This window comes from Pseudohaliea sp. (genome assembly GCF_054552115.1).
On the sequence record NZ_JBTOLW010000010.1, the window covers coordinates 1 to 56,920 of the forward strand.

The 56,920-nt window shown below is 68.0% G+C and carries 51 protein-coding genes and 1 rRNA gene (1 of these 52 cut by a window edge); 8 read left to right on the forward strand and 44 right to left on the reverse strand.

Annotated elements, in window-relative coordinates; genetic code table 11:
* The 3 genes from ACX93N_RS06880 to ilvY all read right to left on the reverse strand — a co-directional run.
* Positions 1-112: ribosomal RNA gene (locus ACX93N_RS06880) — 16S ribosomal RNA — on the reverse strand; the annotation flags it as partial.
* 362 nt (positions 113-474) lie between these two features.
* A complete protein-coding gene (gene pssA / locus ACX93N_RS06885; RefSeq protein ID WP_459427665.1) occupies positions 475-1,350 on the reverse strand; it encodes a CDP-diacylglycerol--serine O-phosphatidyltransferase in 876 nt (291 codons plus the stop codon).
* A gap of 34 nt (positions 1,351-1,384) precedes the next feature.
* Entirely contained in the window at positions 1,385-2,296 is a 912-nt protein-coding gene (gene ilvY, locus ACX93N_RS06890; RefSeq protein WP_459427666.1) for an HTH-type transcriptional activator IlvY, read from the reverse strand.
* 96 nt (positions 2,297-2,392) lie between these two features.
* On the opposite strand from ilvY, the gene ilvC reads away from it, so the two are divergent.
* Positions 2,393-3,865: a ketol-acid reductoisomerase gene (gene ilvC / locus ACX93N_RS06895; protein ID WP_459427667.1), complete on the forward strand. Its 1,473-nt coding sequence runs from the start codon at positions 2,393-2,395 to the stop codon at positions 3,863-3,865.
* 129 nt (positions 3,866-3,994) lie between these two features.
* On the opposite strand, the gene ilvN is transcribed toward ilvC, so the two are convergent.
* Entirely contained in the window at positions 3,995-4,486 is a 492-nt protein-coding gene (gene ilvN, locus ACX93N_RS06900; RefSeq protein ID WP_459427668.1) for an acetolactate synthase small subunit, read from the reverse strand.
* A gap of 1 nt (position 4,487) precedes the next feature.
* Positions 4,488-6,236, reverse strand: coding sequence for an acetolactate synthase 3 large subunit (locus ACX93N_RS06905; protein WP_459427747.1), 1,749 nt, complete (start codon positions 6,234-6,236; stop codon positions 4,488-4,490).
* A gap of 487 nt (positions 6,237-6,723) precedes the next feature.
* Here ACX93N_RS06905 and ACX93N_RS06910 point away from each other — a divergent pair, with 487 nt between their 5' ends.
* Complete coding sequence (locus ACX93N_RS06910) at positions 6,724-7,200, forward strand: DUF4124 domain-containing protein (protein WP_459427669.1); 477 nt, start codon at positions 6,724-6,726, stop codon at positions 7,198-7,200.
* Between the two features lie 36 nt (positions 7,201-7,236).
* Here ACX93N_RS06910 and clpB read toward each other — a convergent pair whose 3' ends face one another.
* The 3 genes from clpB to rluD all read right to left on the reverse strand — a co-directional run bounded on the left by clpB (position 7,237) and on the right by rluD (position 11,656).
* A complete protein-coding gene (gene clpB / locus ACX93N_RS06915; protein WP_459427670.1) occupies positions 7,237-9,831 on the reverse strand; it encodes an ATP-dependent chaperone ClpB in 2,595 nt (864 codons plus the stop codon).
* Positions 9,832-9,936: 105 nt separating this feature from the next.
* A complete protein-coding gene (pgeF, locus tag ACX93N_RS06920; protein WP_459427671.1) occupies positions 9,937-10,677 on the reverse strand; it encodes a peptidoglycan editing factor PgeF in 741 nt (246 codons plus the stop codon).
* Positions 10,667-11,656 carry a 23S rRNA pseudouridine(1911/1915/1917) synthase RluD gene (gene rluD / locus ACX93N_RS06925; protein ID WP_459427672.1) on the reverse strand — a complete coding sequence of 330 codons (990 nt, stop codon included), beginning with the start codon at positions 11,654-11,656 and terminating at the stop codon, positions 10,667-10,669. The genes pgeF and rluD overlap by 11 nt, the downstream gene beginning before the upstream one ends.
* Positions 11,657-11,751: 95 nt before the next feature.
* Here rluD and ACX93N_RS06930 point away from each other — a divergent pair, with 95 nt between their 5' ends.
* Positions 11,752-12,663: an outer membrane protein assembly factor BamD gene (locus ACX93N_RS06930; RefSeq protein ID WP_459427673.1), complete on the forward strand. Its 912-nt coding sequence runs from the start codon at positions 11,752-11,754 to the stop codon at positions 12,661-12,663.
* Between the two features lie 6 nt (positions 12,664-12,669).
* On the opposite strand, the gene ACX93N_RS06935 is transcribed toward ACX93N_RS06930, so the two are convergent.
* On the reverse strand, positions 12,670-14,301 hold the full coding sequence (locus ACX93N_RS06935) for an NAD+ synthase (RefSeq protein WP_459427674.1): 1,632 nt from the start codon (positions 14,299-14,301) through the stop codon (positions 12,670-12,672).
* A gap of 125 nt (positions 14,302-14,426) precedes the next feature.
* Here ACX93N_RS06935 and ACX93N_RS06940 point away from each other — a divergent pair, with 125 nt between their 5' ends.
* Together ACX93N_RS06940 and ACX93N_RS06945 are read left to right on the forward strand one after the other, a co-directional pair.
* Positions 14,427-16,055 carry a sensor histidine kinase gene (locus tag ACX93N_RS06940; RefSeq protein ID WP_459427675.1) on the forward strand — a complete coding sequence of 543 codons (1,629 nt, stop codon included), beginning with the start codon at positions 14,427-14,429 and terminating at the stop codon, positions 16,053-16,055.
* 39 nt (positions 16,056-16,094) lie between these two features.
* Positions 16,095-17,459: a sigma-54-dependent transcriptional regulator gene (locus ACX93N_RS06945; RefSeq protein WP_459427676.1), complete on the forward strand. Its 1,365-nt coding sequence runs from the start codon at positions 16,095-16,097 to the stop codon at positions 17,457-17,459.
* Between the two features lie 8 nt (positions 17,460-17,467).
* Here ACX93N_RS06945 and ACX93N_RS06950 read toward each other — a convergent pair whose 3' ends face one another.
* From ACX93N_RS06950 to ACX93N_RS07060, 23 genes are all read right to left on the reverse strand, one after another.
* Complete coding sequence (locus ACX93N_RS06950; RefSeq protein ID WP_459427677.1) at positions 17,468-18,394, reverse strand: hypothetical protein; 927 nt, start codon at positions 18,392-18,394, stop codon at positions 17,468-17,470.
* A 191-nt stretch (positions 18,395-18,585) separates the two neighbouring features.
* Positions 18,586-19,083, reverse strand: coding sequence for a hypothetical protein (locus ACX93N_RS06955; RefSeq protein WP_459427678.1), 498 nt, complete (start codon positions 19,081-19,083; stop codon positions 18,586-18,588).
* Positions 19,080-20,012 carry a hypothetical protein gene (locus tag ACX93N_RS06960; protein WP_459427679.1) on the reverse strand — a complete coding sequence of 311 codons (933 nt, stop codon included), beginning with the start codon at positions 20,010-20,012 and terminating at the stop codon, positions 19,080-19,082. Before ACX93N_RS06960 ends, ACX93N_RS06955 begins: the two co-directional genes overlap by 4 nt.
* 23 nt (positions 20,013-20,035) lie before the next feature.
* The gene (locus tag ACX93N_RS06965) at positions 20,036-20,479 is read right to left on the reverse strand and encodes a hypothetical protein (RefSeq protein ID WP_459427680.1); all 444 of its coding nucleotides are present in this window, start codon (positions 20,477-20,479) and stop codon (positions 20,036-20,038) included.
* Positions 20,470-20,991 (reverse strand): GspH/FimT family pseudopilin, encoded by a 522-nt coding sequence (locus ACX93N_RS06970; protein WP_459427681.1) that lies wholly within the window; start codon positions 20,989-20,991, stop codon positions 20,470-20,472. The genes ACX93N_RS06965 and ACX93N_RS06970 overlap by 10 nt, the downstream gene beginning before the upstream one ends.
* 121 nt (positions 20,992-21,112) lie before the next feature.
* Positions 21,113-21,451, reverse strand: a complete 339-nt coding sequence (locus tag ACX93N_RS06975; RefSeq protein ID WP_459427682.1) for a hypothetical protein — start codon at positions 21,449-21,451, stop codon at positions 21,113-21,115.
* Positions 21,452-21,468: 17 nt separating this feature from the next.
* Positions 21,469-21,933, reverse strand: a complete 465-nt coding sequence (locus ACX93N_RS06980; RefSeq protein ID WP_459427683.1) for a type IV pilin protein — start codon at positions 21,931-21,933, stop codon at positions 21,469-21,471.
* Positions 21,934-21,935: 2 nt separating this feature from the next.
* Positions 21,936-26,678 (reverse strand): PilC/PilY family type IV pilus protein, encoded by a 4,743-nt coding sequence (locus ACX93N_RS06985; RefSeq protein WP_459427684.1) that lies wholly within the window; start codon positions 26,676-26,678, stop codon positions 21,936-21,938.
* Between the two features lie 28 nt (positions 26,679-26,706).
* On the reverse strand, positions 26,707-27,213 hold the full coding sequence (locus tag ACX93N_RS06990; protein ID WP_459427685.1) for a pilus assembly PilX N-terminal domain-containing protein: 507 nt from the start codon (positions 27,211-27,213) through the stop codon (positions 26,707-26,709).
* Positions 27,214-27,215: 2 nt separating this feature from the next.
* On the reverse strand, positions 27,216-28,349 hold the full coding sequence (locus tag ACX93N_RS06995; protein WP_459427686.1) for a PilW family protein: 1,134 nt from the start codon (positions 28,347-28,349) through the stop codon (positions 27,216-27,218).
* Entirely contained in the window at positions 28,346-28,888 is a 543-nt protein-coding gene (gene pilV / locus ACX93N_RS07000) for a type IV pilus modification protein PilV (protein WP_459427687.1), read from the reverse strand. The genes ACX93N_RS06995 and pilV overlap by 4 nt, the downstream gene beginning before the upstream one ends.
* Positions 28,879-29,529, reverse strand: a complete 651-nt coding sequence (locus tag ACX93N_RS07005) for a GspH/FimT family pseudopilin (RefSeq protein WP_459427688.1) — start codon at positions 29,527-29,529, stop codon at positions 28,879-28,881. Before ACX93N_RS07005 ends, pilV begins: the two co-directional genes overlap by 10 nt.
* A gap of 106 nt (positions 29,530-29,635) precedes the next feature.
* A complete protein-coding gene (gene ispH, locus ACX93N_RS07010) occupies positions 29,636-30,583 on the reverse strand; it encodes a 4-hydroxy-3-methylbut-2-enyl diphosphate reductase (protein WP_459427689.1) in 948 nt (315 codons plus the stop codon).
* Positions 30,583-31,041: an FKBP-type peptidyl-prolyl cis-trans isomerase gene (locus ACX93N_RS07015; protein WP_459427690.1), complete on the reverse strand. Its 459-nt coding sequence runs from the start codon at positions 31,039-31,041 to the stop codon at positions 30,583-30,585. The genes ispH and ACX93N_RS07015 overlap by 1 nt, the downstream gene beginning before the upstream one ends.
* On the reverse strand, positions 31,038-31,532 hold the full coding sequence (gene lspA, locus ACX93N_RS07020; protein WP_459427691.1) for a signal peptidase II: 495 nt from the start codon (positions 31,530-31,532) through the stop codon (positions 31,038-31,040). Before lspA ends, ACX93N_RS07015 begins: the two co-directional genes overlap by 4 nt.
* Positions 31,525-34,329, reverse strand: coding sequence for an isoleucine--tRNA ligase (gene ileS, locus ACX93N_RS07025; protein WP_459427692.1), 2,805 nt, complete (start codon positions 34,327-34,329; stop codon positions 31,525-31,527). The genes lspA and ileS overlap by 8 nt, the downstream gene beginning before the upstream one ends.
* A 58-nt stretch (positions 34,330-34,387) precedes the next feature.
* On the reverse strand, positions 34,388-35,341 hold the full coding sequence (ribF, locus tag ACX93N_RS07030) for a bifunctional riboflavin kinase/FAD synthetase (protein WP_459427693.1): 954 nt from the start codon (positions 35,339-35,341) through the stop codon (positions 34,388-34,390).
* A gap of 60 nt (positions 35,342-35,401) precedes the next feature.
* Entirely contained in the window at positions 35,402-36,985 is a 1,584-nt protein-coding gene (murJ, locus tag ACX93N_RS07035) for a murein biosynthesis integral membrane protein MurJ (protein ID WP_459427694.1), read from the reverse strand.
* A gap of 1 nt (position 36,986) precedes the next feature.
* Entirely contained in the window at positions 36,987-37,610 is a 624-nt protein-coding gene (locus ACX93N_RS07040) for an NUDIX domain-containing protein (RefSeq protein WP_459427695.1), read from the reverse strand.
* Positions 37,607-38,623, reverse strand: coding sequence for an aspartate carbamoyltransferase (locus ACX93N_RS07045; RefSeq protein ID WP_459427696.1), 1,017 nt, complete (start codon positions 38,621-38,623; stop codon positions 37,607-37,609). The genes ACX93N_RS07040 and ACX93N_RS07045 overlap by 4 nt, the downstream gene beginning before the upstream one ends.
* A gap of 96 nt (positions 38,624-38,719) precedes the next feature.
* Positions 38,720-40,162 carry an exodeoxyribonuclease I gene (sbcB, locus tag ACX93N_RS07050; RefSeq protein ID WP_459427697.1) on the reverse strand — a complete coding sequence of 481 codons (1,443 nt, stop codon included), beginning with the start codon at positions 40,160-40,162 and terminating at the stop codon, positions 38,720-38,722.
* A gap of 1 nt (position 40,163) precedes the next feature.
* A complete protein-coding gene (locus ACX93N_RS07055; RefSeq protein ID WP_459427698.1) occupies positions 40,164-41,687 on the reverse strand; it encodes a fumarate hydratase in 1,524 nt (507 codons plus the stop codon).
* A 25-nt stretch (positions 41,688-41,712) separates the two neighbouring features.
* Positions 41,713-42,504: a hypothetical protein gene (locus ACX93N_RS07060; RefSeq protein WP_459427699.1), complete on the reverse strand. Its 792-nt coding sequence runs from the start codon at positions 42,502-42,504 to the stop codon at positions 41,713-41,715.
* A gap of 257 nt (positions 42,505-42,761) precedes the next feature.
* Between ACX93N_RS07060 and sodB the strand changes: the two genes are divergently transcribed.
* Complete coding sequence (sodB, locus tag ACX93N_RS07065) at positions 42,762-43,343, forward strand: superoxide dismutase [Fe] (RefSeq protein WP_459427700.1); 582 nt, start codon at positions 42,762-42,764, stop codon at positions 43,341-43,343.
* Positions 43,344-43,764: 421 nt separating this feature from the next.
* Here sodB and groL read toward each other — a convergent pair whose 3' ends face one another.
* From groL to ACX93N_RS07080, 3 genes are all read right to left on the reverse strand, one after another.
* Entirely contained in the window at positions 43,765-45,408 is a 1,644-nt protein-coding gene (gene groL / locus ACX93N_RS07070; protein WP_459427701.1) for a chaperonin GroEL, read from the reverse strand.
* A 59-nt stretch (positions 45,409-45,467) separates the two neighbouring features.
* Positions 45,468-45,758, reverse strand: coding sequence for a co-chaperone GroES (locus tag ACX93N_RS07075; RefSeq protein WP_035515397.1), 291 nt, complete (start codon positions 45,756-45,758; stop codon positions 45,468-45,470).
* Between the two features lie 151 nt (positions 45,759-45,909).
* Complete coding sequence (locus ACX93N_RS07080) at positions 45,910-46,359, reverse strand: FxsA family protein (protein WP_459427702.1); 450 nt, start codon at positions 46,357-46,359, stop codon at positions 45,910-45,912.
* A gap of 28 nt (positions 46,360-46,387) precedes the next feature.
* On the opposite strand from ACX93N_RS07080, the gene ACX93N_RS07085 reads away from it, so the two are divergent.
* Positions 46,388-46,768 carry an MGMT family protein gene (locus tag ACX93N_RS07085; RefSeq protein ID WP_459427703.1) on the forward strand — a complete coding sequence of 127 codons (381 nt, stop codon included), beginning with the start codon at positions 46,388-46,390 and terminating at the stop codon, positions 46,766-46,768.
* Positions 46,765-47,883, forward strand: coding sequence for an acyltransferase family protein (locus ACX93N_RS07090; protein ID WP_459427704.1), 1,119 nt, complete (start codon positions 46,765-46,767; stop codon positions 47,881-47,883). Before ACX93N_RS07085 ends, ACX93N_RS07090 begins: the two co-directional genes overlap by 4 nt.
* Here ACX93N_RS07090 and ACX93N_RS07095 read toward each other — a convergent pair.
* The 9 genes in view from ACX93N_RS07095 to ACX93N_RS07135 are tightly spaced (at most 27 nt apart) and all read right to left on the reverse strand, a layout consistent with a single transcriptional unit that may run on beyond the window.
* The gene (locus tag ACX93N_RS07095) at positions 47,855-48,784 is read right to left on the reverse strand and encodes a glycosyltransferase family A protein (RefSeq protein WP_459427705.1); all 930 of its coding nucleotides are present in this window, start codon (positions 48,782-48,784) and stop codon (positions 47,855-47,857) included. The two genes, ACX93N_RS07090 and ACX93N_RS07095, sit on opposite strands and share 29 nt — an antisense overlap.
* A 4-nt stretch (positions 48,785-48,788) precedes the next feature.
* Positions 48,789-49,784 (reverse strand): phytanoyl-CoA dioxygenase family protein, encoded by a 996-nt coding sequence (locus tag ACX93N_RS07100; protein WP_459427706.1) that lies wholly within the window; start codon positions 49,782-49,784, stop codon positions 48,789-48,791.
* Position 49,785: 1 nt separating this feature from the next.
* A complete protein-coding gene (locus ACX93N_RS07105) occupies positions 49,786-51,576 on the reverse strand; it encodes a sulfatase-like hydrolase/transferase (RefSeq protein ID WP_459427707.1) in 1,791 nt (596 codons plus the stop codon).
* A 16-nt stretch (positions 51,577-51,592) separates the two neighbouring features.
* Positions 51,593-52,408, reverse strand: a complete 816-nt coding sequence (locus tag ACX93N_RS07110; RefSeq protein ID WP_459427708.1) for a class I SAM-dependent methyltransferase — start codon at positions 52,406-52,408, stop codon at positions 51,593-51,595.
* Entirely contained in the window at positions 52,405-53,430 is a 1,026-nt protein-coding gene (locus ACX93N_RS07115; protein ID WP_459427709.1) for a glycosyltransferase family 2 protein, read from the reverse strand. The genes ACX93N_RS07110 and ACX93N_RS07115 overlap by 4 nt, the downstream gene beginning before the upstream one ends.
* Before the next feature lie 27 nt (positions 53,431-53,457).
* Positions 53,458-54,177 (reverse strand): hypothetical protein, encoded by a 720-nt coding sequence (locus ACX93N_RS07120; protein ID WP_459427710.1) that lies wholly within the window; start codon positions 54,175-54,177, stop codon positions 53,458-53,460.
* The gene (locus ACX93N_RS07125; protein WP_459427711.1) at positions 54,174-55,565 is read right to left on the reverse strand and encodes an AmpG family muropeptide MFS transporter; all 1,392 of its coding nucleotides are present in this window, start codon (positions 55,563-55,565) and stop codon (positions 54,174-54,176) included. The genes ACX93N_RS07120 and ACX93N_RS07125 overlap by 4 nt, the downstream gene beginning before the upstream one ends.
* Positions 55,558-56,253 (reverse strand): hypothetical protein, encoded by a 696-nt coding sequence (locus ACX93N_RS07130; RefSeq protein ID WP_459427712.1) that lies wholly within the window; start codon positions 56,251-56,253, stop codon positions 55,558-55,560. The genes ACX93N_RS07125 and ACX93N_RS07130 overlap by 8 nt, the downstream gene beginning before the upstream one ends.
* Positions 56,247-56,920: the 3' portion of a hypothetical protein gene (locus tag ACX93N_RS07135; RefSeq protein ID WP_459427713.1), read on the reverse strand. 364 nt of this gene lie beyond the right edge of the window; only the last 674 of its 1,038 coding nucleotides appear in the window; its start codon lies beyond the right edge, outside the window — the gene reads right to left on this strand; it ends in the stop codon at positions 56,247-56,249. Before ACX93N_RS07135 ends, ACX93N_RS07130 begins: the two co-directional genes overlap by 7 nt.

The following is a 56,920-nucleotide window of genomic DNA, read 5'->3' on the forward strand; positions in this document are numbered from 1 at the left end:
GTTACTCACCCGTCCGCCGCTCTACTCAGTCCGAAGACCTTTCGCGCTCGACTTGCATGTGTTAGGCCTGCCGCCAGCGTTCAATCTGAGCCATGATCAAACTCTTCAGTTCAATCTTTAACCTCCACCCCATCTCTCAACGGGGCAGGAGGGTGAGCTTTCGCAGTTACCCGCGCCAACTCACAAATCTCGGCTCAGACACTCAGAATCAATGATTCATAAATGAATCGATGAGTCACTTGTGTCTGATAACTTTGCTCCCCGGGCAAGCCCGGAGAGTGAGCTACCAATCCAACAAGTGCCCACACATCTGTCTTCATCTGCCTGTTAAGCAACTCGCTCGGCGCCGGGCCGGGCGTCTCGTCGTGGGCAGTGCCCCTGACCGAGGACGCGCATTATACGCAGGCTTTAATGCCCCGCAAGGGCTTTGACAAAAATTTTTCAGAAAAATGTCAGCGGGTTTCCGGGTGCCCGTCAGGCACCCACGCCGGAACGTCGCCGGCGCACCAGCATGACCGGCCCGGAGGCCGCATAGGCCAGGAAAACCAGCAGGAAAACCCGTGGCGGGTCGACCGTCACGAGGCTGAAGCCGAGCACGACCAGGAGGATGACTACGAAGGGCACCCGTCCGTGGAGATCGACCATCTTGAAGCTGTAGTAGGGAAAGTTCGCCACCATGAGCATGCCGATCACTGCCGTGAGCAGGGCGACCAGGACGGCCACCTCCACGGGAAGGGCATCGCCGACCCAGCCTAGGTCGTGGCAGACCCAGACGGTGCTCGCCATGATGCAGGCCGCCGCCGGGCTGGCGAGCCCGGTGAAGAAGTTCTTGTCGGCACTGTCGACCTGCGTGTTGAAACGCGCAAGGCGCAGGGCGGCGCAGGCCACGTAGATGAACGCGGCACTCCAGCCCAGCTTGCCGAGGTCGCCGAGGGCCCAGCTGAATACCACCAGCGCCGGCGCCACCCCGAAGGAGACCATGTCGGCAAGGCTGTCGTACTCGGCCCCGAACTTGCTGGCCGTGTTGGTGAGGCGCGCGATGCGGCCGTCGAGACCGTCGAAGACGAGGGCGAAAAAGATGGCGATGGGCGCACTCTCGAAATCCCCGCGCAGCGCGGCGACGACAGCGTAAAAGCCGCAGAACAGCGCGCCGGTCGTGAACAGGTTGGGCAGGAGATAGACCCCGCGGCGCTTTACGGTGCGCCCGTTCTCGGAGACCTCCTCCTCGTGGTCGTCCACGAGCATATCGAGGCCAACGGTGACCCGGCTGGCCTGGGTCTGAGCCGCGGTGTCGTCCTCGGGCAGTTGCGTGGGCTCGGCGCCCTCCCGCTGCGGGTTGTAGTCATTCATCGCTGGTCCTCCAGCGCGTGGGCAGCCGATGATATCAAATCGGGCCCGGGTAAGTGCGCGCGGCAACATCGCGCAGGGCTTTCACTGGCGGGTTGTCGAGACGCGAAGCCAGGGCCACCAGGCCGATGAGCAGCTCCGGCAGTGGCTCCTTGAGCGGCAGTGCCTCGACGCCCTTCGCCAGCCCGCCGCTCTGCATGACGATCTCCGGCGCAAACCCCACGCCCAGCCCCAGGGCCACCATGGCGACGATGGCCTCGTGGCCGGCCACCTGTGCATACAGGCGCGGGCGGCGGATCCCCTGCGCCGCAAACCAGCGGTCTATCAGCACCTTGGTCACCCCGCGCTCAGGCACGATGAAGGGGACCGCGGCCCAGTCCACGGAGCCGCTGCGCGCCTCCTCCACGGCCAGTTGCCGGCGTACGGCGCAATCGGCCGCGGGGATGCACAGGCACAGCGGGCTTCGCGCCAGGGCGAGAAAATCGAGGCGCGGTGGCAGGCGCTCCGGGCGCAGGGTGACGGCGACGTCGTCGCGGCCCTCCCCGACCCGGGCGATGCCATCCGCCTGGTCACCCGTGTGCAACATGAGATCGACACCCGGACAGGCATCGCGGAAGCGCTCGAGCACCGGCGAGAGGATGCTCCAGGATGCGGTGACCGAGCAGAACAGGCTCACCGCCCCGGTCAGTTCGCTCTCGCTCGACAGCTCCCGGCGAAGCGCCTGCCAGTCGGCCAGGGAGCGCTGCGCATAATCGCGCAGCGCCCGCCCCGCAGCCGTGAGGCGCATGCTGCGCTGATCCCTTTCCAGCAGAGGCCGGCCCAGTTCCTCCTCCAGGCGCTGGACCGTGCGGCTCACCGCCGACACGGACAGGTGCAGGGCGTCAGCGCTCCGGGTGAAATTGAGCGTCGAGCACACCGACAGGAAAACGCGCTGGCTTCGGACATCCATGTTTTGCGTTATACGCAATACAGCGTCGCGAAGATAGCGTTTTACGCAATGATTGCACCGGCGTATCCTGCGTCCTTCATTACAGGAGGAACTCTCATGGCACAGAACTACTTCAACAGCCTGCCGCTGCGCGAGCAGCTGCAGCAACTCGGCAAGTGCCGCTTCATGGCACGCGAGGAATTCGCCGACGGCGTCGAGCCGCTGCGCGGCAGGAAACTGGTGATCGTCGGCTGCGGCGCCCAGGGCCTCAACCAGGGCCTCAACCTGCGCGACAGCGGCCTGGACGTCTCCTACGCGCTGCGCAATAGCGCCATCGAGGAGCAGCGCCAGTCCTGGAAGAACGCCACCGGCAACGGCTTCACCGTGGGCACCTACGAGGAACTGATCCCGCAGGCGGACCTCGTACTGAACCTCACGCCGGACAAGCAGCACAGCGCCGTGGTTTCCGACGTCATGCCGCTCATGAAGGAAGGCGCCTGCCTCTCCTACTCCCACGGCTTCAACATCGTCGAGGAAGGCATGCAGATCCGCGACGACCTGACCGTGATCATGGTCGCGCCGAAGTGCCCGGGCACCGAGGTGCGGGAGGAGTACAAGCGCGGTTTCGGCGTACCGACGCTCATCGCCGTGCACAAGGAAAACGACCCGAAGGGTGAGGGCCTGACGCTGGCCAAGGCCTACGCAGCCGGCACCGGCGGCCACCGCGCGGGCGTGCTCGAATCCTCTTTCATCGCCGAGGTGAAATCGGACCTCATGGGCGAGCAAACCATTCTCTGCGGCATGCTGCAGACGGGCTCGATCCTCTGCTTCGACCGCATGGTGGAGAAAGGCGTGGACCCGGGCTACGCGGCCAAGCTCGTCCAGTATGGCTGGGAGACGATCACCGAGGGGCTCAAGCACGGCGGCATCACCAACATGATGGACCGCCTGTCGAACCCGGCGAAGCTCCGCGCCTTCCACCTCGCCGAGGAACTGAAGACCATCATGCGTCCGCTCTACGAGAAGCACCAGGACGACATCATGAGCGGTGTTTTCTCTTCCACCATGATGGAGGACTGGGCCAACGACGACGCCAAGCTGCACGAATGGCGCGCCGCCACCCGGGACACCGCCTTCGAAAAGACGGCGAACACGGCGACGGAAATCACCGAGCAGGAGTACTACGACAACGGCATCCTCATGGTCGCCATGGTCAAGGCCGGCGTCGAACTCGCCTTCGAGGTCATGACCTCCGCCGGCATCATCGACGAGTCAGCCTACTACGAGTCCCTGCACGAGACGCCGCTGATCGCCAACCTCATCGCGCGCAAGAAGCTCTACGAGATGAACGTGGTGATCTCCGACACCGCCGAGTACGGCTGCTACCTCTTCGACCACGCCTGCCGTCCGCTGCTCGCGGACTTCATGGCCAACGTCGAGACGGACGCGATCGGCACGGGCATGGGCGGCGACAACGGCGTCGACAACCGCGAACTGATCGCCGTCAACGAAGCCATCCGCTCGCACCCGGTGGAGATCGTCGGCAAGACGCTGCGCGGGTACATGACCGCGATGAAAAGCATCCGCTGACCGGGGGAATGTGCTGGCAGGGCACGCCCCTGCCAACCCCGCCCGGGACAGCCCACACCGCTTCCCGGGCGGACCGTTGGGTCAAACCCCGGGGCGGCACTCTCACCCAGGCCCGTGCCAGGTCCTTCCTCAGGGCCTGAGCACCTTCTCCCCGCGGGCGATCCCCGCCACCCCGGAACGCACCACTTCCAGGATCTGTGCATCGCCGACGGCGGCCACGAAAGCGTCCAGCTTCTCCGTGGTGCCCGACAGCTGGATCGTGTAGGTCCCGGGGCTGACGTCCACGACCTGGCCGCGGAAGATATCAGCGGTGCGCTTGAGCTCGTCCCGGTCCGTGCCGGCGGCGCGCACCTTGATCAGCATGAGATCACGCTCGATGTGCGCGCCCTCGGTGAGATCCACGATCTTCACCACGTCGACCAGCCGGTTCAGGTGCTTGGTGATCTGCTCCATATGGCGGTCGTCGCCGATGGTCGTCAGCGTCAGCCTGGACAGCGTCGGATCGTCGGTGGGCGCTACATTCAAGGTCTCGATGTTGTAGCCGCGCTGCGAGAACAGGCCGACCACGCGCGACAGGGCCCCCGGTTCGTTTTCCATCAGGATGGCAATGATACGGCGCATGTCAGCTCCTCTCGTTCTTGCTCAGCCACATGTCCTTCATGGAACCGTTGGGCGCCACGTGCATGGGGTAGACGTGTTCCATGGGGTCCACGTAGACATCCAGGAACACCAGCCGGTCGCGCAGCGCAAAGGCCTCGTCCATGGCGGCATCGAGCTCGTCCTTGTCGCGGACCGTGATGCCGACGTGGCCGTAGGACTCCACCAGCTTCATGAAGTCCGGCAGCGAGTCCTCGTAGGTACTCATGGCGTAGCGCCCCTCGTACTGCATGTCCTGCCACTGCTTGACCATGCCGAGGTAGTTGTTGCGCAGGTTCACGACCTTGATCGGCGTGTTGTACTGGCGGCAGGTTGACAGCTCCTGGATGTTCATCTGGATACTGCCCTCGCCGGTCACGCAGGCGACCTCCGCCTCCGGGAAGGCGAGCTTCACACCCATGGCTGCGGGCAGGCCGAAACCCATGGTCCCGAGCCCCCCGGAGTTGATCCACCGCCGCGGCTGGTCGAAGGGATAATACTGGGCCGCGAACATCTGGTGCTGGCCGACATCGGAGGTGACGTAGGCGTCGCCGTTCGTCGCCCGGTAGAGGCTGCGGATCACGTCCTGGGGCATGATGTGCTCGCTCTCGCCATAGCGGCGACCGGTAAGCAGGCCGTGCTTGCCGCGCCACTCCTCGATCTGGGCCCACCAGCGCTCGAGGGCACCGCTGTCCGGCAGCATCTCCTCCGCCTTGCCCTGGGTGCTCTTCACCTGCGCGAGCAGATCCGCAAGCACGGCCTTGACGGGCCCCACGATGGGGATGTGGGCGCTCACCGTCTTGGAGATGGAGGCCGGGTCGATATCGATATGGATGATCCGGGCGCCGGGGCAGAACTTGCTGACCGTGTTGGTTACCCGGTCATCGAAGCGCGCGCCGACGGCGAGGATCACATCCGCGTTGTGCATGGCCATGTTGGCCTCGTAGAAGCCGTGCATGCCCAGCATGCCGAGGAACTGCCGGTCCGTGCCCGGGTAGGCACCGAGGCCCATGAGGGTGTTGGTGACCGGGTAGTTCAGGTGCCGCGCCAGGGCCACGAGTTCCTCGCTGCCCTCGCCGAGGATGACACCGCCGCCGCTGTAGATCATGGGCCGCCTGGCCGACAGCAGGAGCTTCGCCGCCTTGCGGATCTGCCCGGTGTGACCCTTCTGCGAGGGCTGATAGGAGCGCATGCGGACGCTCTCCGGATAGCTGTACTCGAACTTCTCGTCCGGGCGGGTGACGTCCTTGGGAATGTCGATTACCACCGGGCCCGGGCGGCCGGTGGTCGCCAGGGTGAAGGCCTTCTTGATGATTCCGGGCAGATCCCGGGCGTGCTTGACCATGAAGCTGTGCTTCACGATCGGCCGTGAGATGCCGACCATGTCGGTTTCCTGGAAGGCGTCCTCGCCGATCAGGTGGCTGGCGACCTGCCCGGAGAACACCACCATCGGGATGGAATCCATGTAGGCGGTGGCGACGCCGGTGATGGCATTGGTCGCGCCGGGCCCGGAGGTCACCAGCACCACCCCGGGCTTGCCGGTGGCGCGGGCATAGCCATCGGCAGCATGCGTGGCAGCCTGCTCGTGGCGCACCAGCACATGGGGGGTCTTGTTGGTCTTGAACAGCGCGTCGTAAATATGCAGGACAGCGCCGCCGGGGTACCCGAAGATAAACTCGACGCCCTCGTCCTCGAGGGCCTGGGCGATCATTTCGCCGCCCGATAACAACTCCACGGCCTTCTGGTCCATGGTTTTCACTCCTGCTCAGCCTCGGGCCGGCGCGTACCCGTCGCCGACCGGTGCATGCCTGAAGCGTGTGGCTGAACAGACGCCGGCAAGACGCCGGCAGCTGAGTGCCACTCCCGCCGGGCGCAACAACAGCGCCTACTCGCCAGAGGGGGAATGACAATCACGAGAACCCGTGCGTGTCGCCCTGCGGGGTAGCGCAGTGTCGGACCCACGGCGCCGACCCATGCGGCGGCACCGTCTAACGGGACATGCGGGCAGCTGGATCAACCGGGACCGTTGATGCAGTGGGCCAGAGGACGGGGGTACCCGTCGCTAGCCGTTACCACCAGCACGACGGCGTTGAGTCTGGGTGCCGGAGAAAAGGCTGTCAACCACAAAAAGTCCACGCTGCCGAGCGGCCGCATCAGCGCGTTGCGCCACCCGGGGGGCTGGGTTATGTTCATGGCTCTGCATCCCGACGGCGGAGCTTCACATGAACGTCAGCACACCGTTCCGCGCAGCACTACTTTCCGTGGTCCTGGCCGTTATCGCGACCGCTGCGCTGGCCGCCGATACGCTTTACCGCTGGAAGGATGATCGAGGCAACCTTGTCGTCTCGGACCGGCCGCCCGAGGACAGCGCCGTGGAGTACGAGACCGTTCGCATGGGCGCCAACGCCATGTCCCGCGCCTTTCGACGTCCCGCTGATTCAACGCCCCCCCGGTCGAGTAAAGAGACGGACGCTCCCGCCGGAGCCGGGAGCGATGACGCCGACCCAATGACCCGTGTTGACCTGCCGGAGAAGGACCCCGAGAAGTGCGCGACCGCCCGCGAAAACCTCAAGGCGCTGGAGACCTTCGCAAGAATCCGCACCAAGGATGAGAACGGGGAATACTACTACCTCACCGAGGAGGACAAGGAACGCCAGCGGGAGCAGGCCCGGGACGCCATTCGCGTGTACTGCGAATAGGCCCCTTTGCACGGCCCGCCCCCCGACGGCGGGCGTTCACGCGGCACCCGCGGCGGCCCGGGAGAAACTCACACCCTCCTGCTCCGAGTAATCCACCCTGATCCCGTCCCCGGGCGCATAATCCCCGGCGAGGATGCGCTGCGACAGGGGGTTCTCAAGCTCCTGCTGGATGGCCCGCTTCAGGGGCCGGGCCCCGTAGACCGGGTCGAAGCCGGCGGCGACCAGCTTGTCGAGGAACGCCTCGGACAGCTGCAGTGACAGCTCCCGCTCCGCCAGCCGGGCCCGCAGGTGAGCCAGCTGGATCTCGGCGATGCCGCGGATCTGCGACTGCTGCAGCGGGTGGAAGACGACCGTCTCGTCTATCCGGTTGATGAACTCCGGGCGGAAATGGTGACCCACCACGTCCATGACCGCCGCCTTCATGCGGCCGTAGTTCTCCTCCCCGGCCATTTCCTGGATCAGGTCCGAACCCAGGTTGGACGTCATGACGATCACCGTGTTGCGGAAATCCACGGTGCGGCCCTGGCCGTCCGTGAGACGCCCGTCCTCGAGCACCTGCAGGAGGATGTTGAAAACATCGGGGTGGGCCTTCTCGACCTCGTCGAGCAGCAGCAGCGAGTAGGGCCGGCGGCGTACCGCCTCGGTGAGGTAACCGCCCTCCTCGTAACCCACGTAGCCGGGGGGCGCGCCGATCATGCGGGCCACGGAGTGCTTCTCCATGAACTCCGACATGTCGATACGCACCATGGCCTGCTCGCTGTCGAAGAGAAACTCCGCCAATGCCTTGCAGAGCTCGGTCTTGCCCACGCCGGTGGGACCGAGAAACAGGAAGGAGCCGTTCGGACGATTCGGATCGGCCAGGCCGGCACGGGAACGGCGCACGGCATTGGAAACGGCCGTCACGGCCTCGTCCTGGCCGACCACCCGGTCGTGCAGGGCGGACTCCATGCGCAGGAGCTTGTCGCGGTCGCCCTCGAGCATCTTGGCCACGGGGATACCCGTCCAGCGCGAGACGACCTCGGCCACCTCCTCGTCGGTCACCTTGTTGCGCAGCAGCGTGCGCTCCACGGTCTCGGCTTCCTGGGCCGCCGCCAGCTGCTTCTCGAGTTCCGGCAGCTTTCCATACTGCAACTCGGACATGCGCCCGAGGTCACCCGCACGGCGAGCGGCCTCGAGCTCGATCTTGGCCTGCTCGATTTCGCCCTTGATCTGCGCGGCGCCCTGCAGTGAGGCCTTCTCGGCTTTCCATACCTCCTCGAGGTCCGCGTACTCCTTCTCGACCTTGTCGATCTGCTCGTTCAGCAGCTCCAGCTGCTTGACGGCGCCCGGGTCGTCGTCCTTTTTCACGGCCTCGCGCTCGATCTTGAGCTGGATCAGCCGACGCTCGAGGCGGTCCATGGCCTCCGGCTTGGAATCGATCTCCATGCGGATGCGGCTGGCGGCCTCGTCCACGAGGTCGATGGCCTTGTCGGGCAGCTGCCGGTCGGTGATGTAGCGCTGCGACAGCTTGGCTGCGGCGATGATGGCGCCATCGGTGATATCGACCCCGTGGTGTACCTCGTAGCGTTCCTTGAGGCCACGGAGAATGGCGATGGTGTCTTCTTCGCTGGGCTCATCCACCAGCACCTTCTGGAAGCGCCGCTCAAGCGCCGCGTCCTTCTCCACGTACTGGCGGTACTCGTTCAGCGTCGTGGCGCCCACGCAGTGCAGCTCGCCCCGGGCGAGGGCCGGCTTCAGCATGTTGCCCGCGTCCATGGAACCCTCGGCCTTGCCGGCGCCCACCATGGTATGCAGCTCGTCGATGAACAGGACAACGCGGCCCTCCTCCTTCGACAGCTCGTTGAGCACGGCCTTGAGGCGCTCCTCGAAGTCGCCGCGGAACTTGGCGCCGGCAAGCAGCGCACCCAGGTCGAGCGAGAGAATGCGCTTGTCGCGCAGGCCCTCGGGTACCTCGCCGTTGACCACGCGCTGGGCCAGGCCCTCGACGATGGCGGTCTTGCCCACGCCGGGCTCGCCGATCAGGACCGGGTTGTTCTTGGTGCGGCGCTGCAGCACCTGGATGGTCCGACGGATCTCGTCATCGCGGCCGATGACCGGATCGAGCTTGCCTTCCCGGGCGCGTTCAGTGAGATCGATGGTGTATTTTTCCAGCGCCTGCCGCGACTCTTCGGCCTCCGGGTCATCGACGCTCTGGCCCCCGCGCACCGCGGCGATGGCCTGCTCCAGGGCGGCTTTGCTGACCCCCGCGTCCTGGAGCATCCTGCCCGCGTCGCTATCGCTCTCCAGCATCGCCCGCAGCGCCAGCTCCGTCGAGATGTAGGCGTCGCCACCCTGCTGGGCCAGCTTGTCCGTAAGGTTGAGGATGCGCCCGAGGCTGTTGGAGATGTGGATGTCCCCGCCGCTCCCGGACACCCTGGGCAGCGCATCGAGGCCCGCCTGCACCGCTTCCTTGAGGCGGGGCACGTCGGCGCCGGCCTTCTGCAGCAGCGGCCGCGTGGAGCCGCCCTGCTGGTCCAGCAGGGCGGCGAGCAGGTGCAGCGGCTCGATGAAATTGTTGTCCCGGCCCAGGGCCAGGGACTGCGCATCGGCCAGCGCGTTCTGCAGCTGGTTGGTGAGCTTGTCCATTCGCATAGCGTTGTCTCCCCTGCCGCCGCTATCGCGGTCGACAATCAATTCGTCAGGAAGACTATTGGGCCAGAAATGACCTTTTTCAATGACGGGAGCGGCGCGACAGCTTCAGGGATTGATGAGAATCAAGGAAACCATGCGACCGGTTTCACCGTCGCGGCGCCAGGAGTAGAAGCGGCCCGCGTCACTCGCCGTGCAGCGCGGGTCCCGGTAGCACGCCGTAACGCCGGCCGCCGCCAGGCGCGCGCCCGCGAGCGTGTGCAGGTCGCCATGGAGCCGGTCCTCGCGGCCGGGGCGGAAGGCCTCGTCCAGCGCCGCCGGGTCCCCGGGCCACTCCGCCGCGAAGGCCTCGCGCACTTCCGGGCCGACCTCGAAGGCCCGGGGGCCGATGGCCGGGCCGAGCCAGGCGCTGAGTTCCCCGGGGTCGACCGCCATGGCGTCGATCGTCGCCTCGAGAACGCCATCCGCCAGACCGCGCCAGCCGGCATGGGCCGCAGCGACGACTCCGGCATTCGCGCTGCAGAGCAGCACCGGGAGGCAGTCCGCCGTGAGAACGGCACAGGCGACACCGGGCCGGCGGCTGACGGCGGCATCCGCGGGCGCGGCAGCGTCATCGCCATCATCGACCACCCGGGTCCCGTGCACCTGGTGCAGCCAGCGCACCGACGTCCCGGGCGGCAGCGCGGCGGCCAGGCGCGCGCGGTTGCGAGCGACCGCGGCCGGGTCATCCCCCACATGCAGTGCCAGGTTGAAGCCAGCGTAGGGGGCGACGCTGGCGCCGCCATCACGGGTACTGGTCAGGGCGGTCGCGCCACCGGGCAGCGGCCAGGCCGGCCGTTCAAGGGCCATGGCCAGCGCCCCTTCCCGCGTTTCCCGCCGGGTCCTCGCTGCGCAGCACCGCCAGCAGGCGGGCGAAATCCCCGGCGAGCGCGCACTCGAAGGCCATGGGCTGGCCCGTTGCCGGATGCAGGAGCTCAAGGGCGCGGGCATGCAGGGCCTGACGGCGGAAAGCGCGGAGCGCCTCGATGAGGCCATCGCTGGCCCCCGCGGGCAGGCGCAGGCGCCCGCCATAGACCGGGTCACCAACGAGGGGATGGTGACGGTGGGCGAGATGGACGCGAATCTGGTGCGTGCGGCCGGTCTCCAGCTTGACCCGCAGCAGCGTATAGTGGCGGAAGCGCTCCGCGATGCGGTAGTGAGTCACCGCTGCCTTGCCGCCGTGAGGCACCACCGCCATCTTCTTGCGCTGCCGCGGGTGGCGGCCGATCGGCGCATCAACGGTGCCACCGCCGGTCAGGGCGCCGAGACAGAGGGCGAGGTACTCCCGGCCGACGGTGCGGGCCTGGAGCTGCTCCACCAGGGAGCGGTGCGCCGGCAGCGTCTTGGCGGCCACGAGCAGCCCGGACGTGTCCTTGTCGAGCCGGTGGACGATGCCGCCGCGGGGCAGCGAGGCCATGACCGGTGCGTGGGCCAGGAGCGCGTTGACGAGGGTCCCGTCACCGTGGCCGGCGGCCGGGTGCACGACCAGCCCCGCCGGCTTGTCGATCACGATGATGTGCTCGTCCTCGTAAATGATAGCGAGGGCGATGGCCTGCGGGGCCCAGCTGACCTCCTCGCCCTGCTCGGCGGCCACGGTCAGCATATCGCCCGCGGCGACCCGGTCCCGGGGGCGGCGCTGCTCCCCCCCCACAAGAAGCTCCCCGGCCTTGATCCAGCCCTGGAGCCGGGCCCGGGAGTAGTCGGGAAACAGGCGCGCTGCGGCCTGGTCGAGGCGCTCTCCCGCCTCGCTCTCTCCCACTGTCGCCGACAACTCGATGCGTTCCGGCATGTCTCTTCCGCTGGTTTGCGCTGGTTTCCGGTGTTTAAGCGGTGCAGCGTCTATGCTTAAATAGCGGCCCGCATGCAGCATGGTACCACGCAGCCGTGAGCCGCCCCCGCCACACTTCCGCTATCGCCCGCGCCCTGCGCGGCGCCGCGGCCCTGTGCCTGGCGGCCCTGCTGATCGCCTGCTCCGGCAACGACGACATGCCGGACATCGCCGCCGACAGCGGCGAGCAGCAGATCTATGACCAGGCCCAGCGCTACCTGAACAACCGCAACTATGACCTGGCGGTGCGCAGCCTGCAGGCGCTCGAATCGCGCTATCCTTTTGGCAAATACGCGGAACAGGCCCAGCTCGAGATCATCTACGCCCATTACGGCGCCTACGAGTACGAGGCCGCCGTGGAAGCCGCAGACCGCTTCATCCGCCTACACCCACAACACCCGAACGTCGACTACGCGTATTACCTGAAGGGCCTGGCTGCGATCAACTCGGAGCGGGACTTCCTCTCGCGCTTCATCCCCATGGATGAGACCAAGCGCGACGTGTCCCGGGCCAAGGAGGCCTTCGCCGAGTTCGCACAGCTGCTCTCACGCTATCCGGACAGCCCCTACGCCGCGGACGCCAAGGCGCGTATGGTCCACCTGCGCAACCTGCTCGCGCGGCACGAGATCAACGTCGCCAACTATTACATCCGTCGCGGCGCCTACCTGGCCGCCGCCAACCGCGGCCGCTACGTAGTGGAGAACTTCCAGCGCACGCCGGCGGTGCCGGACGGGCTTGCGGTGATGGCCCAGGGCTACATCTACCTGGGCATGGACGACCTCGCCCGGGATGCCATCGAAGTGCTTCGCCTCAACTACCCGGAGCACCCGGCGCTCGACCGGGACGGGGAATTCAAAACCAGCTACACCCTGGAGGGGCAACAGCGCTCCTGGATCAACAAGCTGTCCTTCGGGCTCTTCGATCCACCCCAGCCGCCGCAGTTCAACTACCATCCGCGGCCGGGCTGAGCCCGGTCAATCGCCCGGCAGCCACGCCGAGGTGATCGGGTAGCGCCGGTCGCGGCCGAAGCCCCGGCGGGTGATGCGCACGCCGATCGGCGCCTGGCGGCGCTTGTACTCGTTGCGGTCCACCAGCTTCAGCACCCGCTCCACCTGGTCCCGGGGAAGGCCTGCGGCGATGATCGTCTCCGCACTCTCGTCCCGTTCCACGTAACGCTCCAGGATGTCATCGAGCACCGGGTACGGCGGCAGACTGTCCTCGTCGCGCTGGTCCGGCGCCAGCTCCGCCGACGGGGGCCGGTCGATCACCCGCTCGGGGATGCACGGGCCGAGACTGTTGCGATAGCGGCAAAGGGCATAGACCAGCGTCTTGGGAACATCCTTGAGCACATCGAAGCCGCCGGCCATGTCGCCGTAGAGCGTCGAGTAGCCGACGGCGAGTTCGCTCTTGTTGCCGGTGGTGAGCACCAGGGCACCGCTCTTGTTGGACAGGGACATGAGGAGCACGCCGCGACACCGCGCCTGCAGGTTCTCTTCCGTGGTGTCCGCTGCAAGGCCCTCGAAATGCGGGGCCAGCGCCTCCATGAAGGCGTTGTAGGCGCCCTCGATGGAGATGACCGAGTGGCGCACGCCGAGGAGCCGGCTCTGCTCCGCCGCATCCTCGACGCTCATGCTAGAGGTGTAGCGAAAGGGCATCATCACCGCTTCGACCCGGTCCGGGCCCAGGGCCTCCACCGCGACCGCCAGGGTCAGCGCCGAATCGACACCGCCGGAAAGCCCCAGCACCACGCGCGGAAAGCCGTTCTTCTCCACGTAGTCGCGCACGCCGAGCACCAGCGCCTCCCAGGTCGCCGGCAGGTCATCGAGGGGCGTGACCTCTGGGCCCTCGAGGTTCACATGGCCCGCCCCGTCAACCGCAGCGGAGACCCAGCACTCCGCCTCGCGGAAACTTGGCGCACTGGCCGTCACCTCGCCCATGGCCGCCACCGCGAAGGAACCGCCATCGAAAACCAGCTCGTCCTGGCCGCCCACCTGGTTCACGTAGACCACCGGGATGCCCGCGGTGCGCGCCCGGGCGCCCACGACCTCGAAGCGTTCGCGCTGCTTGCCGCGGTGAAACGGCGAGGCATTCAGGTTGAGGAGCAACCTCGCACCGGCGGCAGCGCTGTCAAGGATCGGGGCTTCCTCCCAGATGTCCTCACACACAGACAGCGCAACGGGTACGCCGGCGATGTCCACCACGCACGCCGCGTCGCCGCTGGCGAAATAGCGCTTCTCGTCGAAGACCTGGTAGTTCGGCAGGCAGCGCTTGGCGTATTCGGCAACCAGTTCGCCGCCGCGGAGAACGCCGGCCATGTTATAGAGGCGGCCGTCCACGCGCCGTGGATAGCCGAGCACGACCACGGCCTCGGCCGGCAGTTCGCGGCGCAGACGGTCCAGGGCGCGCTGCACCCGGCCCTCCAGGCTGGGACGCAGCAGCAGGTCTTCGGGCGGGTAGCCGGAGAGCGTCAGTTCCGGGAATACGATAAGCGGCGCGGGCTTTTCGGCAACGGCACGCCGGGCCACGGCGAGCACCCGGTCCGCATTGCCCTCGAAATCACCGACGCGGGTGTTGAGCTGGGCCATCAGAATGTCGAGTGTCGCCATGGGTCAACCGCGGAGCTGGGGCTGGAGGGCCGGTATTCTCCGGAAAAGCGGCGCCGCTGGCCAGTCCGCCGCACGGCAGGCGCTGCTGCTACACTGGCGGCGCAAACGCGACCCTGGATGCGACCGTGAGCAGCCCCTCGATCCTCGTCAGGCCCAGCCCGAATCCCCCGCCGCAGAACCGGGTGCTGTACCGCATCTACCTGGCATACCGGGCGCTGCTCGCCGTGGTCTTCCTGCTCCTGCTGGTCATCCCCACGACAAGCCAGCTCGTGGGAGCGCTGAACCCGCTGCAGTACCTCGCCATGGCGCTTGTCTTCCTCGGCTCGTGCATCCTTCTACTGCTCACCGTGAGTCGCCAGTGGCAGCGCAGCAACACCTTCCTGGTGCTGCTCTTCGCGTTCGATATCATGGCAATCATCACGCTCGCCGATGCCAGCGGCGGCATGGGCAGCGGCTTGCCGCTGCTGCTGGCCATTGCGACGGCCGCCAGTGCGGTACTGATCAGCAACCGCACGCTGGCGACCCTCGTCGCGGCCCTGGCGGTGCTCGCGGTGCTCTCGGACACGATCCGGCTGATTTCCCTCGGGCACCTGGCTATTGCCGACCTCTTCCCGGCGGGCCTCCTGGGGCTGCTCCTCTTCGCGGTATCCACGCTGGTACAGATCATCGCCGCACGCCTCGGCCGCGCCGAGGCCCTCGCCCAGGCCCGCACGTCGGACCTCTACACCCTGCAGCGCCTGAACGAACAGATCGTGCAGTCGATGCAGGCGGGAATCCTCCTGGTGGACCCGGAAGAGCGCGTGCGGGTCATGAACCAGGCCGCCTCCGCCATGCTGATGCCGGACCGGCCCGCCGCCATGGAGCAGGGCCGGGAGCTCGCGGAATACAGCGCGGAGCTTTGCCGCCGGCTGCGCGGCTTTCGCGCCACGGGTATCCAGGCCCACGGCCCCTTCCGCATCCACCCGGAAGGCGTGGAGCTGGTGCCGCGCTTCCGCCGCCTCGACAATGGCGAACGGGAACCGCAGACCCTGGTGTTCCTCGAGGACTACAGCCCGGTGGCCCAGCACGCCCAGTCGCTGAAGCTCGGCTCCCTCGGGAGGCTGACGGCGTCCATCGCCCATGAAATCCGCAACCCGCTCGGGGCCATCAGCCATGCCGCCCAGCTCCTCGATGAATCGCCGCAGGCCGATGCCGGTGATCGACGGCTCCTCGATATCATCACCACCAACAGCCAGCGTGTGAACGAGATCGTAGAAAGCGTGCTGCAGATCTCCCGGCGGGAGCCACCCCGCCCCGAGCTCCTCACGCTCGCGGACTGGCTGCCCGGCTACCTGGGTCGCTACCGATCGGCCTGCGAGCCTGCCCCACGCATCATGCTGGATGCCGCGCCGGGGCTGCGGGTGGAGTTCGATCCGGAGAACCTGGAGCGCGTGCTCAACAACCTCATCGACAATGCCTTGCGCCACGGCGCGGAGAAGACCGGCCGCCGCGAGTGTCGCCTTCACGCCCATGCGGACGCCACGGGCACGCAGGTTCTCCTCGATGTGCTCGACGCCGGCGAGGGGGTGGCTCCGGAAGACGTCGCCCGGCTCTTCGAGCCCTTCTTCAGCCGCAGCAAGAGCGGCAGCGGCATGGGCCTGTACCTGTGCCGGGAGCTCTGCGAGCTGAATAACGCCAACCTGGTTTATCATCCCAAGGAAACCGGCGAAACCTGTTTTCGCATCGCCATGGCGCGACAGGCCGCCACCGCCTGACCCGTGCAGGCGCGGAGCACAATAGCTGGACAAGATGCCATGACTGAACAGAACGTCCTCATCGTCGACGACGAACCGGACATCCGGGAACTGCTGGAAATCACACTGTCGCGCATGGGCCTTCGCACCACCAGCGCGGCCAGCCTCGCCGAGGCCCGGCACCTCCTGGCCGGCGACCCGCCGCAGCTGTGCCTCACCGACATGCGCCTGCCCGACGGCAACGGTATCGATCTGGTCCGCCACATCCAGCAGGCCTTCCCGCGGCTCCCGGTCGCCATGATCACCGCCCACGGCAGTATCGATGCGGCCATCGAGGCCCTGAAGGCGGGCGCGTTCGATTTCATCAGCAAGCCGGTGGATCTCGATGGACTGCGTCGCCTCGTGGAGCAGGCACTGCAGGCACCGCCGGAGGAGGAAAGCGGGGACGAGGGCGGCATCATCGGGGACACGCCGGCCATCCGCAGCCTTCGCCAGCAGGTGGACAAGGTTGCGCGCAGCCAGGCGCCCGTGCACATTCACGGCGAGTCCGGCACCGGCAAGGAAGTGGTGGCGCGCCAGATCCACGCCCGCGGGCCGCGCGCCGGCGGCCCCTTCGTCGCGGTGAACTGCGGCGCCATTCCCGCGGAACTCATGGAGAGCGAGTTCTTCGGCCACGTGAAGGGCGCCTTCACGGGCGCCACGCGCGACAAGCAGGGTTTATTCGCGCTGGCCCGGGGTGGCACGCTGTTTCTCGATGAAGTGGCGGACCTGCCCCTGCACATGCAGGTCAAGCTGCTGCGCGCGATCCAGGAGAAAGCCATCCGGCCCGTGGGCGGTAGCGAGGAGGAACCCACGGACATCCGCCTCCTGAGCGCCACCCACAAGCAACTCGCCAACGAAGTCGGTGCGGGCCGCTTCCGCGAGGACCTGTACTTCCGCATCAACGTCATCGACCTCTACGTACCGTCGCTGCGCCAGCGCAGGGGCGACCTGCCGCTGCTGGCCCGCGCGCTCCTTGCACGGATCGCGGAGCACAGCGGACTGTCGGCACCGGCGCTGACGGACGACGCCATCGCAGCGCTCGGCGCGCACAGTTTCCCCGGGAACGTGCGTGAACTGGAGAACATCCTGGAACGGGCGCTCGCCCTTGCCGAGGGCGACAGCATCGATGCGAGCGACCTGCGCATCGGCCAGACCCCGGCAATTCCCGGCGGCGAAACGTACAATCGCCGCCGCGACGACCGGGACCGCCTCGACGCGGTCGGTGGCGACCTTACCGGCTACCTGGAGGACATTGAGCGCGAGGTCCTCGCCGTCGCGCTGGAGCGCCACCACTGGAACCGCACGGAGGCCGCCGGCGCGCTCGGTATCTCCTTTCGCAGCCTGCGCTACCGTCTCAAGAAGCTCGGCCTCGACCAGCAGTAGCGCCAGGTTCAATCGCTGTCCAGGAGCAGATCGAGCCAGTAGTACCGCCTTGTCGCAAGACCCTTTGCCGCCAGGAAGCGCTCCCCCACACCCTGCGCGGCCAGCGCCTCCGCCAGCCCCGGGACACGAATCGCTCCGTCCACCGGGTATGGCCCCTCCAGTGCCTGGCGGCCGAGCGACAGCGCGTCACCGCTGGTCCCTTCGAGCATCGGTGTCGCAGTCTCCAGGTCGACAACCACCACGAAGCGCTCTGCACTGGCACTGTCGCAAGCGCGGGACAGCCTGGTGTGGGTGGCGAGGAAGACCCGACCGCCATCGATCAGCGGTGCGACCGCCAGCGCATCACCGGGCGCCGCATCGGCGAGGTACCAGCCGGGTCCGGCGTCTGGCGGACAGCCAGCCGTCTCACAGTCTCGCGCGGCGTCGAGGTCGGCTGCCACAACGGTAACTAGCGGTGCATCGGGGTCAAGGGCGTAGTCCCGCACCAGGAGCAGATCGATCCGGGACCCCGCACCCTCCTCGACCAGCGCCGGGAGAAGCAGCCCATCGAAGGGCCGGCCCGTGCCGTCCACGGCCCGGAAAAGCTCGGGGGCGACCGGGAACGACACCCGGCCGGAAACACTCGCCAGCGCCTCGAGGTCGGCAAGGCGGGAGAGCCGCCAAGCCTCCGTCGGCCCCGGGGGCAGATCCAGGCGCCAGAGGGTACCGGCGCTGTCACCGAAGTACGCCCGGTAGGCCCGGCCCTGCGCGTCCTCGAGCATTGCCGGCGCGTGCTCGAGCGCCGCCGGCAGCAGCGCAGCGCGGGCGCTGCGCGAGTCCCAGAGTACCGCGCCGGAGCGTGCGTCAGCGGCAATGAGGCGACCGTCCCCGGCATGATCCCCCGGCCGGGCCGGGTACAGGAAAGCCTCGACGAGAGCCCGATCGATCAGCAGCAAAGCGCTTGCCGGCCTCGCCGACGGGGCCACCTCGAACGGCGGGTACGCGGGCAGCCCCGCGGCACCCGGCAACAGCGCGCCCCGGGACGGACAGGCGGCCCCGGCACCCCCCTGAGCCTGCGCGCCGACAGGAACAAGCAGCAGTACAGCGAGCAGAGCGCACGCTGCCGGGACCGCGGCCCGAGCACCCGTCATGGCGCCGTCCTTTCCATCGCAACAGCTGGCAGCACAAGGCCCGCCGCAAGGGCGACGGGGGCCGGTCCGTCGATGCGCACGCGCGCCTCGATGCGCTGCCGCCGGTACACGCGGGCGCTCGATGCCCCGGAGATTTCCTCCCGCGGGCGCGGGCGGACCGAGGGTGGCGCCAGCGAAACCGAAACGACCCAGTGCGCCGGCGCTTCCTCGAGGAAGGCGGAGAGCGAGGGAAAATCGGACGCACAGTACTGGTCCACCGGGCAGTGCTCACTGCCCGCGTGCCAGCGTTCCTCCGTGCGTCTCAGGAGGAGCTCCAGCGCTGTTTCGGCAAAGTTCCGTGCACGGATCGCCTCCCAGCGCCAGGCCGCGCCGCGTGCCTCCAGCGCGCTCTCCCGGAGCGCTGCGCCGACCATGAGAGCGACGGCGAGACTGAGCACGAGCACCGTCGGCAGCACGACACCGGCCACCGATTGCTGTGACTTCGCGGCGTTCACGCCGCACCGCCATGGACATTGCGAAGCCGCACGGTGCGCAGGTAGACGCGGTGCAGGAAAGGGTCATCTGCGGGAATCGCCACGCGCTCACTGCCGAGCTGAAGCACTCTGGCCTGCTGCGGCAGCCCCAGGGGCGTCAGCGTGCGCACTTGCAGGTAGACGGTAGCCCGAGTCGCAGACAGCAGCTCCACCGCTGACGGCCCCGCGACGGCATCGTCGCTGCGGCCGTCGCGATCCCGGTCAACGTGAAACACGACGTGCAGCCGCTCAACCCCTTCCACGAGACATTCGGAGCGCATGCCTGCGCCAAGAAGGCGCTCAACGCAGAGCGTGGGCACATCATCGCCGGGAAAGACCGAGTAGTCGCGCACGTAGAAGATCGCGTTGTGCCATTCGCGGACTTCCCTGCCGTCGTCAGGCAGGTCGCCCGGCGCCGGGGAAGCCCCCAGATACAGGTACTCGCCCCGGCCGACGTCATCGGCTGCCAGGTACCACTGCGTCCCGCGTGGCTCACGGCCGCCCGGACCGGTTGGCAGCGTCGCGGCTCGCCTCAGGGCCAGTAAATCCGACCCGGCCTGCAGGTAGCGCGCCGGAAGGCAGTCCGGCGTCGTGCCATCCGTCAGTTGCAACCGCTCCCGCGTGCCTCGATCCGCAAAAGCCAGCGACGGCCGCAGCGCCAGCGCCCAGCCGTCGCTCACGCCGCAGCCCGGTGCGCCGGGCGGGGGTATGGCGGTCTCCACACCGGCGCGAAAGCCCGCCATGGCAAGCTCGCTGGCAAGCAGATCCAACCCGCGATCACCGGCCCGCTCGAGCCGGGTGACCGCCGTCTGCCAGAGCAGCGAGCGACGCGCGGTGAGCACAAGCTCGGTCGCCAGGAGCAGCAGCAGTGCGCCGAGCCCGAGGGCCACGACAAAGGCTACCAGGGTCATGCCACCCACCCTTGCGGAGCCAGTCACGGCACCACCCACGCGGTGACCCGCTGCCCGCCATCGGCACAGGACACCCCCCCGGACAGCTCCGATGCCCGCCAGGCGATGGAGAGCGCGAGCGTTGACCCCGTTCTCGCGAGGCACAACCTGGACGCCGGCGCTCGCCATGCTGGACCGCCGCCCGCGGCCTCCAGGGCATGGAAGGCAGCGGGGACTGTCCTGTCGATGGCGGCCAGCGGCAGCGACGCAGGGGCGATGCCGGCGAGCTCAGCGGCACCGTGACGTTGCGCGATATCCAGCACCAGGCGGCCGGCCCGCGCCTGGGCCAGCGTATCGCGGGTTGCGGCGAGAGCACCGAGCTGGGCCCGGAGACCGCCAAGGCCGGCGATGGAGAATACCAGCAGCGCGACGAGCACCTCGAGGAGGGCAACCCCCCGGCCTACGCGCCCGAGACCCTTCAGGCACACGGCTGTTCCTCCCGTGCGGTACGCACGCGCCCGGTCATGCTGACCACGACGTGCAGCGTCCGGGTTCCCCCACCGGAGCACAGTGTCAGCGTGGCCGGCGTTCTGACGGAACCATCGGGGCGATAGGCTATGGCACCGGCAAAAATCCTTCCGCGCCCGTCGAGAACATGCAGTTCGCCCCGTCGCGCCAGGCGTTCGACGCGCAGCAGGTCGTCATCATCAGAGCGAAACGAAAGATCACGGTCGCCATCGGTAAAAAGCAGCCACCCCTCGCCGCTCGCCGCACCACAGGCCGGGTCGCCGGCCCCGGAAGCCAGCGGACACAGCACGGTCTGCCGACGGCCGGCCGACGCGGCCGTTCTGGCAGTGCGCAACAGGGATAGCAGGCGATGCTGCTCGACGGTGGTGGCGATATTGCCCTGGATGGTACGCAGGGCAGGGAGTCCCAGCGACAGGAAAAGCCCGGCGAGGCAGGCCACGAGAAGAAGGTCGACCATTGTGAATCCGCGCATGCCTCCCACTCCTCATCCGTGACGGGGAAAAGGCTAGCGCAGGGACAATCGGTTCGCCCAGCGGGTGAGCGTCTTTGACAGAATGCAGCCGACGGGACGGGACTACCGCCGACGGCAACCCTTAGTCACCGCGATCATCGGACTGCACGTGCAGTAGCTTGCCATCGCTCCGCACCCAGATGGTGTAGCTCCGCTGGAAACGACCGCCGGTCAGGTTGTAGACCCGCCCATCGTCCCCGTTGAACCACTCGGCCTTCGTGACGACGACACCCGCGACAGCCTGTCGTGCACTGCTCAGTACTTCCGGCGGTACAGCGGACAACTCGACCGGATGACTGCCGGCACCGCCGGGCATGGCATCGATGACGGGGACCTCACGCCCGGCCCGGCCCCGGTCCTGTGCCAGGGCAGCTCCTGCGGAAAGGATGAGGCATGACAGCAGGATGAAAAGATGCTTCATGGGCTTGCTCCTGGCGCTCAGCGCTCCCAGGTGGATTCGGCGGCGCCGATGGCACCGTCATCGTCACGGTCCCAGGACCGGCGACCGAGGGAATCCAGTTCCAGAAATCCATCCCCGGCCTGGCGGCTGCCCGCAATCGGCGTCGCCCGGAGGCGATAGCTGGTAGCATCCGCGGCCTCGATCGTGAGGTTGTAGAAAGGATCACCATCGACCGGTGCTGTCGATGGAAAGACATCCGCGGCGGGGCTTCCGGTGGTGCCGCCGCCGGCCGCGGCGCCAGCGAAGCTGTAGTTACGGTTGTAGAAGCGTTCCATCGCCTGCGCGAAGCCGAGCAGTGCCGACTGCGCGTCCGAGCGGGTCGCACGCACCAGGTAGCCCTGGTAGCTCGGCAGCGCCACCGCGGCCAGGATGGCAACAATCGATACGACGATCATCAACTCGATCAGCGTGAAACCGGCCGTCGACGCTCTCCGTTGCTCCATGGTCATCGCTCCTTGAGCCAGTAGGTGGTCGTGGAGTTGTTGCACCAGTTGTCGATCGGCCCGTCCTCCGTGTTGAGCTTGATGACGATGTTGTTGCCCTGCGGACAGGGGTTCGGCGGCTCGTTCGGGTCCGGCGGCTCGTTCGGATCCGGCGGGTCATTCGGGTCCGGCGGTGCCGGTGGCGGCGGCACGATCACGGTCGCCTGGTCCACAATGGACGGCGTCATCAGCGGCTGCGGCGGCTGGCGGACCGCGTCCTCGAGGTCGACGACATAGGTCCTCGACTGGCCCGCCGCCGGCCGGCACCACACTTCCGCGCCCTGCGGCGTATAGGTCGTGAAGATGACCCGCTCATTGGCGATCAGCGGCGAGGAGAGCACCTTCTCGCCAGCGTTTTCCAGGTCGAAATACCACCCCTCCGCCTCGTTGAGTTCCGTGCGCGCCGCCTCGTAGCCGGCGTCCGAGGAATCCGCGAGCACATTGCTCGTCGCATTGAAGAGATCGGCAGCAGTGAGCTTGCGGTAGCTCGCTGGCGCGGAGAAGACCGACTTCTGCCGCACGAGGTACATCCGGTTCTGGGCGATGACCGACAGCGGCGAGGCACGGAAACCCGAACCGATGGCGATAGCCAGTTCGGGGCCCTCCGGCCCGCGCACCAGGGCGATGCTCGGCGACGCGTAGAACCGCCGGTTCTCGCTTTCCACATTGCTGCCGCCGGCGACCCCGAGATCCGCAATGACACCGCCGGTGACCAGGTCATCGAGCGCCTCGCCATTGTTGATGTCAAAACGCCATAGCTGGCCGCCGGTGTCGGCGATGTAGAACGCGTCGGCGAGGCCGTCCTGGTTGACATCGATGACCGACGGCGTCGCGGGGAAGGAGTAGTTCATGTCGCCGAAGTCGGGATAGAGCGTATTCGTTCCCGTACCGCCACCCGACCATAGCAGCTCGCCGCTGACGGCATCGACGATGTACATGGCCCTGCCGACATCGTCGGCGCTGCGCGTCCGTGCGTCGTCCTGGTCTTCGTCGTAGCCGCCGCTGAAGATCAGCACATCGCGGGGAGCCGTGTCGCCGCTGAGCACCAGCGCAGTGCGAATGGGCCGCGACCAGGTCTGGCCAAGTTCGGAGAAATCACCCCCGTTGGCTGCCACCGTGCCGCCCTTGATGGTCCAGAGCAGCTCCGGCGCGGAGCGGTCCGTGACGTCGAGGGCATAGTAGTTGCGCCCACCGCGACGCATCCCGCCGAAGATGCGGACAAAGTCGTCTGCGTCAGTGGGATCGATGCCGTCCCGGTCCTCGTCGTTGGTCCAGCGCGTGAGCGTTCCGTCAACCCCGTAGAGATGCCGGGTGGTGGCGCTGTTGGCGCGCAGATCCTGCTGCATCGGCAGCAGGTCCTCGGGGACGAAGGCGAAGGTCTCGGCCCCGGTCTGCGCATTGACCGCGTGGATCATGCCGGCGTTGGTGCCGAAGAAGATCTCCACGTCCGGGTTCTCCTCGTCGCCGCCGTAGGTGATGGCAATGGGCCGGGAGTGGAGCGGGTCACCATAGACGTAGCGCCCCTCGCTCGTGTTGCCGTCCTCGTCCTCATCGTCGACGTCCCGCCCGCGCAGCCAGTCGAGCAGGTCGTCAAACTCGGCGTCCGAGAGAGAGGACGCGTCGAACATCGCCTTGGTCAGCGCCGAATTGTTCTTGTCCACGGCATTGGCGCCGTCAGAGAGGACCCGCGACGTCGAGTTCGCGTGGTAGGTATAGACGCTGCGCGAGGCGGGAAGCGGCAGCTGCGAGGCGGCGCCGCCCTTGTCGACCTTGGTGCCATCTGCCGTCGGGCTCCAGAAGCTACGCGCCGACTCGAAGAAGAAGCCGGTGTCCGGATCGATGGCCAGGTTGTCGTTGGCATCGACGATGGTGCCGGCCTGGTCGCCGATGCGGTACTTCTTCAGGTTACCGGGCCAGCGCGGGGTCTCTTCAGGCCGGAATACGGCAAAGTAGACCTGGCTCAGGTGGCTGAGCTGGTTGAACTCGTTCACCGCGGCTACCGGGGCCACGAAGGTGGTATCGGTCTTCAGCACCTCGCCGATGATGTTGCGGATCTCGGACACCAGCTCGTCAGCGTTGTTGGCGGTGGTGAAGATACCGCCGCCTTCGGTCGCGACGTCCTCCAGCCACTGGCTGCTGAAGTTGAAACCGATGGTATGGGTGGTGATGCGCTGCGTACCCTCGAGTTCCGGCGCCATGTCGTTCTCGTTCATGTAGCGCACGAGGTCCTTGACGCAGTACTCGCCGCTGCTGAGGCCGCTGTTGTCGCAGGAGCCGCCGATGAAGTCGCTGATCTCGTCGGAAGAAATGGCCGAGTTCGCCTCACCGTCCGTCAGCAGGATGATATGACTCTGCTCCTGGCAGAGGTTGTTGATGGGGCTCACGTAGCGTGGCTGGACTCCGCCGAGATCACGGATCTCCTCGTAGCGGCAGTCCCAGTCGTCGAGGTTCTCAACGCTGCAGCCGCTCGGGCGGTAGATGCTGAAGGTGCCGGGCTCCATCGACTCGGCCGCGGAAATCCGGGCGTAGTTGTAGGGGCCATAGCCGCGGTCGCGGCCGTAGAGAACGTTGCGCCCCGTATAGTAGAGCGCTGCCTCGTACATGGTGTCCTGGATCGGCGTGTTGCCGTTGGCGTTGAGATCTGCCACCAGGTCCCGGATCACCTCGCGGACCCGCCGCGTGCTGCGGCCACTGCCGTCGCTCTGGTACTCGATGACCAGCCTCGGCGCCTCCGCCGGACTGTCCTCGTAACTCTTGATATCGCGGTCCGGGCCGCTGCGGTGCTCGACCATGAGTGCAAGGCTGTTTCCCGCCTGCCAGCCGCCGCGCGAGGTGACGGACTGGATCAGCGAGCTGATATCCGGTGACTGGTAGACCGTGTCGTTGTTCCAGTCCTCGTCGACGGCCCAGTCCACCGTGGTGCCAAGATAGCTGCGGCCGGTGATATTGCCGCTGGAGTTGCTGTAGCTCGCGGCGTCATCGGTGTTTTCAGCGTAGATCCGCCAGTCCGCGTCGCCGCTGTCATCGAGGCGCGCGGTGAAATCGAGGTAGGCGCGCTGCACCTGCGCGCCCCTCGGAACATCAATGTCGTCGAAGCGGAGGCCGATCACGCGGTCCGTTTGCATATCCAGGTTGTCGCTGGTCGTGAACACATCGTTGTCGCTGGTGCGCTCCTCCGCGTCGTCACCGGAGCGCGCGATGGAGCGCGTCTGCGACGCCACCAGGCAGGAAGAGCCAGCGGGGATCGAGTCGTACTCGTAGCTCACCGTGAGCCGGGCCGAGGCGGACACGTCCCCTTCGCGGGAAAACACCGGGATGTCACCGGCGGTGCCGGAAATCACGAAAGCCATCTCGTTGCCCCCGCACCAGTCGCCGCGGCTGACCACCTCCTGCACTACGCTGGTGATATCCGGGGATGCAAAGGCTTCCCGCGCATTGAGGTCCGCGTAGCCGGACCAGCCGACACGGGCACTGGTGAGCGTGCGTCCGCTGATGTCGTTGCTGCTGCCGCTGAAGGTCTGCGGCGACCCGTCGTCCTCGGCGGCGATTTCGAGATCGTAGCTCGACTCCGTATCGCGCTCGGCGGTGAAGGTCAGCTGCGCCCCCGTCACGGTGGCTCCGCGCGGAACGCGCACGTCGCTGAAGCGCAGGCCGACCTTCGAGAGGTCGGCACTCGGGGCCGGGCCGGTGTAGTACTCCAGGTAAAGCCGGGCGGCGCGGAAGGTCGAGTAGTCCCGGCTGTCGAAGCGGCGGCGGCCGTCGCCGCTGTGGTTCGCGCTGGGCCCGAGGATGAACACCATGTCGTTTTCCTCGTTGGGCGAGTCCCAGGCCGCGTTATCGACGATTTCCTGGACGATGCCGGCGATGTTCGGCGTATCCACCTGCTCACCGGTCGACAGTTCATCAATGCTCCACTCCACCGCCGCGACAGTGTAGTCCCGCTCCGAGATGTTGTAGGCGTCACTCTCGTTGAAGTATCCGCTGTCATCCTTCTCACCGACGATGTTCACGGTGACGGGTTGACGGAAACGGTTGTCGTCGGGCGTGTACGCGGTAAAGCGGATGTAGGCGTTGGTAATCGTCGCGCCGGGGGGAACATCCACGCCGGTGAAACGCACACCGCTGACCGCGTCGTTGCCGTAGCCGAGATAGAGGTCGAGCCAGTCGTTTTCCACCCGGCCGCTCTGATCCAGCCACTCGACGGCATCGTCACCATCGGAATTGAGGAGGTTCTCGATGGTCTCGACCTGACCGCCGACAGCTAGCGACACCAGCCCGAGCACCGTACCGTCGGTCGTCACCTGGCCCGTGGAGGCCGCTTCCTGCGCGTCATCGCTGTCCGCGTCGATGCCCGCCTCGATGTTCACGATCTGTCCGGCGTTCAGGTCATCATCGATGTACTTCACCGGGTAGAGCACGGGGCCGCCGGGGTTGGTAAAGCGCATCAGCCCGATATTGACGTTGTTCAGCTCGTCCAGGAGCGTGTACATGGCATCCTTGACGTTGTCGAGACGGTTCTTGTCACTGCCCGCCGCGTCCCAGCCCATGGAACCGGAGGTATCGATGACGAACAGCACATTCGGCAGGGAATCGGGATTCTGCACGTCACCGAAGAAGATCTCCGTATCGTCGGACCAGACCGGCGCCATGCAGAGAAAGCCGGAAAGGAATGCCAGCGGAAAGGTCCTGAGGGCTCGCTTGTTCATGGTCCCGTCCTCCGGGTAGGTCTGTCCGTCAGGGCAGTTTGGGCGCGAAGCGCTTGATGCCCTGCACATGCAGGCTGTCGAATTTCTCATTCGCGCGCGTGACCTCCGCGCGCAGCTCGAAATGCAGGCTCCGAAGCCCCGGGTTGTCGATCACGATGTCGTTGCCAAGGGCTGGTATCTCGTCCACGTACCGCGTCTCCACGGCGCCGGCCAGGGTCGCATCGCCGGCAAAGCTGTAGGCCTGTTCAGGCCAGGGCACGCTGTTCGGGTCCAGGAGGGCCCCGTCGAGGCCGGCAACAAAGGCATTGACCAGGAAAGCCTGGTCGTTGCGGGCCTGATCCAGGGCGGACTCGGCCGCCTGGAAAGACACCTCCTGCCCCTCTCGCGCCACGGCCATCTTGGCCTCGAGACTGCTGGTTTCCATGACCGAGAAACCGATGATGGTCGTCAGCAGCAGCAGCACGAGCACCACGAGCAGGACGACACCCCGCTCGCGGGCGCGGTATCGGAAGCATCGGCCATTTCTTCTCGCCATGACTAGAACTCCGGCGCGTTGCGCAGGTTGACGGTGCGGGTGAACACCCGCCGCAGCACCCGGCCGCCGTTGTGCGCCGCCCCGCTGCCGGTGGCGGGAATGTCCACATCCAGCAACCGGTAGCTGGCGTCGTCCTCCCGGTCGGCGACCGGTTCGAAGGACTGTACGAGGAGCGCGAAGCGCACGGTGCGCACCCCCTCGTAGTTGAGTCCCGCATTAAGCGTGGTATCCGAAGGATCGACGTAGCGGATGTTCCCGGCCGCATCGACGAGTTGCCCGAACTTCACCTGCAGGTTTTCCACGCCCTCGATCATTTCCTGGGGGGGCTGCCCATCACCCGTGACGTCGCGGAAGAGGGCGAAGACCGGCTGCCCGTCTCGCACGCGACCCGTATCAGCCACGAACCAGAAAGCCTCCTCGAACAGCAGGAGCTCGGCATCGATGTCGTAGCTGGTGTTGAAGCCGGTGGTGAAATTGCCGCTGTTGTCGAACTGGAGGCTGAGCGGGTCCCCGGCCGATGCAGCGGAGCAGGCAATGGCGTTGGTCACGCGGAAAAGGTGCGCCGTCAGGCTGCACCCGGTGAGAATGACCCGGCTGTCCTGCTCGATCTCGCAGCCGGGGTTGGCAGACAGGTTCACCGCCGTACTGCTCGGCAGTACCTGTGCGGTGAGCGCGGTATCGAGACGCTCGTTCATGCGCATGGCAAGCACGTCGCTGCCGTCCCGGGCCACGTCCCGGATGGGGTTTGCACCGGTCACCATGGCGGGCGGCAGGGCCGGGTCCGCGGCCCAGCTGCCGCCGCCGCCCTTCTCGTAGGCGCGGATGCCCTCGAGGGTCCCCGTGAAGCCCGGCGAGTTCGGATCCTCGATCATGTTGACGAGAAACACATCGCCGGTGTTGCAGCCCAGGTACTGGGCCTCGTAGAGGTCATCGGAGATGAGATCGAGGGCGAAGCGCCCGTTCTCCTGCAGCCGGGCCAGGGAGGCCTCGAGATCCGCGGAGGTCTTGTTGGCGATGAAGACGGTGACCACGCCGAGGACCAGGAAGGCGCCGATGGTCAGCGCCACCATCAACTCGATGAGGGAGAGGCCGCCGCAGCGGCGCAGGGTATCGGCGGGGCGCTGTCGATCCATCATGGCGTGATCACCGCGTTCAGCTGCACCGTGTCCGTGATCGCGGAGCGGAGATCGGAGCCATCGGAGGCGTCCGTGTCGTCCCAGCCCCGCTGCACCCAGCTGACCTGCACGGTGTAGAGATTGCCATTGCTGGTGATCCGCGCACTTCCGCCCGGCAGCGTGGGCCGGTAGTCGGGCGCACCGAAGACATCAGCGAAGTGGGCGCCCCAGCGCCGCAGGTCCAGGGCCGCGGTCTGGGCGGGGCTGCAGCCGGCTGCGGCCGTGGCGCAGCCCGGGTCCGCCGGTATGTTGCTGAGATCGAGCGGATCAATGGTGATCGTGTAGCTGGCCAGCGCGGGGCGGTTCGCTCGCATCGCGTCGAGAATCTCCGAGCCGACGTAGACCGCCTGGGACCGGAAATAGGCACCCTGGTTTGCCTGAATGCTGAGGAGCTGCATCCCGGCGACGCCGAGCACGCCGATGATCAGCACGAGCACGGCGATCATCACCTCGATCAGCGTGAAGCCGGCGGCCGGTCGCTGGCGGGCCATCAGGGGCATGTCACCGCGCTCCCGAGGTTGTCCTCGACGACGCCGTCGCCATCGCCATCGACGGCAAGGCGCGCCTGCCCGGACACGTTGACGATCAGCCCCCGGGCGGAAGCGGCGCCACGGTCGTCGCAGATCGTGAAGGTCCCCGCCTGGTCGCGGTCGAGGCGCCCGCTCTCGATAAAGATGATGTTACCGGTTGCGGGGAAATTGCTTGCCCTCAGCGTTATCGCCTGCGCCGCCGGGTCGCCGATGCGGAGGATCTCTTCGCTGCCGCCGAGAGCCCCGTCCCGCGCCGTGGCCCCGGCCCCGGCCCCGTTGTCGACGAAAACCAGCCAACCGGCTTCCCAGGCCTGGCCGCCGCAGCTGGCGCCATCGGTGGACGCACAGGCGGCGACCGGGCCGTTGCGGGAGACGGCCTCGGCACGCGCGAAGGAGAGCAGGGACACGGCGTCGTTGAGCGACGCCTGAAGGCGGCTCCGGCGCAGCGCCTCCTGGAAGGACGGGCCGGCGACACCGAGCAGCGCGGCGACGATCACCAGCACCATCATCAGTTCGATAAGGGTGAAACCGGATGCCCCCGGGCGCCGCCCGATAGCGTCGTTGCCCGGCACTGCGGCCTGCACCGCCTTCATTTCACGCCCCTGGCCCATGGCACTACTTCCTGAGCCTAGGCTGGAACAAGCGCAGCAGGAAGGCCCGGATTGCCCGACCGGCGGCCGGAATGGCCGACAAGCGGTCGTTTACCACCGTTGACGGCTACTCGACCTCCGCCAGTCGGAGCTCCTTCGGCATGCTGAAGGTCACGTTCTCGGGCCGGCCGTCGACTTCCGTGACACCGTCGGCGCCGAGGTCCCTGAGGCGCTGGATGACCGCCTGCACCAGCACTTCCGGGGCGGAGGCGCCGGCAGTGACCCCGATGTGCGCCTTGCCCTCCAGCCAGGCGGCGTCGATGTCGTCCGCGCCATCGACCAGGTAGGCGGTCGCGCCCATGCGCTCACCGAGTTCACGCAGGCGGTTCGAGTTCGAGCTGTTGGGGGAACCGACCACCAGCAGCAGGTCGCAGCCCGCGGCGAGCTGCTTCACCGCGTCCTGGCGGTTCTGGGTGGCGTAGCAGATGTCGTCCTTGCGCGGCCCCTGGATCGCCGGGAAGCGCTCGCGCAGGGCGTCGATGACCTTCGCGGTATCGTCCATGGAGAGGGTGGTCTGGGTGACGAAGGCCAGGCGCTCCGGGTCACGGACGGCCAGGTTAGCGACCTGCGCTTCGTCCTCGACGAGATAGATGTCGCCGCCCCGGCTGCGGTCGTACTGGCCCATGGTGCCCTCGACCTCCGGGTGGCCGGCGTGGCCGATGAGAACGCACTCGCGCCCTTCCGCGCTGTAGCGCGACACCTCCATGTGCACCTTGGTCACCAGCGGACAGGTGGCATCGAAGACCTTGAGACCGCGCCCGTCCGCTTCCCTGCGCACGGCCTGGGAGACGCCGTGGGCACTGAAGATGACGATGGCATCGTCGGGAACCTCAACGAGTTCTTCCACGAACACCGCGCCGCGGTCGCGCAGATCGTCGACGACGAACTTGTTGTGAACCACTTCATGGCGCACGTAGATGGGCGCGCCGAACACCTCCAGGGCCCGCTCGACGATGTCGATAGCCCTGTCCACGCCGGCACAGAAGCCGCGCGGGTTGGCGAGCTGGATGTCCATCAGTGCAACTCCGCCGGTTCAACCCGGTGTATCTGGACGTCAAAGAGCAGTGTACGCCCCGCCAGCGGATGATTGAAGTCCACGGTCACCTCGTCGTCATCGAAGGCGACGATCACGCCCGGCAGCTCGCCGCCGGCGGCATCGGCGAAGGAGCAGACCAGGCCCTGCTCCAGCTCGATGCCGTCCTCGAACTGGTCGCGGTCCACGCGCTGCACGTTCTGCGGGTTGTGCTGACCGAAGGCGTCCTCCGGTAGCACGGTGAACTGCTCGCGCTCGCCGGGCAGGAGGCCGAAGAGCCGCCGCTCGAAGCCCGGGAGGAGGCTGCCGTCGCCCACGGTGAAGCTCACCGGGCCGCGGTCGAAGTTGGAGTCGACTTCCTCGCCGTCCTCCAGCCGGAGGGCGAAGTTCAGGTGGACGCAGGTGCCCTCGCCCACCGGTAGCCTGTCATCCCGGGTCATGCTTCTGCTCCGTCACCGCGCCCGCCGCGCAGACTGTCGAGGATGAGCAGCCCCGCGCCGACGGTGATCGCCGAGTCGGCGATGTTGAACGTTGGAAAGTAGTACCCCCCATAATGTAGCGAGATAAAGTCCACGACGTAGCCGTGCTGCAGCCGGTCCACCAGGTTGCCGAGGGCGCCGCCGAGGACCAGCGACAGGCCCACGGCCAGCATCCGCTCGCCACGGGAAAGGCGCCAGAGCCAGGCGGCGAGAGCCGCGCTCACCGCCAGTGCCAGCGCCGTGAAGAACCAGCGCTGCCAGCCACCGGCATCGGACAGGAAGCTGAAGGCCGCGCCGGTGTTGTGGTGCAGCGTCAGGTTGAAGACCGGGAGCACCGGCACCGGCTGCGCGTAAGCGAGGGCCGCGGTCGCCCAGGCCTTGCTGCCCTGGTCCAGGAGGATGACCAGGAGCGCGAGGCCATAACCCGCTATCGCCAGCCGTCGCTCAGGCAAAGCACCGCTGCTCCCCGGGACCGTCGACATTCTCCACGCAGCGGCCGCAGAGCGTGGGATGCGCCGAAACGCTGCCCACGTCCGGCCGGCGGTGCCAGCAGCGCTCGCACTTCTCGTCGGCGGAGGCTTCCACCTGCACCCTGAGCCCGGGAAGTTCCGTCTCCGCAGTCTCCGCGGGCGCCTGGGCGAGGGGCAGGACGCGGGCGCCGGAGGTGATCAGTACGAAGCGGAGTTCGTCACCGAGGGCGCCCAGCTCTGCCGCTGCGGCGTCGTCGCAGTACAGCGTGACCGTCGCATCCAGCGAGCCGCGGATCGCTCCGGCAGCGCGGCGCGCCTCCATTTCCCGGTTCACCGCGTCGCGCACGGCCTGCACCCGGGCCCAGTAGTCGGGGCCCATCGCCGCATCGTCGGGAAGGGTCGGCAGCGCATCGGCCCACTCGACGAGAAAGACGGAGTCCGCGCGCTCACCCGGCAGGTTCTCCCAGATCTCCTCGGCGGTGAAGCTCGTGATCGGCGCGATCCAGCGCGCCAGCGCATCGACGATGCGGTACATCGCCGTCTGCGCCGAGCGCCGCGCGACGGAATCCGCGCGCGTCGTGTACTGCCGGTCCTTGATGATGTCGAGGTAGAAGCCGCCCATGTCCACGGCACAGAAGTTGTGCAGCTTGTGGTAGATGCTGTGGAACTGGTAGGCATCGTAGGCCTCGATGATTTCCCCCTGCAGCCGTGCGGCGCGGTCCAGGGCCCAGCGGTCCAGCGGCAGCAGCTCTTCCGCCGGCAGCGCGTGCGCCGCCGGATCGAAGCCGGCCAGGTTGCCGAGGAGGAAGCGGGCCGTGTTGCGGATGCGCCGGTAGGCGTCGGCGGTGCGCTTGAACACCTCGTCACTCACGGTGAGCTCACCGCGGTAGTCAGCGGCGGCCACCCACAGGCGCAGCACATCCGCGCCCAGGTCGTTCATGGCCTTCTTCGCAGGCAGGATGTTGCCCCGGGACTTGGACATCTTGTGGCCGTCGCCGTCGACCGTGAAGCCGTGCGTGAGCACCGTGCGGTAGGGCGCGGCGCCATAGGCCCCCACCGCGGTGAGCAGCGAGGACTGGAACCAGCCGCGGTGCTGGTCCGAGCCCTCGAGGTAGATGTCCGCCGGCCAGGCCAGGGCCTCGCGACGGCGCAGCACGCAGGCGTGGGTGACGCCGGAGTCGAACCACACGTCGAGGGTGTCGGTGACCTTCTCGTAGTCGCCGGCGGCGTCGCCAAGCAGCTCCGCCGGGTCGAGCTCGAACCAGGCCTCGATGCCCCGCGCCGCCACGCGCTCCGCTACCGCCTCGATGAGCCGCGGCGTCTCCGGGTGCAGGTCGCCGCTCTCCCGGTGCACAAAGAGCGCGATGGGCACGCCCCAGGTCCGCTGGCGGGAGATACACCAGTCGGGGCGGTCCTCGAGCATGCTCTCCATGCGCGCCCGGCCCCAGTCCGGGACCCACTGCACACCGGCCGCGGCAGTCTTCGCGCCGTCGAGGAGCCCCTGCTGGCGCATGCTGATGAACCACTGGGGCGTCGCCCGGAAAATGATCGGCGTCTTGTGCCGCCAGCAGTGCGGGTAGCTGTGCCGGTAGCGCTCATGGTGCAGCAGCGCACCGCGCTCGGCGAGCAGTTCGACGATGGCGTCGTTGGCCTTGAACACGTGCTGGCCGGCGAAGTGCGGCGTACCCTCGAGGTAGACGCCGTTGCCGCCCACCGGATTGTAGACCTCGATGCCGTAGCGCTGGCCCACCGTGAAATCATCGGCGCCGTGGGCCGGGGCCGTGTGCACGGCGCCGGTACCGGCATCCGTGGTCACATGGTCGCCGAGCACGATGATCACGTCACGGTCCAGGAACGGGTGATGGAGCTTCTGGCGGTCCAGGGCGGCGCCGCGGCAGCGGCCGAGGATGGCCGGCTCGCCGAGGCCGAAGCGCACGGCGCAGGCCTCGGCGAGCTCCGCCGCGACCAGCACCTGCCGATCGCCGGCGTCCAGGAGCACGTACTCGAGCTCCGGGTGCAGGCTTACCGCCATGCTCGCCGGCAGGGTCCAGGGCGTGGTGGTCCAGATAGCGACGGCGATGTTGTCGGCACCCTCGGCACCGCAGGCGCGGGCGATCGCAGCGCTGTCGACCGCCGCATAGGCGACGTCGATGGCGGGCGAGGTCTTGTCCTCGTACTCCACCTCCGCCTCGGCCAGCGCGGAGCCGCAGTCGAGGCACCAGTGCACGGGCTTGAAGCCCTTGTGCAGGTGCCCGTTGCCGATCAGCAGCCCCAGGGTGCGGATGATGTCCGCCTCGAAGGCGAAGTCCATGGTCAGGTAGGGGTTTTCCCAGTCGCCGATGACCCCCATGCGCACGAAGTCCGTACGCTGGCCGTCGATCTGCTGGCGCGCGTAGGCACGGCAGCGCTCGCGGAATTCGGCGGCGCTCACCTTGTGTCCGGGTTTGCCCACCTTCTTCTCGACATTGAGCTCGATGGGCAGGCCGTGGCAGTCCCAGCCGGGTACGTAGGGCGCGTCGAAGCCCGCCAGCGTGCGGGACTTCACGATCATGTCCTTGAGAATCTTGTTCACCGCGTGGCCCACGTGAAGCTCGCCGTTCGCATAGGGCGGGCCGTCGTGGAGAATGAACTTCGGCTTGCCGGCGCAGGCCTCGCGGATACGGCCGTAGAGATCCATGGCCTGCCACTGCTTCAGGCGCTCGGGCTCGCGCTGGGCCAGGCTCGCCTTCATGGGGAAGGCTGTCTGCGGCAGATTGAGGGTGGCCTTGTAGTCACTCATGGCAGTAAGTCACGGTAGTCAGTCATGCCTCTGGTCATGCGTCTGCTCATGCGTCTGGTCATGCGTCATAGCGGTCCATGGTCCGGGCGGCAAACCACTCCCTGGCTGCCGCGAAATCCCCGTGGATAGCCTCCTTGAGGTCCTCCAGCGAGTCGAATTTGAGCTCCGGCCGCAGCCGGTGCAGGAACTGCACGTCGATGCGCCTGCCGTACAGCTGCGGCTCGCCCTCGAGCAGGTGCACCTCGAGGTTGGCGCGCGTGCCGTCGTTTACCGTCGGGCGCGTACCGACGTTGGCGACGCCCGGCGCCTCTATCAGGCCGCCGCCGTTCACCCGCACGGTGAACACGCCGGACAGCGGCGCCTTGAGCCGGTTGAGCTCGACATTCGCCGTCGGCGCACCCAGCGCACGGCCGAGCTGGCGGCCCTGCACCACCCGGCCGGTGATCGTGTAGGGCCGGCCGAGAAGGTCCGCGGCCAGCTCCAGCTCGCCGTGCTCCAGCGCCTCGCGGACCCGCGTCGAGCTGACCCGGTCGCCTGCGAGGGCCAGCGTATCCGTGGACAGCGTGTCGAAGCCGTGGCGTGCGCCCTCGGCCTCGAGGAAGTCGTAGTCCCCCTCCCGGCCGCGACCGAAGCGGAAATCGTCCCCGAGGACCAGGCGCTTCACGCCGAGGCCGTCGACGAAGATCCGCTCGACGAAGGCGGCGGCGGACATGCTGCGCACGCTCTCGTCGAAGCGGATACGCAGCAGCCGGTCCACGCCGAGGGCGGCCAGCGCCTGGAACTTCTCGCGGAAGTCCATGAGCCGCGCCGGGGCCTTCTCCGGGTGCAGATACTCCCGCGGCAGCGGCTCGAAGACGATCACCACCGCCGGCAGTTCCAGCGCCCGGGCCTCGCGGAGCACTCGCCCCAGCACCGCCTGGTGGCCCCGGTGCACACCGTCGAAGGCTCCGATGGTGGCGACGCAGCCGCGATGGCGGGGCTGCAGGTTATGCAGGCCTCGGATAAGCTCCATGGGGTAGCCGGGGACCGTCCTGAAACAAGCCCCGCAGTATAGCGAATGGGCCCGGACGGGTCACGGCGGCGGGCTGCGCAGGTCGCGCAGACGCACGCCCGCCGCAGCCAGCACGGCAAGGTAGGCTCCGCCACCCAGGGCAACCACTTCGCCGAGCTCCAGGGCGCGCCGCTGCCAGCCCCAGGCAAGCCAGGCCGGGGCCCCGGGGCTCAACCAGAGCACGAGGCCGACCATGACCGCGGTCGCGGCGACCAGCCGTGGCAGGAACACCCGCCAGGCCGGATCGAAGCGGTAGACGCCCTGCCGGCGCAGCCCGCGCCAGAGCAGGCCGGCATTCAGGTACGCGGCGACACTGGTAGCCAGCGCGAGGCCGACGTGCCCGAGGTCGAGGTAGACCATGAGCGGCACCACGAAGGCGACATTCAGCACCATGTTCGCCAGCATCGCGCGAATGCCGATGCGCACCGGCGTCACCATGTCCTGGCGCGCATAGAAGCCCGGCGCGAGTACCTTGATCAGCATGAAGGCGCAGATACCGAGCGCGTAGGCGCGCAGGCTGTAGCCGGCCATCGCCACGTCCCGGGGCGACAGTTCGCCGTACTGGAACAGGCTGATGAGGATCGGCTCGGCCAGCACCAGCAGGGCCGCCGTAGCCGGCACCGCCACCAGGAGCACGGTACGCACGGCCCAGTCCAGGGTCAGCGTGAAGCGCTCATCCCGCGCCGCGGCCCGGTCCGCCGACAGGCTCGGCAGGATCACGGTGGCGATGGCGATACCGAAGACCCCGAGGGGCAGCTCCGCCAGCCGGTCAGAGTAGTAAAGCCAGGACACACTGCCGGTGGGCAGAAAAGAGGCGAGCACGGTGTCCAGCAGCAGGTTCACCTGGCTCACGGAGACACCGAAGAGCGCCGGCACCATGAGTGTGAGGATCTGCCGCACGCCGGGATGGGCGACATCCCAGCGCGGCTGCGGCAGCAGTTCGAGGCGCTTGAGGAACGGCAGCTGGAACAGCAGCTGCACCACCCCGGCCGTGAATACTCCCCAGGCAAGCGCGAAGGCGGGCTCCTCGAACCAGGGAGCGGCCACGGTCGCCGCGCCGATGAGCGACAGGTTCAGCAGCACCGGTGTCACGGCCGGCACGGCGAAGCGGCCGTAGCTGTTGAGCACGGCGCCGCAGAGCCCGGTGAGGGAAATGAGCAGCAGGTACGGAAAGGTGACCCGGATGAGGTCCGCCGTCAGGGCGAACTTGGCCGGCTGGTCGAGGAAGCCCGGGGCGAAGAGCCCGGCCACCAGCGGCGCGGCGAGCACGGTGAGGGTTGTGAGCAGGAGCAGCGTCCCGCCCAGCACCCCGGCCACGCGGTCCAGGAGTTCACGCACCGCTGCCTGGCCGCCGCGCTCCCGGTACTCGCTGAGCACCGGCACGAACGCCTGCGAAAAGGCACCCTCGGCGAACAGCCGGCGGAGAAAGTTGGGAATCTTGAAGGCGACAAAGAAGGCGTCGGCGTTGGCATTGGCGCCGATGAAGGCGGCGAGGACGATATCCCGGACGAGGCCGAGGACCCGGGACAGCATGGTCATCGCACCGACCACGGCGCTGGAACGCAGGAGGCCCGGCGCCGAAGGCGCTGCCCCGGCCTCGCTCATGTCAGGCGCCCAGCCAGTCCCGGCGCAGCCGTTCGCCGTGCAACGCCAGCCACTGCAGCGCAACCAGCGTGTGGCCGTTGGGCACGCGATCCGCCGCGAGCAGTTCCAGGGCCTCGGCGCGCGAGAGCCGGTGCACGAGGATATCCTCGCCCTCCCCATCCACGCCGTGCACCTCGCCGACACCGGCCTCGAGCACCCGCCCGCAGTAGAGACGCACGTGCTCGGAGCAGGCGCCGGCGCTCGGGAAATAGCTGGCGACGGGCACCAGCTCGGCGAGCCGGCAGCCGGCTTCCTCGCCGGCCTCCCGGTGCACGACATCGCGGTCGTCCTCGCCCGCCTCGACGATGCCCGCCACGAGCTCGAGCATCCAGGGGCTGTCGGCAGCGCGCAGCGCGCCGGGCCGGAACTGCTCGACGAGCACCAGCGAGTCGGTCTCCGGTTCGTACGGCAGCACGCCGACGGCGTCGCCGCGATGGAACACTTCCCGGGTCAGCGCCCCGCTCCAGCCGCCGTCGAAGCAGCGGTGCGAGAGGGTCAGCCGGGCGATGCGGAAGTGCCCGCGGAAGGCCTCCTCCTCGCCGAGGATGCGTACATCCCGGGCACCGAAGCGCAGCGCGAAGCTCACGGCGTCCGTCCCCCGACGTACCAGTTCACATCGGTCGCGTGCTTATCCACCTGGTCCACCACATCGAGGATCAGGGCAAAGAGTGCCATGCGCACCGTGAGGCCGTTATCCGTCTGGCGGAAGATGGCCAGGTTGGGGTTGTCGTTCAGGTCGTCGTCCAGCTCCCGGGCGCTGTCGCGCGAGTCCCGCGGCAGCGGGTGCATGATCACCGTGTTCGGCTCGCAGTGGCGGGTATAGATCGCCTGGTTGAGGCGGAAGCGACCGCGATAGAGGTCAGCCTCTTCCCGGGACTGGAAGCGCTCTTCCTGGATGCGCGTGCTGTAGACGATATCCACGTGGGCGATGCTCGCCTCCAGCGCATCGGATTCCACCACCTCGTGGCCGGCGGCGCGCAGCTCCTCGACGATGCTCTCGGGCATGCGCAGCTCGACCGGCGACACAAGCACTACCTGGACGCGATCAAAGAGGCGGAGCAGCTTGCAGAGGGAGTGCACGGTACGGCCGTAGCGCAGGTCGCCAACCATGGCGATACGAAGCTGATCGATCGTGCGATCACGGCCGGCGAGTTCGCGACCGATGGTGTAGAGGTCGAGGAGTGCCTGGCTGGGATGCTCGTTGCTGCCATCGCCGCCGTTGATGACCGGCACCCGGCTGGCGGCGGCGAACTCGGCCACGGAGCCCGCCGTGGGGTGCCGCATGGCGATGACATCGGAATAACCCGAGAGCACGCGCGCGGTGTCGTAGAGGGACTCACCCTTGGCGATGGCCGACTGCTCGAACCCCGTGGTCTCGCGCACCTCGCCGCCAAGCAGGTTGAAGGCGCTGCCGAAGCTCACCCGCGTGCGCGTGCTGGGCTCGAAGAACATGGCGCCGAGGATCGCCCCCTCGAGGACGCGGGTGCGACGTCGCCGACGGGCGTATGGCTCGAGCCGGTCCGCCACGGAGAAGATACGCTCCACGTCGCCGCGCTCGAACTGGTCGACGGAAAGCATGTGGCTGCCGGCAAACTCCATGGCTCCCTCCGTAGCGTCTTCCCGGTCGAGCGGTGTGCGCGTATCCCGTCCCGGGGGGTGGGACGATCGGCGGCATTATACGGGCGCGACGGGCCCTCAGGCGAGCAGCGAGTCGCCCCAGGCCTGCAGGTCCTCGAGAAGCGCCGCAGTGTGCGGGTCGGCCTCGGCCGCAAGCACCTCGATCCGCTCGTTGAACTGCTCCAGGTCCAGGCCGCCGAAATCATCCTCGCCCGAGAGACGCTGGTAGCGGAAGGCCTCCCAGGCCTCCCGCTCCTCGGGAGCGAGGGTCTCCGGGTAGTTCCGCGCGCGGTAGCGGAACAGCAGTTCCGGCAGGCGCGCGTCCTCGAAGGCGAAGGCGGCCCCGGCTAGCGCCTCCGGCGGCGTTGCGCGCACCGCGTCGCAGGCGCGCCGGTCGGCATCGGAGAGGAAGCCGCCGTAGAGGGCGAGGTCCGGGTCGCGGCGTTCGCTGTCGGCAGGCCGCGTGTGGATCGCGGCGAGCTTGTCGGTGACACCCTGCGCGTCGCGCTCCCGCCAGGCCCGGAGCGTCGCGAGGTGCCGGCGGCAGCGGTCACCGTCGAGGCCGGCGCGCTCGGCGAGGCGCCCGTCGAGCATCTTCGGCGGCAGGAGCACGGGGCAGCGGTTCAGGTGCACGCTCTTCAGTCCCGGCCGGCGCACGCCCTCGGGCAGATCCTCGCCACGCGTGTAGAGCAGCTCGCGGAGCGTTTCCGCATCGCCGTCGACCAGCGGCTGCGGGTCCTCCGCGAGGTCGTAGCAGATCACCTCGTTGCGGTTTGCCGGGTGCGACGCCAGCGGCACGATGAGCGAACAGTTGTGCCGCGCCGCGCCGAACATGCCGGAGATATGCAGGACCGGGCGCAGGGTCGCAAGGTCCAGGGCCTCCCGCGCCGAGCGCTTGTCCCGGTGATCGCGAAGCCAGGCGAAGAGCTTCGGCTGCCGCTCGCGCACCAGCTTCGCAACCGCCAGCGTGGCGCGCACATCGGCGAGCGCATCGTGGGCGCCCTCGTGGGCGATGCCATTGGCGGCCGTGAGATCCTCGAGGCGGAAGCTGGGCAGCCCGTCCTCGCGCAGCGGCCACTCGATCCCCTCCGGGCGCAGGGCCTCGGCCGTGCGCACCACGTCGATGAGGTCCCAGCGGGAGTTGCCGTTCTGCCACTCCCGGGCGTAGGGATCGAAGAAGTTGCGATACAGTGTGTAGCGCGTGATCTCGTCGTCGAAGCGCAGGGAGTTGTAGCCGACGCCGCAGGTGCCGGGCCGCGCCAGTTCCTCGTGGATACGCGTGATGAACCTGGCCTCCGGCACCCCCTCCGCCGCGGCGCGCTGCGGCGTGATGCCGGTGACCAGGCAGGCCTCCGGGTGCGGCAGGTAATCGTCGGCGGGCCGCGCGAAAAGCGTCAGCGGCTCGCCGATGGGGTTCAGGTCCGCATCCGTGCGCAGGCCGGCGAACTGCACCGGCCGGTCCCGCGCCGGGTCGGCGCCGAAGGTCTCGTAGTCGTGCCAGTAAAAGGTCGGCGCGGCCAAGCTAGATCAGTTCCAGCGCCTGCTCTTCGATCCTCGCCTTCCAGGCCGCGGGGCCGGTCTGGTGAACCGAGGTGCCCCGGGCGTCCACGGCGACACTCACCGGCATGTCCTTCACCTCGAACTCGTAGATGGCCTCCATGCCGAGCTCGGGGAAGGCGACAACGCGCGCACCGGTGATGGCCTTGGACACGAGATAGGCCGCTCCGCCCACGGCCATGAGGTACACGGCACCGTGCTTCCTGATCGCCTCGATACCGGCCGGGCCGCGCTCGGCCTTGCCGATCATGCCCATGAGCCCCGTGTGCTCGAGGATGAAATCGGTGAACTTGTCCATGCGCGTGGAGGTCGTAGGACCCGCGGGGCCCACCACCTCGTCGCGCACCGGGTCCACCGGGCCCACGTAGTAGATGAAGCGGTCGCGCAGGTCGACGCCCTCGGGCAGGCCCTCGCCGGACTGGATCAGCTCCTGCATTTTCTTGTGCGCGGCATCGCGGCCCGTGAGCATCCTGCCGGACAGGAGCAGCGTGTCACCGGGCTGCCAGCTCGCCGCCTCTTCGCGGGTCACCGTGTCGAGGTTGACGCGGCGCACGCCCTCGCCCACGTCCCAGGTGATCTCGGGCCAGTCGTCGAGGGATGGCGGCGTCTGCAGCGCCGGGCCGGAACCGTCGAGCACGAAGTGCGCGTGCCGGGTGGCGGCGCAGTTGGGGATCATCGCCACGGGCAGGGAGGCCGCGTGGGTCGGGTAGTCCCTGATTTTCACGTCGAGCACGGTAGTCAGGCCACCGAGCCCCTGGGCGCCGATGCCGAGGCGGTTCACCGCATCCACGATCTCCAGGCGGAGCTCTTCGACCCGGCTCGACGGACCCCGCTCGCGCAGCTCGTGGATATCGATGGGATCCATGAGCGATTCCTTGGCCAGCACCGCGGCCTTTTCAGCCGTGCCGCCGATACCGATGCCGAGCATCCCCGGCGGACACCAGCCGGCGCCCATGGTCGGCACGGTCTTTACCACCCAGTCGACGATGGAGTCGGAGGGGTTGAGCATGGCGAGCTTGGACTTGTTCTCCGAGCCGCCGCCCTTGGCCGCGACCTGCACGTCGACGGTGTCACCGGGCACGAGCTCCATGTGGATGACCGCCGGCGTGTTGTCGCCGGTATTCTTCCGCGCGCCGGCGGGGTCGTCGAGAATGGAGGCACGCAGCACGTTGTCCGGGTGCGTGTAGGCTCGCCGCACACCCTCGTTGACCATCTCGCTGACCGACAGCGTCGCGTCCCAGCGCACGTCCATGCCGATCTTCAGGAACACGGTGACGATCCCCGTGTCCTGGCAGATGGGCCGGTGGCCCTCGGCGCACATGCGCGAATTGATGAGGATCTGCGCCATGGCGTCCTTCGCCGCCGGGTTCTGCTCCAGCGCCCAGGCCTTGTGCACGGCCTGCACGAAGTCCAGCGGGTGATAGTAGGAAATGAACTGCAGCGCGTCGGCGACGCTGTCGATGAAGTCGTCCTGGCGGATGGTACTCATGCTCGCTCCTTGAAAGAAAAAGCCGTCAGCCGCCGGCGGGGCCCTGCTGCAGGCTGCGCAGGGCACCCTCGAGCTGGCTGATGCTGGCGTTCACCTGGCGGCGGAAAGCGTTGATGGACTCGACCCAGCCCTCGTTCGCCTCCACACGCTTGGCGAGGCGGTTCATTTCGAGGTCGAGGCGGTTGAGCGTATCGGCAACGCGTTCGACCTGCGCCTGGTTCGCCCTGGCGTTGCCCATGAGGCGCTCCAGGTCGCCGGCAACGCTCTTCAGGCGCGCGATATCGCTGCTCGCGGTCTGGAGCTGGCTGCTGGCGGCGGCAACATCCTTTTCAAGTGCGGCGATGGACTCGCCCTGGTTCGTGTTGGTGCCCTCGATCTCGTCGAGGCGGGCCTTGTTGCGGCGCCAGGCCGAGGCCCAGAGCTTGTCGACTTCCGAATACAGTTCCTTGATTTTCACAGCCATGGCCGCCGTGTCCTGCGACAGGCCCTCGCCGGTATCGGACAGGCGCGCCTCCAGCTCGCCAATGCGCTCTTCGTAGCGCTCGAGTTCGAAACCGGTCTGGGTCAGGCGCTCCTCCAGCTGCCAGGCCCAGGCGCAGGCCACCGCGGCGATTACCAGCGAAACGGTGGCAACCAGACGCAGGAACAGGCTGCTGCCGGCGGGCGCCGGCGCCGGCCGCGCCCCGGCCCGCGCAGCCCCGCCGCGGGGCGCGCCACCCCGGCCTGCCGTGGAGCGCGGCGCGGCGGCGGGCACCTCGTCATCGTCCCGGGTGGGCACGATGGAGGGGATGTCTTCGGGTTCGTCGTCGCGGGACATGGCAGGCGCCGTCTCGGAAATGAAGGCGCGATTATACCCCCCGAAAGCCGGCCCTTGTAGGAGCGCCCCCGGGCCACGGGACCCATCGCAACCCCGGCCGCATGCCGGTTTGCGTCGGCAGTCGGCACGGGACGCGCCTCCTACAGGAGCGGCGGATCGTGTTATTCTATACCCGATAACAGCACTGCGGCATTGATCGGCAGGCCCCCGACCGCCGTATGCCCGGTACATCCATCGATAACCCCCAGGAGAACACCATGGCTTTTGAACTTCCCCCCCTCCCCTACGAGCAGAACGCCCTGGAACCGCACATCTCCGCGGAAACCCTCGAGTACCACTACGGCAAGCACCACAAGACCTACGTGGACAAGCTGAACGGCCTCGTCGGCGGCACGGACATGGAAAACAAGCCCCTCGAGGAGGTCATCAAGGCAGCCGAGGGCGGCGTCTTCAATAATGCGGCCCAGATCTGGAACCACACGTTCTACTGGCACTGCCTGTCCCCGAACGGCGGCGGCGCGCCCACGGGCAAGCTCGGCGAAGCCATCGACGCGGCCTTCGGCTCCTTCGACAAGTTCAAGGAGGAGTTCACCGCGAGCGCCGTGAACAACTTCGGCTCCGGCTGGACCTGGCTGGTACAGAAGGGCGACGGCTCCGTAGCCATCGTCAACACCAGCAACGCCGGCACCCCCCTCACCGACGACAGCGTCACCCCGCTGCTCACCGTCGACGTCTGGGAGCACGCCTACTACATCGACTACCGGAACGCCCGTCCGAAGTACATGGAAGCGTTCTGGAACCTCGTCAACTGGGAGTTCGCTGCGTCCAACATGAAGTAAGACGCTCTCAGCGTTCCAAAGAAGAAGCCCTCCTCGTGAGGGCTTTTTTTTGCTTTTCGCACGGATTCGGGGGGACTGCGGGAGTCTTCTCTCAGTCGCTCCCCATTTCACGCTTTGTGAGAGAAGACTCCCGCAGTCCCCCCTCGCGCCCAGCGTACTTCAAATACTGAAGCGGTAGGGGCGGCGGCTGGAGCTTGCCCCCACAAAGCGTGAAATGGGGAGCGACTGGGGGCAAGCTCCAGCAGCCGTCCCGGGAAACTGCGATGAGCAGCTTGCGGTCGGCCACCCGTCGGGCATGGCTGCAAGCGCTAAACCTCCTTCTTCCCTCCCTTCCGCGACCGTGACAGCCCTCGATCGCCCGACACTCAGGCAAAAAAAACCCGGCACGAAGGCCGGGTTTTTCGTCAGGCGCGGGGGGCGCTTACATCATGCCGCCCATGCCGCCCATGCCGCCCATGTCGGGCATCGGGGCTGCCGGTGCCTTGTCTTCCGGGGCGTCGGCGATCATCACCTGGGTGGTGATCATCAGGCCGGCCACGGAGCCGGCGGCCTGCAGGGCCGTGCGCGTGACCTTGGCCGGGTCGATGATGCCGGCTTCGATCATGTCCACGTACTCGCCCGTCGCGGCGTTGTAGCCGTAGTTGCCCTCGCCCTGGCGGACCTTGTCGAGGACCACGGAGGCCTCGTCGCCGGCGTTGCTGACGATGTGGCGCAGCGGGTTCTCCATGGCGCGCAGGGCAGCGGCAATGCCGATGTCCTGGTCGTGGTTGTCACCCTTCAGGCCATGGATCGCGTCGATGGCGCGGATCAGCGCGACGCCACCACCGGCCACCACGCCTTCCTCGACGGCCGCGCGGGTAGCGTGCAGCGCGTCTTCGACGCGGGCCTTCTTCTCCTTCATCTCGATCTCGGTGGCAGCGCCGACCTTGATCACGGCAACACCGCCGGCGAGCTTGGCCACGCGCTCCTGGAGCTTCTCGCGGTCGTAGTCGGAGCTGGTGTTCTCGATCTGGACGCGGATCTCCTTGATGCGGGACTCGATGGCCTCGGCGTCGCCGGCGCCGTCGATGATCGTGGAGTTGTCCTTGTCCATGGTCACGCGCTTGGCCTGGCCCAGGTGCTCGAGGGTCGCGGACTCGAGGTCGAGGCCGACTTCCTCGGAAATCACCGTGCCGCCGGTGAGAATCGCGATGTCCTGAAGCATGGCCTTGCGGCGGTCACCGAAGCCCGGTGCCTTGCAGGCTGCAACCTTGACGATGCCGCGCATGTTGTTGACCACCAGCGTGGCCAGTGCCTCGCCCTCGACATCCTCGGCGACGATGACCAGCGGCTTGGACGCCTTGGCGACCTGCTCGAGGAGCGGCAGCAGTTCGCGGATGTTGGAGATCTTCTTGTCCACCAGCAGGATGAAGGGATCGTCCTGCTCGACACTCATGTTGTCCTGGTTGGTGATGAAGTAGGGCGACAGGTAGCCGCGGTCGAACTGCATGCCCTCGACCACGTCCAGTTCGTTCTCGAGGCCGGAACCTTCCTCGACGGTGATGACGCCGTCGCGGCCGACCTTGTCCATGGCTTCGGCAATGATGTCGCCGACGGCCTTGTCGCTGTTCGCGGAGATGGTGCCGACCTGGGCGATGGCCTTGCCGTCCTCACAGGGGGTGGAGGCCTTCTGGATGGCTTCCACCGCAGCGGCCACGGCCTTGTCGATGCCGCGCTTGAGGTCCATGGGGTTCATGCCCGCGGCCACGGCCTTGAGACCTTCGTTGACGATGGCCTGGGCGAGGACCGTTGCGGTGGTGGTGCCGTCACCGGCGGCATCGGAAGCCTGGGAGGCGACTTCCTTGACCATCTGCGCACCCATGTTCTCGAACTTGTCCTTGAGTTCGATTTCCTTGGCCACGGAGACACCGTCCTTGGTCACGGTCGGGGCACCGAAGGACTTGTCCAGGATGACATTGCGGCCCTTGGGGCCGAGGGTGGCGCGGACTGCATCGGCCAGGATGTTGACGCCATCCAGCATGCGGTGGCGCGCTTCATCACCAAAAAATACGTCTTTTGCTGCCATGATTCGTTCCTTGCTCGTTCGTTACTTGTCAGATCAGGGTCAGATCGGGCGTGGGAGCCTTACTCCACGACAGCGTAGATCTCGCTTTCGCCCATGAGAATCAGTTCTTCACCATCGATCTCGATGGTGTTGCTGCCGGCGTACTGGCCGAAAACCACCGTATCACCGACCTTGACGGCCACCGGGCGCTGTTCGCCGTTGTCGAGCACCTTGCCGTCACCTACCGCGACAACCTCGCCCTGGTTCGGCTTTTCCTTGGCGGAGCCGGGCAGGACGATACCTCCAGCGGTGGTCTCCTCTTCTTCCTTGCGACGAACGACCACGCGGTCGTACAGCGGACGGATTTTCATTGGCTACTTCTCCAAGCTAACAACGTTATCAATCCCCTGGCGGGGCCTGTCGCATCTATTGGGGCCCGGGGCTCGCTTTTCAAGGGATTTTTAGCACTCTTTTTGGCCGAGTGCTAAATTTTGAGGCAGGCATTTGTTTTTAAAGACTTTTTTACTGGCGCGGGGTACTGTCATCCTCATCGACACGGGTGTAGTCCCCCTCGATGGTCGCATCGTGGCGCCAGTCACGGGCCGTATGGCCCGGCCCGTAGGGGTCCTCTGCGGCCGGGGCACCGAAAAGCCAGCGGGAGAGCCGGCGCCTGAGCGGCCCGATGAGCACCAGCAGGGCCAGCGTGTCCGTGATCAGCCCGGGCACCATGAGCAACAGCGCTGCCAGCCCCACAGCCATGTCGTCGACGAAGATCTGCGGGCCGAACAGCCGCCCCTCCTGGGCTTCGCGGAGCCGGTTGAAGAGGTCGCGGCCCTGCAGACGCAGGAGTGCGAGGCCGGCGACGAAGGTGAGGAACACATAGGCGAGGGCGGCGACGGCGCTGGTGGCCACACCGAGCTGGATCAGGGTGAACAGTTCCAGCCACGGCAATAGCAGGAGCAACAATCTCATGGGGTCAGTATGGGGGCGGGGGGCGCTAATGCAAGGGATGCCCGGGCAGGGCGCGCTTGCCAGCCTGCCGGCGCGGGGGCAAGCTGCCGCCATGGCGGCGGACCCGACAATCGACGAGCGCATCTGGCTGGTGGTGGCAAGCATCCCCGCCGGGCGGGTCTGCAGCTATGGCGATGTCGCCCGCCTCGCCGGCCTGCCGGGGGCCGCCCGGCGCGTCGGGCGCGCCCTGCGCGCGCTGCCCGATGGGAGCAGCATACCCTGGCACCGTGTCGTGGGCGCCGGCGGCCGGCTGTCGCTGCCACCGGAAACCCGGGCCGGCCGCGAGCAGCGGCGACGCCTCGGCGAGGAAGGCATCACCGTATCCGCCAGCGGCCGCCTGCCCTTCGCCGCCTGTCGCTGGCAGCCGTGAGCAGCGGCCCGGGCCTTCGCGCCGGCGTCCGCCGGCCCGACGACTACCAGCTTGAGCTGGAGTGCCTGCGCGGCTGGGCCATTACCCTGGTTTTCCTGTTCCACGCCTGGGGCATCTCTGTCGGGGGAGGCGCCCGCGAGCCGATTCCGCCCTGGCTGGCCTTCGTCGTCGCGGGCAATACGGGCGTGACCCTGTTTTTCGTGCTCAGCGGCTTCCTGCTCAGCCGCCCCTGGCTGCGCAGCCTGCAAGGGACGCGGCCGCCGCCCGCTACACGCAACTACCTGGTGGCACGGGCCCTGCGCATCCTGCCGCTCTATTACCTCGCCGTCGCCGTCGCCATGCTGGCCAGCGGTGAGCCGGGGCGCGTGCTGCCCGCCCTGTGGTTCCGTTTCCTCGGTTTCGAGGTTTTCCCCTGGAGCGTGGTCTGGTGGACCCTGATCACCGAGGTGCAGTTCTACCTGGTACTGCCGCTCGCCGGTTGGCTCGCCTGCCGGGGGCCGGGCGGTCGCCGGCTGCTGCTGGCCCTGCTGCTGGCCTGGGGCTTCGCCTACGCGGTGCTTGTCACTGGCGGCGGGGAGAGCAAGGGTTTCCTGCTCACGAAATCACTCTTCGCCCGGCTGCCGGCGTTCCTCCTCGGTGCTGCCGCGGCCTGGCTGTCGCTGCACAGCGCCCGGCTCGCCCGGGCGCCGGCCTGGCAGCGCCTCGCCGGCACCCTGCTCTGCCTCGTTCTCCTGGCGTTTCTCCTCCAGACGGTCACCGCCATGGGTGACCGCGCCGCCGAGCAGCGCTGGCACCTGCACCACAGCCTCGAAGCCGCGCTGTGGGCGGCGCTGCTGTTGCTCCTGCTCGCCGGCCCTTTCCCGGCTCGCACCCTCATGATCAATCGGCCGCTGGCGTGGGTCGGCAAGCTGTCATACTCGATCTACCTGAACCACGTGCCGATCCTCTTCTACCTCATCTTCCCGGCGAAGGCCGGCGTGGAGAACTACGCGGGCTCGCTCGCGGCGTGGGGCTGGCCGCTCCTCGGCGCGACGCTGTCGCTCGCCCTCGCAGCCGTGACCTGGCGCTTCGTGGAGCTGCCTTTCCTCAACCTGAAGGGGCGGCTGGCGCGCTGACCGCGGCCTGCTGCGGCCGGCGCCGATGGATCTTGGCGGCCTCCGTGGGCAGATGGCCGAGGAAGTTGAGCGGGGCAGCGGTCGTGAACTCGCTGTTGCCGCGCAAGGCCCGGTACTGCTCCCGGTAGGCCTCGAGGCGTGCCGCCCGCCGCTCCGGTCCGCTATTGGTAGTCGCCCCGCCGTGCACCTGGTGGAAGCTCCCCTCCCCAACCAGCTGCACAAGCTCGGCCCCGGCGGCTTCGCTCGCCCGCTTGAAGAAATCAAGGTTGGCGAAGCCGCCGCCGGGCAGGTCGAAGCGCGGGTCCAGGCCGCCGAGCCGCTCGAACAGTTCCCGCCGCAGGATAAGGCAATTGGACTCAAACATACGGTTGAACCAGGTGGTGTGGCTGGCGCCGCCGCGCAGTGGCGCACCGACCTCGAACAGCCGGTAGCCATCCGCTGGCCAGTCGATGCGCGCCAGGAGCCGGTCTTCGCGCGCCTGATCGTAGCCGTTCAACACCGTTTCCGGCTGGTCGCCGGGACCCAGGTAGAAGTAGCGCACGGCGATCACCGGCTCGGCAAAGGCGGCGGCGGCGCGCAGGGACCAGCGGAACACCCCCGGGGTAAGCAGGTGGGCGCCGTCGATCATGATGCAGAGGAGCTCCCCGCGGGCCTCGGCCGCGCCCAGGTTCACCGCCATTACGGGGCTCGGCTCGGGCTCAGGTACGGAGAACTGGCGCAACGGCACCCGGGCCGCGAGCGCGTCGTCCAGTGCCAGCGGCGCCGGGGAACCGTTGTCGACCAGCAGTATCTCGTAGTCGAGCGACGCCGCGTCCAGCTGGTAATCGCGGGCAAGACTTTCGAGGGTGCGGGGCAGCTCGCGCTGCATCCCGTAGCGTACCAGGACGATCGACAGCTTCACGGCGTCAGAGCACCAGGGGCTGCTGTTTCGCCGGCGCCGTGGAGGCGGCGAAGAACCAGGACTCCACGGCGTAACGAAGCTCGGTGTCGTCGGGGCTGCCGCCGGTACGGTGCAGGTTGTAATGATCGAAAAACAGGGCATCCCCGGGCGCGAACCGCGGATACAGGCGCGGCCGCTCTTTCGTCAGCCTGTCCACGAGGCCGGGGCCCACGGTCCAGTCAAAATAGGAACCATCGGTACCCGTCGGGTGAATGACGGGCTCTCGCCCCCCGACCAGCTCCATGCCCGGTGCCGGCGCACCCTCACCGCAAGCACTCAGGGCAATCCACAGGTTGACAGTGCGGATGCCATCGCCAAGGAAGCGCCCGTCCTGGTGCCACCCGGCCTGTCGATCGGGCTTTGGCTCCACCTTGCGCAGCACCCATTTCTTTACCGAGAGCACACCGGGCTCCCCGAGATAGGCCTCGAGCAGCGTGGGTAGCTGCAAAGCGTGGTAGAGCTCGCAGAGCAGGAAGGCGGCGGCTGGCGAGTCGACCGCCCAGAGCGAGCCTGTCGTTCGCTCGCTGTTGCCGCCAAGGGCGCCAAACTGCTGCGGCGCACCCTTGACACCGGATGCACGCCCATACCACCGGGCGTCCGCCGCCCGCCCCGCCGCCGCATCGCGCCGGGCCTCGAAGGCCCTGTCGAGCGCATCGCGCAGCATTTCGACCCGGGGCGGCGCAACCAGCCCGCGAACGATAACGCCACCGGCGCCCTGGATCCCGTCGCGGAGAACCTCGGCGTCCAGCGCCGAAGCGGGAATGTCGGAAAGGGTCGCCCTTCGCGCCAGGGGCGGATCATCGATCGTTCCACGGCGCGGCGCAGGCCAGCGCCGCTCGCGGAAAGCCGCCAGGCGCAGATCGATGATATCCCGTTCAAGCGTTGCGCAGGGCGTTTTGCGGTTCGCCGCGAGCAGCTCTCGCAGGCGCAGCGCGGCGGTTCCGGCAGTCGCTGTTTCCATCTCAAGCATCCTCTCCTGCGCGGATCGCGGCACAGCCCTTCGCCCCCAGCCTACCGGCCAGCGCGCTGGCACTGTCCCCTCCGGCGAGCGATTCCAGATCGTCATTGAACAGCAGCGGGCGGCCGAGGCGGCCCAGGAACGGCGACCCGCCCTCGCGATCGCTGCCAAGGTATGCCGGGCGATGGTAGACATCAAGGGGAAGAACCGGCTGTTCGATGGTCGATTCGTCGAGCAGCCGGCCGTCAGCATAGAGCCGCAGCCGGGCGCGCGCCTCGGCCGGGAATGCGGGGGCATGGTTGAAGCGGCTGTCGACCAGCAGGGCCGTCGTGGGCCCCGCCGGCAGGGGGCCACTGGCTTCCAGCTGGCCGACCCGCGCCGTGACGCGCCCCGCCTCCAGGCTTAGCGACCACAGGGGCGCCTGGTCCAGCAGCACCTGCGCTGGCTGTAAGTCGCGCGCGGCCAGGCAGAAAACGGCGGTGCGGCCGCCGTAGCCGGGTGCTCGTGCCAGCGCATCACCGGTCAGGATACCGTGCCCGCTGTCGCCACGGGGCAGGAAACGATAATGAACGACAGCGGCTTCGCGTCGAAAGCGCTCGTAAGCAGCGATCAGCGCGCCGACCACCGGCGGCTCGCTGGCGTTTTCCTCCACGGCGACGAGCTGCGGTGCGTCGCCGGTCGAGCCCAGCAGGCGCCAGCGCCCATCCGGCGTCAGCGCGGACCACCGGCGATAAGGCCCCGGGCCGGCTTCCCAGAACAGGGGGTCTGTTCGCACCCTCGGCGCGGCGAGAAAAGCCGGGCCCGGCGCGGGGGCACCGGCCGCCGCGACCAGGGTGGCGAAGTAATCCGTGTAGGCAACGACCCGGTCGTCGCTGCGCCCCGCGGCCACACGCCCGGGCCAGCGCACGACCAGGGGCGTTCGCAGGCCGCCTTCGTGAAGGTGGCCCTTGCTGCCGGGGAGCGGCGGCGCGGCCGGGAGGAAGCGCGCATCGGTGCCGTTGTCGCCGGCCAGCAGGATCAGCGTATTGTCGGCGACCCCCGCCTCCTCGACCGCCGCGAGCAATCGGCCGACCGCCCGGTCCAGCACCTCGACCATGGCGAGATAGCGGCCCCGGGGCGTATCCGGGTAGCGCTCCGCAATCGCCGGCGGCGCCTCGTGTGGCGTGTGCGGTGCGAGGGTCCAGACATTGAGCAGCCAGGGCCGGTCACCGGGTGCCGAACGAATACGCGCCACCGCCGCATCGACGATCAGGTCTGTGAGGAAGCCGGGCTCCTGCTGCGGCGGCTTGTTGTCGCGCTGTAGCCAGGGGTCCCGGTAGGTCGGCCGGCGCAGCTGCCACCCGGTGGCGTCTCCCGGCTGGCGCAGGAGAAACTGGTTCAGGAAACCATGGAAATGATCGAAGCCCTGCTGGCGGGGCCAGGCCAGCCGGGAGGCGAAGCCGGCGTGCCACTTGCCGACATGCCAGGTGGCATAGCCGAGGGCCCGGAGCGCGTCGGCATAGGTTCGTGTCTCCGGGCTGATACCGAGGCCCGCGGGCCGGAAACCGGACCGGGCCGGTGACGCCCCCGTCAGCAGGCCGACGCGGGTCGCCGCACAGCTGGCATCTACGTAGTGGCGGGTAAAGCGCGTGCCCTCGGCGGCGAGCCGGTCGATATGGGGCGTATGCGCATCGGCGGCGCCGAAGGCACCGACGGCGTCGACTCCGAGGTCGTCCGCGAGAATGAACAGGATATTGGGAGCGGCCTGCCCCGCCGCCGGCACGAGGAGCAGGAGCAGGAGACCGGCGAGCCGCAAGCGCCGCGGCCGGGGATCAGCCCTCTGCCGCACCCCGTCCCGGCTCGCCGTTGCCCGCGGGCCGCTCCTTGCCCTGGCCGCCCTTGGCACCCTGACCCCGCAGCGCACGGAAGCGTGCGGCCTGGCGGCGCGCCTCGAGAAAATGGGCGGCGTGCGCATAGAACTGGCGGAGCTTGTGTTGCGCCGCAGCATCGCCGGTGAAGAGGAGCTCCAGCAGCGGATGGACCGGTCGCTCGCCGCCCGGTTTGCGCAACACCCCGAGGCCGAAGCCGTGGTCGAAGCGGAACGTCTCCGGGTGCGAGGCCATCAGTTCCTCGAAATAGCGCCAGGCGCCGTACTCGGGCAGCCGCGCCATGACATCGTGGAACAGCACGATACCGCCGGGCTGGACCCTGGGGTACCAGCTCTCGAAATCCTCCCGCACCGCCTCGTAGGTATGCAGGCCGTCGATATGCAGGAGACCGATGCTCTCGTCTTCGAACTGCGGCAGTGCCTCCTGGAAAAGCATGCGCAGCAGGTACGCAAAGCCGCGGTAATGCTCCCGGGCATGGGCCTGCACGTCGCGGAAGATGGATTCGTCGTAGCTGTCTGTATGCGCATCCCCCTCCCACGTGTCGATGGCATAGGCGACGGCGTCCACGTCGAAGTCCTGCAGCGCCTGGCAGAAGGTAAAAAAGGACAGGCCGTTGTAGACCCCGAGTTCGACCACCATGCGGGGCCGCAGTGCTTCCACCAGGTCGTAGGCAAAGGGCAGGTGGTCGACCCAGGTGCTGAAGACCATGCGCCGCGGCTCGAAACCGCGCAGGGAGGGCGGGAAGTAGATAGCACTCATCCTCCGCTACCCTGCTGCTGGCGACGCGCCGTGTCGTGGAGCAGTACCGGTGCTTCGCAGGGTGCCGACGGCTCGCCGGCACCGGCCAGCCGGTTTGCCGAGTACTGTACGAAGCGGTGCACGTTCGGGCTCAGCTCGCCCAGGAACAGCGGGCTCGTCCGCGGGCTCGCATAGTCGCGGCCACGGAGCCGGCGGTACTGGGCCTTGATCTCGTCGATGAACAGCTCGCGTGCCTCCGGCGCTTCGCCGCCAGTGGTCACGCCGCCGTGGAACTGGTGGAAGGTGCCCTCCCCGGGCAGCATCACGTGCTGTACGCCCGGGTGCTCGCAGGCGCGCTTGTACAGGTCGAGGTTGACCATGCCGCCGCCGCGAAGGTCGAAGCGCGTGTCCATGCCGCCGAGTTCTTCCCACACGCGCCGGGGCATGCTCAGGCAGTTGCTCTCGCTGATCGGCAGGTAGAAACCGCCGGCACAGGAGCCACTGAAGCAGGCGATGTCGAAGAGCCGGTAGCCGTCTCGCGGCCAGTCGATGGACGCCAGGAGCTGCTGATCCTGCTCCACATCGTAACCGTTGGCGACGGCGAGCTGCTGCAGCTCCGAGCCGATATGATAGCCGGGCACGGCGACGATCGCGCTGTCGTGGAGACGGTGACCCGCCAGCAGGCCGTGGACGATGCCCGGCGTCAGCAGGCGCGCGCCGTCGATCATCACGCAGACGTTGCTGCCCCGGGCCCGGCGAACACCCTCGTTTACCGCGTGCACCGGCGTTGGCGCCGTCTCGTCGCGAAGCAGGTAGCGGAAGTTGGCTGGCAGGCCCGCTATAAAGCCCGGGTCGAGCAACTCGCCCGAGCGGTTTTCGACGATGAGCACCTCGTAATCGCCGGGGCTGGCTCCCTGCTGGTAATCCGGCAGCAGCGAACGGATGGTATTCCTGGCCTGCAGGGCCATCCGGTAGACGACGACGACAATGCTCAGCTTCGGCGGACGCAGCCGCCCGGCAGCATTCCTCACGGTTTGCATCATGGCGCGGAGGGCCCTCTTGCCGTGGTCTTATGGTCTTATGGTGGCCCGCGCCGCCCGGCGCAGGCGGCCGTGGAGCCAGTGCAGCGCCAGGGGCAGGCGGTCACTGCCGCTGGCCTTGCGCAACCCCTCCTCGAAGAAGGGCTCCTCGGCAACGCCCGCGGCATCCAGGCCGAGCTCGCGAGCGAGCCGCTCTACTGTAGCACGATAGCTGGCAGCGTCGACGTCGAAATCCACGAGGGGGAAGCCCCGCCCCCGGCGCAGCGCCAGGAGCCGCCGGTTGTAGTTTTTCCACAGGCCGTGGGCCATGTCCCGTTCCATGCCGCTGCGGTTGGCGAGGGACGCGGCGACCGCTGCCGGGTGGCGGAACACGCCGACGAATTCCATGGCCGGGTACAGCTCCAGCCAGCCGTCGATCACGAGGAGCGTGCGCGGGTCCTTAAAGCCGGCGACCGGCGCATCGGCCAGGGAGGCGAGGATCTCCCGGGCCCGCGCCTTGTGTGCCGCGCTCCAGCGTACCCGGGACGGCGGCGCATCCCAGCTGCCGCCATTGGCCGCGAGCACGGCATCATTGAGGTCGACGATGGCCTGGTTCTCCCGGTTGCCCTTCAGGTTGTAGCGGTTCCACTCGTGCACCTCGCCGAGGGCCAGTCCGGCGCGCTGCAGGGAGCCGGTCAGGCAGCTGGTGCCACTGCGATGCATGCCGACGACGGCGATGAGCCGCTGCGGCGCGGGCGCAGCGGGACTCACGGTGCCTGCTCCCTTGTGGCCGCGCCCCGGCCCTGGCGGCGCTCCCGTGCCATGAGCACCAGGACCAGGGTGATCGCCGGGATGCCGAGAGCGGCCGCCACGACGAAGAACCAGGGATAGCCGCTCTTGTCCACCAGCCAGCCCGAGAAACCGGAGATGAACTTGCCCGGTAGCGTCATGAGCGAACTGAACAGGGCGTACTGGGTCGCCGTGTAGCTTCGGTGCGTCAGGCTCGAGAGGTAGGCCACGAAGGCCGTGGCCGCGATACCGCCGCTCAGGTTGTCCGCGCTGATCACCAGCGCCAGCCACAGGATCGGCGGCGTCACGGTACCGCCCTCGAGCGCGAGGAGGGAAAAGAGGAGGTTTGTCGCGGCGACAAGGACCGCGCCGAGCAGCAGCGGCCGCAGGATGCCGAAGCGGAGCACCAGCAGGCCGCAGAGCGCGGAACCGGCGACCGTCATGAAGAAGCCGAAAAGCTTGGCGATGCTCGCGATCTCCGACTTGCTGTAGCCGAGATCCAGGTAGAAGGGATTGGCCATCACCCCCATGGCGATATCCGAGAGCCGGAACACGGCGACAAAGACAAGCACCACGACGGCGAAGCGGCGGTAGCGCTGCAGGAACTCGAGGAAGGGGCAGATCACCGCGCCGAGGAGCTGGCGCTGCCAGAAGGCGCGCCGCTCCAGGTGCATGGGGCGGCCCATGACCTGGTCGACCATGGCCGAGTCCATGCGCTGCTGCTCCAGCGCACCCCGGTGCGGCGGTTCGTCGCCCCACAGGGTTGCCGCCATGCACACAGCGACCAGCCCGGCCATGGCGAGGTAGGCCGCGGACCAGCCGCTTGCATCGGCGATGTAGAGCGCCCCGGCGCCCGCGACCAGCAGGGCAACCCGGTAGCCGAAGATATAGCCGGCGGAAAGTGCGCCCTGCTCTTCATCGGGCGCCGATTCGATACGAAACGCATCAAGCGCCACGTCCTGGGTCGAGGAGGAGAAGGCCACCAGCACCGCCGCCACGGCAATGGGCGCCAGGGACGCCGCCGGGTCGAGCCGGCTCATGGCGGCGAGCCCGGCGGCGATGCCCAGCTGGCCGAGGAGTATCCACCCCCGGCGCTGGCCGAGGAACGCCGTCAGCAGCGGCAGGCGCACCCGGTCCACCACCGGCGCCCAGAGGACCTTGAGCGAGTAGGTCAGGCCTACCCAGGCAAAGAAACCGATCGCCGTGCGGGCCACCCCCTCGTCGCGGAGCCAGGCCGTGAGCGTGGAGAAGACCAGCAGGAACGGCAGTCCCGCCGAGAAGCCGAGCAGGCTGATGACCAGTACCGGCTTGCGGGCGTAGACCCCGAGCGCGGCACGCCAGGAGGATGCCTGCCCGCCGGCGCTAGTCACAGCGCGCGGCCCGCAGCGCCAGCGCCTCGCGGTAGAGGGCCATGTCCCGCGCATGCCAGGCCTCCACCTCGGCGCGGAAAGCCGGATCGGCGATGTAGGCGCCGCGGCTGCCGTGCTCCTGGTCCGCGTTCACATTGCGCGGTGTGACCGGTGGCTGCGCCCCCGCGAGGAAATGCTCGCTGAAATAGCGCACATCTTCATCGTAGTGCTCGGTGATACCCACAAAGTCGAAACGCCGGAGCGGGAAGCCCCAGAGGAAGGCGCTGTACATGTCGCGCAGTTCCGGCCCGAGGCAGAAGCGCTCCAGGGTCCAGCGCTCCTCGACGACCTGCCGGTGCAGGCGCCCCGCATCGAGAGGGTTGTAGCTCCGGTGCCAGTAATGGTAGTGCGACGCGAGACGCTCCACCGGGTCGCGCAGCCAGACCACGAAGTGGCGGCCCTCCCGCGCCGGCAGCAGTGCGTACTTGAGCGGCAGGAAATGACCGTGGATACAGCGCGCGGCGCGCACACGGGCCGGCGGCAGCGCGAGGCGCAGGCAACCGCCCAGGGCGCGCAGCCGCCGCGTCGCCACGGAGCGGTTGATCGGCCGGTCCCGGTAATCGCGCAGCAGCCCGTCGCCATACACCGCCTCCAGGAGCCCGAGGAAGCTTGTCCCCGCCGTCTTGGGCAGGTGCAGGGAGATCAGCATGCGGGCTCGTCCCGGCTGGCCGCGAAGCCGGCGAGGAGCTCGGCGGCACGCTCCCAGTCCACGGGGGCCGGGGTCCGTGGGTAGCGCGAAAAGTCCTCCGGGAAGAGCCTTTCGCGGCCGAACCAGCGCCGCGCGACGGCGGCATTACCGGCGGCGAAGGCGGCATAGAACTCCTCGGCTTCCGCCCGCGGCGGCAGCACGCTGGCGCCGGCGCCGGCGCCGTTAGCCTGCAGCCAGGCGGCGAGGGCATCCCGGGTCGGGCGGTGCCGGTCGCGGCTCTCGCGATCGCCGGCGCAGCACTCGTTGAAGCGCAGCAGCGCGGCCTGTGCCGGTGCGGACAGGGCCGTGTTGACAGGTTCCGGCAGGGCCAGGTCGAGGAGCGGCAGACCGGCGAAATGGCAGAAATCGCTGACCACGTCGCCACCGTGGAGCAGGCTGCGGTCATAGAGGCAGGGATGCACGGCCGCCTCGCCGAACGCATCGGCCCAGCGCGTGAGCAGCGCCTCGAAGTCGAAGTAGGGGGGCGGGCTGCGCCGCGGCCGCCGGACGTTGGCGATGGGCAGGATCGTGGGGGGGATGAAGCCGGCGCGCAGCTTCTGGCTGTAAAAGCTGAGCGCCAGCTCATCCTGGCGGCGCAGGTAGACCCGCACCTGGATGTCGTCGAAGC

Excerpts from the sequence above, each read along its gene's own strand:
- pssA (WP_459427665.1), bottom strand. The coding sequence starts at position 1,350 with ATGAATGACTACAACCCGCAGCGGGAGGGCGCCGAGCCCACGCAACTG.
- ilvY (WP_459427666.1), bottom strand. The coding sequence starts at position 2,296 with ATGGATGTCCGAAGCCAGCGCGTTTTCCTGTCGGTGTGCTCGACGCTC.
- ilvC (WP_459427667.1), top strand. The coding sequence starts at position 2,393 with ATGGCACAGAACTACTTCAACAGCCTGCCGCTGCGCGAGCAGCTGCAG.
- ilvN (WP_459427668.1), bottom strand. The coding sequence starts at position 4,486 with ATGCGCCGTATCATTGCCATCCTGATGGAAAACGAACCGGGGGCCCTG.
- ACX93N_RS06910 (WP_459427669.1), top strand. The coding sequence starts at position 6,724 with ATGAACGTCAGCACACCGTTCCGCGCAGCACTACTTTCCGTGGTCCTG.
- clpB (WP_459427670.1), bottom strand. The coding sequence starts at position 9,831 with ATGCGAATGGACAAGCTCACCAACCAGCTGCAGAACGCGCTGGCCGAT.
- pgeF (WP_459427671.1), bottom strand. The coding sequence starts at position 10,677 with ATGGCCCTTGAACGGCCGGCCTGGCCGCTGCCCGGTGGCGCGACCGCC.
- rluD (WP_459427672.1), bottom strand. The coding sequence starts at position 11,656 with ATGCCGGAACGCATCGAGTTGTCGGCGACAGTGGGAGAGAGCGAGGCG.
- ACX93N_RS06935 (WP_459427674.1), bottom strand. The coding sequence starts at position 14,301 with ATGGCGACACTCGACATTCTGATGGCCCAGCTCAACACCCGCGTCGGT.
- ACX93N_RS06945 (WP_459427676.1), top strand. The coding sequence starts at position 16,095 with ATGACTGAACAGAACGTCCTCATCGTCGACGACGAACCGGACATCCGG.
- ACX93N_RS06960 (WP_459427679.1), bottom strand. The coding sequence starts at position 20,012 with ATGACCCTGGTAGCCTTTGTCGTGGCCCTCGGGCTCGGCGCACTGCTG.
- ACX93N_RS06970 (WP_459427681.1), bottom strand. The coding sequence starts at position 20,991 with ATGCGCGGATTCACAATGGTCGACCTTCTTCTCGTGGCCTGCCTCGCC.
- ACX93N_RS06975 (WP_459427682.1), bottom strand. The coding sequence starts at position 21,451 with ATGAAGCATCTTTTCATCCTGCTGTCATGCCTCATCCTTTCCGCAGGA.
- ACX93N_RS06980 (WP_459427683.1), bottom strand. The coding sequence starts at position 21,933 with ATGGAGCAACGGAGAGCGTCGACGGCCGGTTTCACGCTGATCGAGTTG.
- ACX93N_RS06985 (WP_459427684.1), bottom strand. The coding sequence starts at position 26,678 with ATGAACAAGCGAGCCCTCAGGACCTTTCCGCTGGCATTCCTTTCCGGC.
- ACX93N_RS06990 (WP_459427685.1), bottom strand. The coding sequence starts at position 27,213 with ATGGCGAGAAGAAATGGCCGATGCTTCCGATACCGCGCCCGCGAGCGG.
- ACX93N_RS06995 (WP_459427686.1), bottom strand. The coding sequence starts at position 28,349 with ATGATGGATCGACAGCGCCCCGCCGATACCCTGCGCCGCTGCGGCGGC.
- pilV (WP_459427687.1), bottom strand. The coding sequence starts at position 28,888 with ATGCCCCTGATGGCCCGCCAGCGACCGGCCGCCGGCTTCACGCTGATC.
- ACX93N_RS07005 (WP_459427688.1), bottom strand. The coding sequence starts at position 29,529 with ATGGGCCAGGGGCGTGAAATGAAGGCGGTGCAGGCCGCAGTGCCGGGC.
- ispH (WP_459427689.1), bottom strand. The coding sequence starts at position 30,583 with ATGGACATCCAGCTCGCCAACCCGCGCGGCTTCTGTGCCGGCGTGGAC.
- ACX93N_RS07015 (WP_459427690.1), bottom strand. The coding sequence starts at position 31,041 with ATGACCCGGGATGACAGGCTACCGGTGGGCGAGGGCACCTGCGTCCAC.
- ileS (WP_459427692.1), bottom strand. The coding sequence starts at position 34,329 with ATGAGTGACTACAAGGCCACCCTCAATCTGCCGCAGACAGCCTTCCCC.
- ribF (WP_459427693.1), bottom strand. The coding sequence starts at position 35,341 with ATGGAGCTTATCCGAGGCCTGCATAACCTGCAGCCCCGCCATCGCGGC.
- murJ (WP_459427694.1), bottom strand. The coding sequence starts at position 36,985 with ATGAGCGAGGCCGGGGCAGCGCCTTCGGCGCCGGGCCTCCTGCGTTCC.
- ACX93N_RS07045 (WP_459427696.1), bottom strand. The coding sequence starts at position 38,623 with ATGGAGTTTGCCGGCAGCCACATGCTTTCCGTCGACCAGTTCGAGCGC.
- ACX93N_RS07055 (WP_459427698.1), bottom strand. The coding sequence starts at position 41,687 with ATGAGTACCATCCGCCAGGACGACTTCATCGACAGCGTCGCCGACGCG.
- ACX93N_RS07060 (WP_459427699.1), bottom strand. The coding sequence starts at position 42,504 with ATGTCCCGCGACGACGAACCCGAAGACATCCCCTCCATCGTGCCCACC.
- sodB (WP_459427700.1), top strand. The coding sequence starts at position 42,762 with ATGGCTTTTGAACTTCCCCCCCTCCCCTACGAGCAGAACGCCCTGGAA.
- groL (WP_459427701.1), bottom strand. The coding sequence starts at position 45,408 with ATGGCAGCAAAAGACGTATTTTTTGGTGATGAAGCGCGCCACCGCATG.
- ACX93N_RS07075 (WP_035515397.1), bottom strand. The coding sequence starts at position 45,758 with ATGAAAATCCGTCCGCTGTACGACCGCGTGGTCGTTCGTCGCAAGGAA.
- ACX93N_RS07080 (WP_459427702.1), bottom strand. The coding sequence starts at position 46,359 with ATGAGATTGTTGCTCCTGCTATTGCCGTGGCTGGAACTGTTCACCCTG.
- ACX93N_RS07085 (WP_459427703.1), top strand. The coding sequence starts at position 46,388 with ATGCAAGGGATGCCCGGGCAGGGCGCGCTTGCCAGCCTGCCGGCGCGG.
- ACX93N_RS07100 (WP_459427706.1), bottom strand. The coding sequence starts at position 49,784 with ATGGAAACAGCGACTGCCGGAACCGCCGCGCTGCGCCTGCGAGAGCTG.
- ACX93N_RS07110 (WP_459427708.1), bottom strand. The coding sequence starts at position 52,408 with ATGAGTGCTATCTACTTCCCGCCCTCCCTGCGCGGTTTCGAGCCGCGG.
- ACX93N_RS07115 (WP_459427709.1), bottom strand. The coding sequence starts at position 53,430 with ATGATGCAAACCGTGAGGAATGCTGCCGGGCGGCTGCGTCCGCCGAAG.
- ACX93N_RS07130 (WP_459427712.1), bottom strand. The coding sequence starts at position 56,253 with ATGCTGATCTCCCTGCACCTGCCCAAGACGGCGGGGACAAGCTTCCTC.